Source organism: Serratia inhibens, assembly GCF_003591175.1.
In the GTDB taxonomy this organism is placed as follows: Bacteria; Pseudomonadota; Gammaproteobacteria; order Enterobacterales; family Enterobacteriaceae; genus Serratia; species Serratia inhibens.
In genome coordinates, this window is sequence record NZ_QYYG01000009.1 from 56,703 (window position 1) to 114,373 (window position 57,671).

At 54.9% G+C, this 57,671-nt stretch carries 52 protein-coding genes, 1 tRNA gene and 1 pseudogene (2 of these 54 cut by a window edge); 37 read left to right on the forward strand and 17 right to left on the reverse strand.

What is annotated here, in order from left to right:
* Positions 1-15 carry the final stretch of a PAQR family membrane homeostasis protein TrhA gene (gene trhA, locus D4100_RS21445; protein ID WP_043912556.1) on the forward strand. The gene continues 663 nt to the left of window position 1, outside the view, so only the last 15 of its 678 coding nucleotides appear in the window; its start codon lies beyond the left edge, outside the window; it ends in the stop codon at positions 13-15.
* 85 nt (positions 16-100) lie between these two features.
* Here trhA and ygfZ read toward each other — a convergent pair whose 3' ends face one another.
* Positions 101-1,093: a tRNA-modifying protein YgfZ gene (gene ygfZ / locus D4100_RS21450; protein WP_119805215.1), complete on the reverse strand. Its 993-nt coding sequence runs from the start codon at positions 1,091-1,093 to the stop codon at positions 101-103.
* Between the two features lie 324 nt (positions 1,094-1,417).
* Between ygfZ and sdhE the strand changes: the two genes are divergently transcribed.
* The 5 genes from sdhE (at position 1,418) to creD (ending at position 5,646) form a co-directional block, all read left to right on the forward strand.
* A complete protein-coding gene (gene sdhE, locus D4100_RS21455; RefSeq protein WP_006319419.1) occupies positions 1,418-1,684 on the forward strand; it encodes an FAD assembly factor SdhE in 267 nt (88 codons plus the stop codon).
* Positions 1,665-2,087 (forward strand): protein YgfX, encoded by a 423-nt coding sequence (locus D4100_RS21460; protein WP_119805216.1) that lies wholly within the window; start codon positions 1,665-1,667, stop codon positions 2,085-2,087. The genes sdhE and D4100_RS21460 overlap by 20 nt, the downstream gene beginning before the upstream one ends.
* Entirely contained in the window at positions 2,087-2,782 is a 696-nt protein-coding gene (gene creB / locus D4100_RS21465; RefSeq protein ID WP_006319417.1) for a two-component system response regulator CreB, read from the forward strand. Before D4100_RS21460 ends, creB begins: the two co-directional genes overlap by 1 nt.
* A complete protein-coding gene (gene creC, locus D4100_RS21470; protein WP_119805217.1) occupies positions 2,779-4,197 on the forward strand; it encodes a two-component system sensor histidine kinase CreC in 1,419 nt (472 codons plus the stop codon). The genes creB and creC overlap by 4 nt, the downstream gene beginning before the upstream one ends.
* Positions 4,198-4,281: 84 nt before the next feature.
* Positions 4,282-5,646 (forward strand): cell envelope integrity protein CreD, encoded by a 1,365-nt coding sequence (gene creD, locus D4100_RS21475; RefSeq protein WP_119805218.1) that lies wholly within the window; start codon positions 4,282-4,284, stop codon positions 5,644-5,646.
* 37 nt (positions 5,647-5,683) lie between these two features.
* On the opposite strand, the gene fldB is transcribed toward creD, so the two are convergent.
* The gene (gene fldB, locus D4100_RS21480) at positions 5,684-6,202 is read right to left on the reverse strand and encodes a flavodoxin FldB (RefSeq protein ID WP_006319414.1); all 519 of its coding nucleotides are present in this window, start codon (positions 6,200-6,202) and stop codon (positions 5,684-5,686) included.
* Positions 6,203-6,308: 106 nt separating this feature from the next.
* On the opposite strand from fldB, the gene xerD reads away from it, so the two are divergent.
* The 7 genes and pseudogenes from xerD to D4100_RS25705 all read left to right on the forward strand — a co-directional run.
* Positions 6,309-7,208 (forward strand): site-specific tyrosine recombinase XerD, encoded by a 900-nt coding sequence (gene xerD, locus D4100_RS21485; RefSeq protein ID WP_006319413.1) that lies wholly within the window; start codon positions 6,309-6,311, stop codon positions 7,206-7,208.
* A 27-nt stretch (positions 7,209-7,235) separates the two neighbouring features.
* On the forward strand, positions 7,236-7,952 hold the full coding sequence (dsbC, locus tag D4100_RS21490; protein ID WP_006319412.1) for a bifunctional protein-disulfide isomerase/oxidoreductase DsbC: 717 nt from the start codon (positions 7,236-7,238) through the stop codon (positions 7,950-7,952).
* A gap of 6 nt (positions 7,953-7,958) precedes the next feature.
* Positions 7,959-9,692, forward strand: a complete 1,734-nt coding sequence (recJ, locus tag D4100_RS21495) for a single-stranded-DNA-specific exonuclease RecJ (protein ID WP_006319411.1) — start codon at positions 7,959-7,961, stop codon at positions 9,690-9,692.
* A 166-nt stretch (positions 9,693-9,858) separates the two neighbouring features.
* Positions 9,859-10,957, forward strand: a protein-coding gene (gene prfB, locus D4100_RS21500) for a peptide chain release factor 2 (protein ID WP_119805219.1) whose coding sequence is annotated in 2 segments (ribosomal slippage) — positions 9,859-9,933 and positions 9,935-10,957 — 1,098 coding nt in all. Because the reading frame shifts where the segments join, the coding sequence is not laid out codon by codon here.
* 9 nt (positions 10,958-10,966) lie between these two features.
* Positions 10,967-12,484: a lysine--tRNA ligase gene (gene lysS, locus D4100_RS21505; RefSeq protein WP_006319410.1), complete on the forward strand. Its 1,518-nt coding sequence runs from the start codon at positions 10,967-10,969 to the stop codon at positions 12,482-12,484.
* Positions 12,485-12,654: 170 nt separating this feature from the next.
* Positions 12,655-12,728, forward strand: a tRNA-Gly gene (locus D4100_RS21510).
* A 181-nt stretch (positions 12,729-12,909) separates the two neighbouring features.
* A pseudogene (locus tag D4100_RS25705) lies at positions 12,910-13,052 on the forward strand (transposase); the annotation flags it as partial.
* A 73-nt stretch (positions 13,053-13,125) separates the two neighbouring features.
* Here the strand turns inward: D4100_RS25705 and D4100_RS21515 are convergent.
* The 5 genes from D4100_RS21515 to D4100_RS21540 form a co-directional block, all read right to left on the reverse strand.
* Positions 13,126-14,925: a glycoside hydrolase family 13 protein gene (locus tag D4100_RS21515; RefSeq protein WP_119805220.1), complete on the reverse strand. Its 1,800-nt coding sequence runs from the start codon at positions 14,923-14,925 to the stop codon at positions 13,126-13,128.
* Between the two features lie 786 nt (positions 14,926-15,711).
* A complete protein-coding gene (gene cspE, locus D4100_RS21520; RefSeq protein ID WP_004952373.1) occupies positions 15,712-15,924 on the reverse strand; it encodes a transcription antiterminator/RNA stability regulator CspE in 213 nt (70 codons plus the stop codon).
* Positions 15,925-17,152: 1,228 nt separating this feature from the next.
* Positions 17,153-17,458: a chaperone modulator CbpM gene (gene cbpM / locus D4100_RS21530; protein WP_006318861.1), complete on the reverse strand. Its 306-nt coding sequence runs from the start codon at positions 17,456-17,458 to the stop codon at positions 17,153-17,155.
* Positions 17,451-18,377 (reverse strand): curved DNA-binding protein, encoded by a 927-nt coding sequence (gene cbpA, locus D4100_RS21535; protein WP_006318862.1) that lies wholly within the window; start codon positions 18,375-18,377, stop codon positions 17,451-17,453. The genes cbpM and cbpA overlap by 8 nt, the downstream gene beginning before the upstream one ends.
* Before the next feature lie 172 nt (positions 18,378-18,549).
* Positions 18,550-19,119, reverse strand: a complete 570-nt coding sequence (locus D4100_RS21540; RefSeq protein WP_006318863.1) for an HdeD family acid-resistance protein — start codon at positions 19,117-19,119, stop codon at positions 18,550-18,552.
* Between the two features lie 146 nt (positions 19,120-19,265).
* Between D4100_RS21540 and actS the strand changes: the two genes are divergently transcribed.
* Positions 19,266-20,021 carry an amidase activator ActS gene (gene actS / locus D4100_RS21545; RefSeq protein ID WP_043912415.1) on the forward strand — a complete coding sequence of 252 codons (756 nt, stop codon included), beginning with the start codon at positions 19,266-19,268 and terminating at the stop codon, positions 20,019-20,021.
* 49 nt (positions 20,022-20,070) lie between these two features.
* Here the strand turns inward: actS and D4100_RS21550 are convergent, their stop codons facing one another.
* The 3 genes from D4100_RS21550 to D4100_RS21560 are packed head-to-tail and all read right to left on the reverse strand — an operon-like array spanning position 20,071 to position 23,685.
* Positions 20,071-21,459 carry a c-type cytochrome gene (locus tag D4100_RS21550; protein WP_119805222.1) on the reverse strand — a complete coding sequence of 463 codons (1,389 nt, stop codon included), beginning with the start codon at positions 21,457-21,459 and terminating at the stop codon, positions 20,071-20,073.
* Positions 21,456-23,111: a GMC family oxidoreductase gene (locus tag D4100_RS21555; RefSeq protein WP_006318866.1), complete on the reverse strand. Its 1,656-nt coding sequence runs from the start codon at positions 23,109-23,111 to the stop codon at positions 21,456-21,458. The genes D4100_RS21550 and D4100_RS21555 overlap by 4 nt, the downstream gene beginning before the upstream one ends.
* A 10-nt stretch (positions 23,112-23,121) precedes the next feature.
* Positions 23,122-23,685 carry a sorbitol dehydrogenase family protein gene (locus D4100_RS21560; RefSeq protein WP_043912418.1) on the reverse strand — a complete coding sequence of 188 codons (564 nt, stop codon included), beginning with the start codon at positions 23,683-23,685 and terminating at the stop codon, positions 23,122-23,124.
* A 369-nt stretch (positions 23,686-24,054) separates the two neighbouring features.
* Between D4100_RS21560 and D4100_RS21565 the strand changes: the two genes are divergently transcribed.
* Complete coding sequence (locus D4100_RS21565; protein WP_006318868.1) at positions 24,055-25,815, forward strand: ABCB family ABC transporter ATP-binding protein/permease; 1,761 nt, start codon at positions 24,055-24,057, stop codon at positions 25,813-25,815.
* Between the two features lie 50 nt (positions 25,816-25,865).
* Here the strand turns inward: D4100_RS21565 and D4100_RS21570 are convergent, their stop codons facing one another.
* Positions 25,866-26,255, reverse strand: a complete 390-nt coding sequence (locus tag D4100_RS21570; RefSeq protein ID WP_006318869.1) for a tautomerase family protein — start codon at positions 26,253-26,255, stop codon at positions 25,866-25,868.
* A 149-nt stretch (positions 26,256-26,404) separates the two neighbouring features.
* On the opposite strand from D4100_RS21570, the gene D4100_RS21575 reads away from it, so the two are divergent.
* The gene (locus tag D4100_RS21575; RefSeq protein WP_006318875.1) at positions 26,405-27,349 is read left to right on the forward strand and encodes a LysR family transcriptional regulator; all 945 of its coding nucleotides are present in this window, start codon (positions 26,405-26,407) and stop codon (positions 27,347-27,349) included.
* On the opposite strand, the gene betI is transcribed toward D4100_RS21575, so the two are convergent.
* Positions 27,307-27,930, reverse strand: coding sequence for a transcriptional regulator BetI (betI, locus tag D4100_RS21580; RefSeq protein WP_006318876.1), 624 nt, complete (start codon positions 27,928-27,930; stop codon positions 27,307-27,309). The genes D4100_RS21575 and betI overlap by 43 nt on opposite strands.
* 158 nt (positions 27,931-28,088) lie before the next feature.
* Between betI and D4100_RS21585 the strand changes: the two genes are divergently transcribed.
* Positions 28,089-29,633 (forward strand): BCCT family transporter, encoded by a 1,545-nt coding sequence (locus D4100_RS21585; protein ID WP_119805223.1) that lies wholly within the window; start codon positions 28,089-28,091, stop codon positions 29,631-29,633.
* A 69-nt stretch (positions 29,634-29,702) separates the two neighbouring features.
* Here the strand turns inward: D4100_RS21585 and lldD are convergent, their stop codons facing one another.
* Both lldD and D4100_RS21595 read right to left on the reverse strand, forming a co-directional pair.
* Positions 29,703-30,842, reverse strand: coding sequence for an FMN-dependent L-lactate dehydrogenase LldD (gene lldD / locus D4100_RS21590; RefSeq protein WP_006318879.1), 1,140 nt, complete (start codon positions 30,840-30,842; stop codon positions 29,703-29,705).
* Between the two features lie 323 nt (positions 30,843-31,165).
* Positions 31,166-32,086, reverse strand: a complete 921-nt coding sequence (locus D4100_RS21595) for a LysR family transcriptional regulator (protein WP_006318881.1) — start codon at positions 32,084-32,086, stop codon at positions 31,166-31,168.
* Positions 32,087-32,512: 426 nt separating this feature from the next.
* On the opposite strand from D4100_RS21595, the gene D4100_RS21600 reads away from it, so the two are divergent.
* The 17 genes from D4100_RS21600 to D4100_RS21680 all read left to right on the forward strand — a co-directional run bounded on the left by D4100_RS21600 (position 32,513) and on the right by D4100_RS21680 (position 51,422).
* Positions 32,513-32,716, forward strand: a complete 204-nt coding sequence (locus D4100_RS21600) for a DUF4762 family protein (RefSeq protein WP_006318882.1) — start codon at positions 32,513-32,515, stop codon at positions 32,714-32,716.
* Positions 32,717-33,078: 362 nt separating this feature from the next.
* Positions 33,079-33,567 (forward strand): DsbA family protein, encoded by a 489-nt coding sequence (locus D4100_RS21605; RefSeq protein ID WP_237141079.1) that lies wholly within the window; start codon positions 33,079-33,081, stop codon positions 33,565-33,567.
* On the forward strand, positions 33,567-34,517 hold the full coding sequence (locus D4100_RS21610; protein WP_119805224.1) for a lysophospholipid acyltransferase family protein: 951 nt from the start codon (positions 33,567-33,569) through the stop codon (positions 34,515-34,517). The genes D4100_RS21605 and D4100_RS21610 overlap by 1 nt, the downstream gene beginning before the upstream one ends.
* Positions 34,518-34,536: 19 nt before the next feature.
* The gene (locus D4100_RS21615) at positions 34,537-36,663 is read left to right on the forward strand and encodes a peptidase domain-containing ABC transporter (protein WP_119805225.1); all 2,127 of its coding nucleotides are present in this window, start codon (positions 34,537-34,539) and stop codon (positions 36,661-36,663) included.
* The gene (locus D4100_RS21620; protein WP_006318892.1) at positions 36,647-37,828 is read left to right on the forward strand and encodes an efflux RND transporter periplasmic adaptor subunit; all 1,182 of its coding nucleotides are present in this window, start codon (positions 36,647-36,649) and stop codon (positions 37,826-37,828) included. Before D4100_RS21615 ends, D4100_RS21620 begins: the two co-directional genes overlap by 17 nt.
* Positions 37,818-39,773, forward strand: coding sequence for an ABC transporter permease (locus D4100_RS21625; protein WP_006318894.1), 1,956 nt, complete (start codon positions 37,818-37,820; stop codon positions 39,771-39,773). Before D4100_RS21620 ends, D4100_RS21625 begins: the two co-directional genes overlap by 11 nt.
* The gene (locus D4100_RS21630) at positions 39,770-41,164 is read left to right on the forward strand and encodes an efflux transporter outer membrane subunit (protein WP_119805226.1); all 1,395 of its coding nucleotides are present in this window, start codon (positions 39,770-39,772) and stop codon (positions 41,162-41,164) included. Before D4100_RS21625 ends, D4100_RS21630 begins: the two co-directional genes overlap by 4 nt.
* Positions 41,157-42,437, forward strand: coding sequence for a beta-ketoacyl-[acyl-carrier-protein] synthase family protein (locus D4100_RS21635; RefSeq protein ID WP_119805227.1), 1,281 nt, complete (start codon positions 41,157-41,159; stop codon positions 42,435-42,437). The genes D4100_RS21630 and D4100_RS21635 overlap by 8 nt, the downstream gene beginning before the upstream one ends.
* 2 nt (positions 42,438-42,439) lie before the next feature.
* Positions 42,440-42,682: an acyl carrier protein gene (locus D4100_RS21640; protein WP_006318897.1), complete on the forward strand. Its 243-nt coding sequence runs from the start codon at positions 42,440-42,442 to the stop codon at positions 42,680-42,682.
* 509 nt (positions 42,683-43,191) lie between these two features.
* On the forward strand, positions 43,192-43,740 hold the full coding sequence (locus tag D4100_RS21645; protein WP_006318898.1) for a tyrosine-type DNA invertase: 549 nt from the start codon (positions 43,192-43,194) through the stop codon (positions 43,738-43,740).
* A 483-nt stretch (positions 43,741-44,223) separates the two neighbouring features.
* Positions 44,224-44,745, forward strand: coding sequence for a fimbrial protein (locus tag D4100_RS21650; RefSeq protein ID WP_006318899.1), 522 nt, complete (start codon positions 44,224-44,226; stop codon positions 44,743-44,745).
* A gap of 91 nt (positions 44,746-44,836) precedes the next feature.
* Positions 44,837-45,514: a fimbrial biogenesis chaperone gene (locus D4100_RS21655; RefSeq protein WP_119805228.1), complete on the forward strand. Its 678-nt coding sequence runs from the start codon at positions 44,837-44,839 to the stop codon at positions 45,512-45,514.
* Between the two features lie 106 nt (positions 45,515-45,620).
* Positions 45,621-48,158: a fimbria/pilus outer membrane usher protein gene (locus D4100_RS21660; protein WP_119805229.1), complete on the forward strand. Its 2,538-nt coding sequence runs from the start codon at positions 45,621-45,623 to the stop codon at positions 48,156-48,158.
* Between the two features lie 145 nt (positions 48,159-48,303).
* On the forward strand, positions 48,304-49,221 hold the full coding sequence (locus D4100_RS21665; RefSeq protein WP_006318903.1) for a fimbrial protein: 918 nt from the start codon (positions 48,304-48,306) through the stop codon (positions 49,219-49,221).
* Between the two features lie 51 nt (positions 49,222-49,272).
* Positions 49,273-49,794: a fimbrial protein gene (locus D4100_RS21670; protein ID WP_006318904.1), complete on the forward strand. Its 522-nt coding sequence runs from the start codon at positions 49,273-49,275 to the stop codon at positions 49,792-49,794.
* 136 nt (positions 49,795-49,930) lie between these two features.
* Positions 49,931-50,635 carry a LuxR C-terminal-related transcriptional regulator gene (locus D4100_RS21675; RefSeq protein ID WP_043912421.1) on the forward strand — a complete coding sequence of 235 codons (705 nt, stop codon included), beginning with the start codon at positions 49,931-49,933 and terminating at the stop codon, positions 50,633-50,635.
* A 58-nt stretch (positions 50,636-50,693) separates the two neighbouring features.
* Positions 50,694-51,422, forward strand: coding sequence for a response regulator transcription factor (locus D4100_RS21680; RefSeq protein WP_081304034.1), 729 nt, complete (start codon positions 50,694-50,696; stop codon positions 51,420-51,422).
* Positions 51,423-51,558: 136 nt separating this feature from the next.
* Here D4100_RS21680 and D4100_RS21685 read toward each other — a convergent pair whose 3' ends face one another.
* Positions 51,559-52,110: a tyrosine-type DNA invertase gene (locus D4100_RS21685; RefSeq protein WP_006318907.1), complete on the reverse strand. Its 552-nt coding sequence runs from the start codon at positions 52,108-52,110 to the stop codon at positions 51,559-51,561.
* A gap of 397 nt (positions 52,111-52,507) precedes the next feature.
* On the opposite strand from D4100_RS21685, the gene D4100_RS21690 reads away from it, so the two are divergent.
* The 3 genes from D4100_RS21690 (at position 52,508) to D4100_RS25825 (ending at position 54,850) form a co-directional block, all read left to right on the forward strand.
* A complete protein-coding gene (locus D4100_RS21690; protein WP_119805231.1) occupies positions 52,508-54,160 on the forward strand; it encodes a multidrug ABC transporter permease/ATP-binding protein in 1,653 nt (550 codons plus the stop codon).
* 388 nt (positions 54,161-54,548) lie between these two features.
* Entirely contained in the window at positions 54,549-54,665 is a 117-nt protein-coding gene (locus tag D4100_RS21695) for a YmiA family putative membrane protein (protein ID WP_043912424.1), read from the forward strand.
* Positions 54,666-54,676: 11 nt separating this feature from the next.
* Complete coding sequence (locus tag D4100_RS25825) at positions 54,677-54,850, forward strand: hypothetical protein (protein WP_006318918.1); 174 nt, start codon at positions 54,677-54,679, stop codon at positions 54,848-54,850.
* On the opposite strand, the gene D4100_RS21700 is transcribed toward D4100_RS25825, so the two are convergent.
* Together D4100_RS21700 and D4100_RS21705 are read right to left on the reverse strand one after the other, a co-directional pair.
* A complete protein-coding gene (locus D4100_RS21700; protein ID WP_119805232.1) occupies positions 54,840-56,060 on the reverse strand; it encodes a CynX/NimT family MFS transporter in 1,221 nt (406 codons plus the stop codon). The two genes, D4100_RS25825 and D4100_RS21700, sit on opposite strands and share 11 nt — an antisense overlap.
* Before the next feature lie 223 nt (positions 56,061-56,283).
* Positions 56,284-57,671 carry the 3' portion of an ABC transporter ATP-binding protein/permease gene (locus D4100_RS21705; RefSeq protein ID WP_119805233.1) on the reverse strand. The gene runs 349 nt beyond the window's last position, so 1,388 of the gene's 1,737 nt are visible here — the last part of the coding sequence; the start codon falls outside the window, past its right edge; it ends in the stop codon at positions 56,284-56,286.

Genomic DNA, 57,671 nt, shown 5'->3' on the forward strand with positions numbered 1-57,671 from the left:
TATCTGTACGTTTAATATCCACTGAACCTTTCACGTTGCAGCGTTGTTGGCTGCAACGTGAAATCTATTGCGGATAGACTCAGACGCGCTCTGACAGCGCCTATTTTTCTTCTAGCAACGAATACGGCAAGGGTTTGATCGTCAACTGACTTGCGGCATCGTCACGTACCCGCAGCTTGCTGTCGGTCTCTAAATCGTTATTCAACACCGCCTGCACCCAAAGCCGGCCATCGGCCAGTTTGCCGGCGGCCAGCACCGTGCCGGTCCGGCGCCAGTTCTCGCCCAACTGCAGTTCGAGATCCTCAGCGGCCAGCGGCACCCGCCCGGCTTTGCCTTCCAGCCAGTACAGCGCACGCTTGTTGGCACCGCGGAACTTGGCTCGGGCCACCATCTCCTGGCCGGTATAGCAGCCCTTACTGAAGCTGATGCCTTCCAGCGCCTGCAGGTTGGTGGCCTGCGGAATCAACTGCCCGCTGTTGGCGGCGTCAATCACCGGGTAACCGGCTTCGATATCCAGCGTCAGCCATTGTTGGCTGTCGTTCAGCTCTGCCTGCTCGTTCAGCTTGCCGACTAATTGTTCGGCCACGGCGGCAGTGGTCACCAGCAGAAAACGTTCCGCCGGCAGGGAGAAATGCAGCAGGGTGGTTTCACCCTCTTGTACCACCTGATGCTCGGCGTCCGGCAGGCTGTTGAATACGCCCGCCAACGCTGCGCGCGCCTGAAAACCGGCTATGCCCAGCAGCACCGCTTCGCTATCGGCGGCAATGGTGAGTTTGGAAAACACCGCGTATTTCTTGATTTCCGCCAGTTGGCTGTCCAGCACGCTGCGGCGTTCCAGATAGGCGAAGCCTTCACCGCGGTGGAACAGACGCAGGTTGCTCCACATTTTGCCCTTGGCGTCGCAGTGGCCGCACAGCACGTGACGATCGTCCGCCAGCGCTTCGATGTCGGCGGTCACCTGGCCCTGGAGGTATTTCACCGTATCCGGGCCGTTCAGCGTCACCAGCGCCCAATCTTCCAGAGAGATCAGGGTCAGGGGCAGATGGGAGGAAGCGGAAGGCTGACGGGGTGGAAATGGAATTTTATACGCCATAGTAAGATCCTGCTTAACGTTTAGCTTACCTGAAGGTGTGTTGGCCCCATGGTAAAAGAGGCGGCGGGCTTTGCAAACTGTTATTCGCGCTTGCATCCCCGGCAGCGCTTTTTTTGACATTTAGCGCTTTATTCCACTTTACGCTGAGAACGTCCTTCCCGGCGAGTATGTCAAATTGTTACTCTATGGGCTTGCGGCCAAAGGTAACCCTTGCAGACAGATCTTTGGCCGATGGAATTATATCGCGCAGGCGTTGCCATACAGTGTGTCGGTTGAACCCTGCGATGGCTTTCGCCACGCCGAAAAGAGGTTAGTCATAACAACATGGATATTAATAATAGAGCACGTATTCACTGGGCCTGCCGCCGTGGTATGCGCGAACTGGACATCTCAATCATGCCGTTCTTCGAGCATGAGTACGACCAGTTGAATGACACAGACAAAGCCCTGTTTATCCGCCTGCTTGAGAGCGACGATCCCGATCTGTTCAACTGGCTGATGAATCATGGCGCTCCGCAAGACAGTGAACTGCAGAGAATGGTGACACTGATCCAGACGCGAAATAAAGACCGTGGCCCAGTGGCGATGTAATGTCCGCATTTCCTGGCGCACCCAGTTATTCTCGCTGCTGACCCATGGCGTTTTGATCCTGCTGATCCTGATTGCGCCCTGGCCGGAAGGCTACGGCCCGCTCTGGCTGGTGCTGCTGACGCTGGTGGTGTTTGAATGTATCCGCAGCCAAAAGCGCATTGCGTCACGGCAGGGCGAATTGCGCCTGCTGGGGAATAAGCGTGTGAGCTGGCACGGACAGGAATGGTTGCTGGTAAAGCAACCCTGGATGCCGCGTTACGGCATTCTGCTGACGCTGCAGCCGACGCAGGGCAAAAAGCGCCGCCGGCTGTGGCTGGCCTCCGACAGCATGGGCAAAGCCGAATGGCGGCATCTGCGCCAGCTGTTGCAGTACCCGTCGGCCGATGATGACGAGGAACCCTGATGAAGCCGACGCTTTGGCTGGTGGAAGATGAGCCCAGCATTGCCGATACGCTGATTTATACCCTGGAGAGCGAAGGCTTTCAGGTACGCTGGTTCGAACGCGGCGAGCCGGCATTGCAGGCGTTGGCGCAAGGCGCGCCGGCGCTGGTTATCCTCGATGTCGGCTTGCCGGACATCAACGGTTTTGAACTGTGCCGCCGTTTGTTGTCGCAGTCGGCGGATTTGCCCATTCTGTTTCTCACCGCCCGCAGCGACGAAGTCGATCGCCTGATAGGGCTGGAGATCGGCGCCGACGATTACGTCGCCAAACCTTTTTCTCCCCGCGAAGTCAGCGCCCGCGTGCGTACCATTTTGCGTCGCCTGCAAAAACAGCAGCGCCTGCAGCAGCCCGCACTGTATACCTTTGGTCCTTTTGGCCTGGATGAGCCTGCGGCGACCATTTATTACCATCAGCGGCCGCTGCCGCTGACCCGCTACGAATTTCTGCTGTTGAAAACCTTGCTGCTGGCGCCCGGCCGGGTGTTTTCACGCCAGCAACTGATGGACAGCGTTTGGGCGCAAGCGGAAGAGAGCCTGGATCGCACCGTCGACACCCACATCAAAACGTTGCGCGCCAAGCTGCGTGCTATCGACCCCGCTGAACCGCCCATTCACACCCATCGCGGCATGGGGTACAGCGTGAGCCGCCAATCATGAGAATCGGCCTGCGCCTGTTGCTGGGGTATTTCCTGATTGTGGCGGTGGCGGGCTATTTCGTGCTGAGCATTTTCGTACAGGAAGTGAAACCCGGCGTGCGGCGTGCGACCGAAGGCACGCTGGTCGACACCGCCAATCTGCTGGCGCAAATAGCCCGTCTGGACATGCAGCGCGACGACGTGGCGCACGGGCAGCTCGCGCAGGCATTCACCCAGCTTAATCAACGGCCAATTGGCGCCAACATTGCCGGTATCCGCAAGGATCGCAGCGAATATCACGTGTATCTCACCGATGCGCGCGGTACGGTTATTTTTGACTCCGCCGGCCAGGCGGTCGGCCAGAACTACTCACGCTGGAATGACGTTTATCTGACGCTGCGCGGCCAATATGGCGCACGCAGTACGCGCAGCAATCCGCAGGACGAAAACAGCTCTGTGATGTACGTCGCCGCGCCAGTGCGCGAGCAAGGCAATATTATCGGCGTGCTCAGCGTGGGTAAACCGAACAGCACCATGGCGCCGGTGATCAAGCGCAGCGAGCGGCGGATCCTGTGGGCGGGGGCGTTGCTGTTGGGTATTGCATTGCTGATCGGGCTGGGCTTCGTCTGGTGGATCAACCGCTCGATTGGCCGGCTGGTGCGCTATGCCGACGGCGTCTCGCAGGGCGAAAGCGCGCCGTTGCCAACCATGGGCAGCCACGAGCTGACGCAATTGGCGCAAGCGCTGGAAAGCATGCGGATGAAGCTGGAAGGTAAAGCTTATATCGAACAGTACGTGCATACCCTGACCCACGAACTGAAAAGCCCGCTGGCGGCGATCCGCGGTGCGGCCGAGCTGCTGCAGGAACTGCCGCCTCCGGCGACTTCCCGGCGATTTTTGACCAATATCGAACAACAAAGCGCCCGTATTCAGCAACTGGTGGACAAGTTGCTGGTGCAGGCTCGCCTCGAGAGCCGTCCCGGCCTTGAATTGGCACCGCTGGCTATGGCGGCGCTGGTACGCCAGGCGGTGGCGGGCAAAGAGGCTCAGGCGGCGCAGCGCGGCGTTGTGTTGCAGGTGGATGAGCTGGAGGCGATCACGCTGACCGGCGATGGGCTGTTGATTAGCCAGGCACTGACCAATCTGCTCGACAACGCGCTGGATTTCACCCCGCCGGGCGGGGTAGTCAGCCTGTGTGGCGAACGCCGGGAGAGTCATTACCTCATCACCGTCAGCGACAACGGCAGCGGTATCCCGCACTACGCGCTGGGCAAAGTGTTTGAGCGTTTCTATTCGCTGGCGCGGGCCGATAAACCCAAAAGCAGCGGACTGGGCCTGAACTTTGTGCAGGAAGTGGCGCGTTTGCACCGGGGCGGCATTCAGTTGCACAACCGCCAACCGTGCGGCGTGATAGCCGTTTTCACTTTATCGCTCTGACTTCACCGTCCCTTCACATAACCACATCTTGTTTTCACCTGCCGGTTTTATCGTGGCGCCATTACCTACAAGGAGCGCGCAGCGATGATGAAATCGGTACTGTTTTGGAAAATAACCACTCTGCTGGGATTGATGATTTTAATGATTATCCCGGTGACGCAGTTGATGAACGTGATTGAGGAGCGCAGTGGCTATCGCCAGAGCGTGGTTGGGCAGGTAAGCGAAAGCACCAGCCGGGCGCAGCGCATTTTGGGGCCGTTGATTGTCATCCCTTATATCGAACGAGAAGAGAAGAAGGATGACAAGGGGCAGCCGACAGTGCAGAGGGTGCGGCATTATCGATATCTGCTGCCGGAGAATTTGCAGGTCAGCGGCAAGCCGAACGTAGAGGTACGCAAGCTGGGCATCTATCAGACTCAGGTGTATCAGGGGCCGTTAAAGTTTCAGGTGAAGTTCGGTCAGCCGGAGTTGGCTGATTTGCAGCGCAGCAACGTGACCCTTGAGCAACCCTACTTGTTGGTTGCGCTCAGCGACTCGCGTGGCATCAAGAGCATTTCACCGCTTGCCAGCGCCCAGCCGCCAACCACCTTTGAACCGGGTACGCGAGTGGATGCGCTGCCGCAAGGCATTCATGCGCCGCTACAGCTTGCCGCGTTGCAAAAAGAGGGGCTGGATGCCGACTTTACCCTGACGTTGGCGGGCACCAGCAGCCTGTCGCTGGTGCCGCTTGGCCGCAGCAGCGAATTGACGCTGCAAAGCAACTGGCCGCACCCTAATTTCCTCGGCAACTTCCTGCCGGATGAGCGCAAGGTGACGGAAAAAGGCTTTAGCGCCCGCTGGCGCAGCACCTGGTTCGCCAATAACATCAACAGCGCATTTCACTATGACGATGGGATCATTGACGAAGACAAACTGCCGACCTTCAGCACCAGCCTGATTGAACCCGTGGATCACTATCAACTGACCGAGCGTGCGGTGAAATATGCGGTGCTGTTCATCGGGCTGACGTTTATGGCGTTTTTCCTGTTCGAAACTCTGACCGGTTTGCGGGTACACCCGATTCAGTATCTGCTGGTCGGTGCCGCACTGGTGTTGTTCTACCTGATACTGCTGGCGTTCTCCGAACATTTCGGCTTCGCGACCGCCTACCTGTTGGCCAGCGTGGCCTGCAGTGGCCTGATCGCCTTTTATCTCAGCGCGGTGCTGCGCGGCAAGCGGCGCGGGGCGATGTTCGCCGGCAGCCTGCTGATGCTTTATGGCGTGTTGTACCTGTTGTTGCAGTCTGAAGACAATGCGCTGGTGCTGGGGGCAGGGCTGTTGTTCGCCATTCTGGCGGGGATAATGCTGCTGACGCGTAAGCTGGATTGGTATCAGGTGGCCGACCCGGCGCGGTTGAGCGGCGAAATACCGACCGCTGACGGCGAAAACCGCTTCAGGTTGTGGAAATAAGCAGAGGCGTTGGGCGCGGCAATCGCGCCCATTGGCATTACAGCAGCGGTTCCATCTCCAGCAGGATCTGTTCGCACCACTGTTGCAGGCGGTCTTCGCTCATATCGTATTGGTTCACCTCATCCAGCGCCAGGCCGACGAAGTGTTTGCCATCTGCACTCAGCGGTTTCGGGCTGGTGAATTCAAAGCCTTCAATGGGCCAGAAGCCGATAAACTGCACGCCGAGCGGGGCGATGTGATCGTGCAGCATGCCGAGCGCATCGAGGAACCATTCGCCGTAGCCGAGCTGATCGCCCATGCCGTACATGGCGACAATTTTCCCCTTCAGATCCAGCGTCGCCAGTTGCGGCCAGACGGCTTCCCAATCTTCCTGCAACTCACCGAAATCCCAGGTAGGAATGCCGAGGATCAGGATGGAATACTCTTCCATCAACTGCGGGGACACGTCTTTCAGGTTGTGCAGGTCGACCAGGTCTTCGCCCAGAATCTCACGGATTTTTTCTGCCGCCATCTCGGTGTAGCAGGTGCTGGAGCCGTAAAACAGACCAATCTTCATTTTTAAACCGTTATGTTACCGTTCGTGGAATGGCATCGAGTGTACCAGATTTGCGCCGGCTTAAGGCATAATGGCGCAGGTGGAAAGCTAACAAAGAGAGGACCGCGTGCAACAGCAAGAGAGTGCGCTGATTGAGCAATTCCTGGATGCGCTGTGGCTCGAACGCAATCTGGCAGAAAATACGCTGGCCTCTTATCGGCTGGATCTGCAGGCGCTGAACGCCTGGCTGAACCATCAAAATACCTCGCTGTTACAGGCACAGGCGCTGGATCTGCAGGCGTTTCTCGCCGAACGGGTGGAGGGGGGCTACAAAGCGACCAGTTCCGCGCGTTTGCTGAGCGCCATGCGCCGCCTGTTCCAGTACCTGTACCGCGAAAAGCTGCGGGAAGACGATCCGACCGCGCTGCTCGCCTCGCCGAAGTTGCCGCAGCGGCTGCCGAAAGATCTGAGCGAAGCGCAGGTCGATGCCTTGTTGCAGGCGCCGTGCGTCGATCAGCCGCTGGAGCTGCGAGACAAGGCGATGCTGGAGGTACTGTACGCCACCGGCCTGCGAGTATCCGAACTGGTCGGGTTGACCATCAGCGACGTCAGCCTGCGCCAGGGCGTGGTGCGGGTGATCGGTAAAGGCAACAAGGAACGGCTGGTGCCGCTGGGCGAAGAGGCGGTGTACTGGATCGAAAATTATCTGGAGCACGGCCGCCCGTGGATGGTCAACGGGCAGGCGCTGGATGTGCTGTTTCCAAGCAACCGCTGCCAGCAGATGACCCGACAGACGTTCTGGCATCGCATCAAACACTATGCGATCCTAGCGGGTATTGATAGCGAGAGGCTGTCACCGCACGTGTTGCGCCACGCGTTTGCCACCCATTTGCTGAACCATGGGGCCGATCTCCGTGTCGTACAGATGTTATTGGGGCACAGCGACCTCTCTACCACACAAATTTACACGCATGTAGCGACCGAACGACTTAAACAGCTACATCAACAGCATCATCCGCGTGCCTGACACGCCGGGTTCAAAAGGATTGGAAGAATGAAGAAAGGTTTAATGCTGCTCTCTCTGCTGGTGGCTTCGGTGACCGGTACGGCCCAGGCCGACGATGCGGCAATCAAAAAAGCGCTCGGTAGCCTGGGCATTCAGCAGGCGGAAGTACAGCCCTCACCGGTTAGCGGCCTGAAAACCGTGCTGACCGATAACGGCGCGCTGTATGTGACCGAAGACGGCAAACACATTCTGCAAGGCCCGCTGTACGACGTCAGCGGCAAAGAACCGGTTAACGTCACCAACCAACTGCTGAACACCAAACTCGAAGCGCTGAAAGATCAGATGATCGTCTACAAGGCGCCAAAAGAAAAACACGTGATTACCGTGTTTACCGACATCACCTGCGGCTATTGCCACAAGCTGCACCAGCAGATGAAAGAGTATAACGATCTGGGCATTACCGTCCGTTATTTGGCGTTCCCGCGCCAGGGGTTGAATTCCCAGGCCGAGAAAGACATGCAGTCAATCTGGTGTACCGCCGATAAAGCCAAGGCATTCGATTCCGCTTTGAAAGGCGATGCGGTGTCCCCGGCGACCTGTAAAACCGACATCAGCAAACACTATGCGCTCGGCGTGCAGTTCGGCATTCAGGGCACTCCGGCCATCATTCTGCAAAACGGTATGATGATCCCGGGTTATCAGGGGCCGAAAGAGATGGCCGCCATGCTGGATGCGCATCAGACCACAACCAAAACCGGTGGTTAATCGCCGGTGAGCATCAAAACGCAACTACGCCGCCGAGCGGCGACGGACGACAGCCATCTGCCCGCCAGCCTGCATCCGCTGCTGCGCCGTTTATACGCGCTGCGCGGCGTTAAGGCCGAGAAGGAACTGGAGCGCAGCGTCAAAGGTTTACTGCCCTGGCAGCAGTTGGATGGCATCGATACAGCGGTGGGTATTCTGCAACAGGCGCTGGCCGCGAGTCGCCGCATCATGGTGGTGGGGGACTTTGACGCCGATGGCGCCACCAGTACCGCGTTGACGGTGCTGGCGTTGCGCAGCATGGGCGGCAGTGCGGTTGACTACCTGGTGCCGAACCGCTTCGAGGACGGCTACGGCCTGAGCCCGGAAGTGGTCGAGCAGGCGGCGGCGCGCGGCGCAGAGTTGATTCTGACCGTGGATAACGGCATCTCTTCCCACGCGGGCGTTGACGTGGCGCACGCCAAGGGCATGCAGGTTCTGGTTACCGACCACCACCTGCCGGGGGAAACCTTGCCGGCGGCGGAGGCGATCGTCAACCCGAACCTGCGGGGCTGCGAGTTCCCGTCAAAATCCCTGGCCGGCGTTGGCGTGGCTTTCTATCTGATGCTGGCGTTGCGTGCCCGGCTGCGTGACAGCGGCTGGTTTGAACAACGTGCGTTGGCAATGCCGAATCTGGCTGAACTGTTGGATCTGGTGGCGCTGGGTACGGTTGCCGATGTGGTGCCGCTCGACGCCAACAACCGCATTATGGTGTATCAGGGCCTGAACCGCATTCGCGCCGGCAAATGTCGGCCGGGCATTCGTGCGCTGCTGGAAGTAGCCAATCGCGATGCACGCCAGCTGGCGGCCAACGATCTTGGCTTTGCGCTGGGGCCGCGGCTCAATGCCGCCGGGCGTCTGGACGACATGTCGATTGGCGTGGCGCTGTTGCTGAGCGATGACATTGCGCAGGCGCGCATGTTGGCTAACGATCTCGATGCGCTTAACCTGACACGGCGTGAGATTGAGCAGGGCATGCAGGTCGAGGCCTTGCAGCTGTGCGACGAACTGGAGCGCAGCAGCAGCGCTTTGCCGTATGGGCTGGCGATGTATCACCCTGAATGGCATCAGGGCGTGGTGGGCATTCTGGCCTCGCGCATCAAAGAACGTTTTCACCGCCCGGTGATTGCGTTTGCGCCGGCGGGCGAGGGTATTTTGAAAGGCTCCGGTCGTTCGGTAGCCGGTTTGCACATGCGCGACGCGCTGGAGCGGCTGGACACTCTTAATCCGGGCTTGATGATGAAGTTCGGCGGCCACGCGATGGCGGCCGGGTTGTCGCTGGAAGAGGCCAAATTCGACGAGTTCCGCCAGCGTTTTGGCGATTTGGTGGGGGAATGGCTCGATCCGGCGATGCTGGAAGGGGTGATCTGGTCCGACGGTGAACTGGCGATGCAAGAGCTTTCGCTGGAAACGGCGGAGCTGCTGCGCGAGGGCGGGCCGTGGGGGCAGGCGTTCCCGGAACCGACTTTCGACGGTAAGTTCCGTATCCTGCAACAGCGGCTGGTGGGCGAGAAACACCTGAAGCTGATGGTGGAACCGCTCGCTGGCGGCCCGCTGCTCGACGGTATCGCCTTCAACGTGGACACCACCCTGTGGCCCGACAGCAGTGTGCGTGAAGTTGAACTGGCCTATAAGCTCGACGTCAATGAGTTCCGCGGTAATCGCAACGTGCAGTTATTGATCCAGCACCTCTGGGCGCGTTGATTTTTCCTGAACGGGTGCGGTGATGCCGCGCCCGATTCAGATACGCATCCCTCCCCCCACAAAAACTGACCAACTCGCTATAAACTGACGCCCGGATCCGATAGAATTACCGGTTCTAATGGCATTTCGCCATCGACGACATCAACGTAAAAGAACGCTAAAAACCATGTTTGAAATTAATCCGGTAAAAAACCGAATTCAGGACCTGTCCGAGCGGACTGCCGTTCTTAGGGGGTATCTTTGACTATGATGCCAAGAAAGAACGCCTAGAAGAAGTCAACGCCGAGCTGGAACAGCCTGATGTTTGGAACGAACCCGAGCGCGCACAGGCGCTGGGTAAAGAGCGCGCGGCGCTTGAAGCCATCGTGGAAACCATCGATCAGCTGGAACAGGGCGGCGAAGACGTCACCGGCTTGCTGGAACTGGCGGTTGAAGCCGACGATGAAGAAACCTTTAACGAAGCCGTAGTCGAACTCGAACAACTGTCTGGCAAGCTGGAACAATTAGAGTTCCGCCGTATGTTCTCCGGTGAATATGACAGCGCGGATTGCTACCTGGACATCCAGGCCGGCTCCGGCGGCACCGAAGCACAGGACTGGGCCAGCATGCTGTTGCGCATGTACCTGCGCTGGGCTGAGTCCAAGGGCTTCAAAACGGAAGTGATTGAAGAGTCCGACGGCGACGTCGCGGGGCTGAAATCCGCCACCATCAAGATTATCGGCGACTACGCGTTCGGCTGGTTGCGCACTGAAACCGGCGTACATCGCCTGGTGCGCAAGAGCCCGTTCGACTCCGGCGGCCGCCGTCATACCTCGTTTAGCTCGGTGTTTATCTACCCTGAAGTGGATGACGATATTGATATCGACATCAACCCGGCAGATCTGCGTATTGACGTTTACCGCGCCTCCGGTGCGGGCGGTCAGCACGTAAACAAAACCGAGTCGGCGGTACGTATTACCCACTTGCCGACCAACATTGTGGTGCAGTGCCAGAACGACCGTTCTCAGCATAAGAACAAGGATCAAGCGTTTAAACAGCTGCGAGCCAAGCTGTACGAGTTTGAGATGCAAAAGAAAAATGCTGATAAACAGCAGATGGAAGACAACAAGTCCGACATCGGCTGGGGCAGCCAAATCCGTTCTTACGTGCTGGATGATTCCCGTATCAAGGATTTGCGCACCAACGTTGAAACGCGTAACACGCAGGCCGTATTAGATGGCGACCTGGATAAATTCATTGAGGCAAGTTTGAAAGCCGGGTTATGAGGAACAGAAATGTCTGAGCAACAACCACAGGGCGCCGATCAGGCGTTGGAACTCAATAATGAGTTGCAGTCACGCCGTGAGAAATTGGCCGGGCTGCGCGAGAACGGCATTGCGTTCCCGAATGATTTTCGTCGCGACACCACGTCCGACAAGCTGCACGCTGCGTACGGCGATAAAGATAACGAAGAGCTGGAAGCGCTGGGTGTAGAAGTCACCGTTGCCGGCCGCATGATGACTCGCCGTATCATGGGCAAAGCGTCATTCGTGACGCTGCAGGACGTCGGCGGCCGTATCCAGCTGTACGTTGCGCGCGACGATCTGGCGGAAGGCATTTATAACGAGCAGTTCAAGAAGTGGGACTTGGGCGATATCCTTGGCGCACGCGGCAAGCTGTTCAAAACCAAGACCGGCGAGTTGTCCATTCACTGTACCGAACTGCGCCTGCTGACCAAGGCCCTGCGTCCGTTGCCTGACAAGTTCCACGGCCTGGCCGATCAGGAAACCCGTTATCGCCAGCGTTATCTGGACCTGATCGCCAACGATGAATCGCGCAACACCTTCAAGGTGCGCTCTCAGGTGATGGCGGGGATCCGCAACTTCATGGTGGAACGCGGCTTCATGGAAGTCGAAACCCCAATGATGCAGGTGATCCCGGGCGGCGCTTCTGCGCGTCCGTTCGTTACGCATCACAATGCGCTGGACATCGACATGTACCTGCGTATCGCCCCGGAGCTGTACCTGAAGCGTCTGGTGGTGGGGGGCTTCGAGCGGGTATTCGAAATCAACCGTAACTTCCGTAACGAAGGCGTTTCTCCGCGTCATAACCCAGAGTTCACCATGATGGAACTCTATATGGCCTACGCGGATTACAAAGATCTCATCGAGCTGACCGAATCGCTGTTCCGCACCCTGACTCAGAACGTGCTGGGCAAAACTCAGGTGCAGTACGGTGACGAAGTGTTCGACTTCGGCAAGCCGTTTGAAAAACTGACCATGACCGAGGCGATCAAAAAATACCGCCCTGAAACCGATTTGGCCGATTTGGCCGATATGAGCAAGGCGGTGGCTATCGCTGAATCTATCGGCATCAAGATTGAGAAGAGCTGGGGCCTGGGTCGCGTTGTGACCGAGATCTTCGAAGAAGTGGCGGAAAGCCATCTGATTCAGCCGACCTTCATCACCGAATACCCGGCGGAAGTGTCCCCGCTGGCGCGTCGTAATGATGATAACCCGGAAATCACCGACCGTTTCGAGTTCTTCATTGGCGGCCGTGAAATCGGTAATGGCTTCTCTGAGCTGAATGACGCGGAAGACCAGGCGCAGCGCTTTGCTGACCAGGTTAATGCGAAAGACGCAGGCGATGACGAAGCGATGTTCTACGACGAAGACTACGTCACTGCGCTGGAGCACGGCCTGCCGCCGACTGCAGGCTTGGGTATCGGTATCGATCGCATGGTTATGCTGTTCACCAACAGCCACACCATTCGCGATGTGATTCTGTTCCCGGCAATGCGCCCGCAGAAATAATCTTTTGCTGAATGAACATCAACCGGTGCAGGCGACTGCGCCGGTTTTTTTTCGCTTGTTGGAGGGAAATTTTGGGCCGCTGCGGCTAACTGCTTAAAACATCGGCAGTTACGCGCTATCTCCGCTTGCCCGGCGTGGATAACCGGTTATAATGCCAGTCGCACACCGATGCGGGTGTAGTTCAATGGTAGAACGGCAGCTTCCCAAGCTGCATACGAGGGTTCGATTCCCTTCACCCGCTCCAAGCCTTCCTGTTAGTATCTTCTCTTAATAAATCAGCAAACTAATAATTGGTTGAGTGTTCAGGTACCTACAAAGGTATCGCAAGGAATTACCCACCCAAACCTGACCCTGACCCAAAATCCTGATCCCTTCAGAGACAAGATCCCGGCATGATAGACACTTCCCGAACTGAGGTTGTGCCGATGAAAAAATCGCGACTCACCGAAGAACAGATTGTCTCTGCCCTGAAGCAGGTTGAGCTGGGTACGACGCTACCGGAATCCTGCCGCAGGCTGGCTATCTCCGATTCTACCTTTACGCATGGCGTAAGAAATACGGTGGGATTTATATTGTGATACTCATTGATTATAAAAGTAAGGCAGGGTAACAAATAAATGTCACCCTGTTATTTTATTGTCTCAGTTAACTTTATAAATCCCGGCATGCCATGGTTTTAGAACGATCATGGTGTCATTTTTTCTTGCTGTATGTTGGTTATTGCTTTCTATAATGACATTATCAATAGAAAGGTTTTTAGGCAGCGAATAGCGAATTGTTTTTTCTTTAAAATTAATGATTACGAGATATTTTTCTGTGCCAAGAGTTCGGGTGTAAGCGTAGACAGATTCATTTTCAGGATCCAGATCCATGTAGGTTCCATAGGTCAGGGTTGGAATATCATGACGAGTCTTGATCAATTGACGGTAATAATTAAATACCGAGTTAGGGTCGTTGACCTGGCTTGCTGCATTGATTGCCGTGTAGTTAGGGTTGATCTTGAACCATGGCGTTCCGACCGTGAAGCCTGCATTTTTGCCGGCATCCCATTGGAATGGCGTCCGGTTGTTATCTCGACTGGTCTGGCGCACGTTTTGCAAGAACTCATCGGCTGTCACCTTGCCTGTCTCAACGTAATCGTGCCAAAAACCTTTAACTTCAATATCCTCAAAATCATCCATTTTTTTAAATGGATAGTTGGTCATACCCAGCTCTGAGCCTTGGTAAATGAAAGGGGTGGCCCGTTGGGTCAGTATCAGGGTTGCAAGCGCTTTAGCTGAGGCTTCACGCCATTGCGGGCGATCATCACCAAAGTGAGATAAGGCTCGGGGATAGTCGTGGTTATCCAGGAAGAAGGCATTCCATCCATATTCGCCTGCGGTGTGGTCAACTTTGTCGATAGTTTGGCGGAATTGCGCGAGGTTCCAGTCTTTCCGGCGCCATCTTTCATCAACGTAACGATCGATCCTGAGCAGATCAAACGTAAAGGCAATATTGAGTTCATTGCGGCGGCGATCGACGAAATTAATCGATTGCTCCAGGGGGACGCCAAAAATTTCCCCTGCGGTAGCAACGTCGTAATGAGACAAAACCTCTCTATTCATTTCATTGACGTAACGATGAATGTTTGGGCCCTTAGTGTATTCTTCTGCAAAGTGCGCTACCCGCTGCTGGGGGAGGTCTGGGAAACCCGGAATTTTTGAATAGGTGGCAACGGTATCGAAACGCAGACCAGAAACCCCTTTATCTAGCCAGAAGCGCAGCATGTCATACAGTTCCTGGCGAACTTTTGGGTTATCCCAATTGAGATCTGGCTGTTGCCTGGAGAAATAGTGAAGGTAGTATTGGCCAGTCTTGTCATCTTTTTGCCAAGCTGAGCCGCCAAAGAAGGAGGGATAATTATTGGGAGCCTGGCCGTCTTTGTCATCACGCCAGAAATAATAGTTGCGGTAAGGGCTGTCCTTACTGCTTTTACTCTGAATAAACCAAGGGTGTTGATCACTGGTATGGTTGATAACGACGTCAATCATCAAACGCATGTTGCGTTTTTTCATTTCGGCAATCAGACGATCGAAATCTTCCATTGTGCCGTATTCTTTCATGATGTTGCGGTAATCACTAATATCGTAACCGTTATCTACATTCGGCGAGTCATAATGCGGATTTATCCAGATGGCATCAATCCCCAATGTTTTTAGATAGTCTAACTTCTCAATGATACCGTTAATATCGCCGATACCATCTCCATTGGTGTCTTTGAACGAGCGCGGATATACCTGATAAAAGACGGCCTGCTTCCACCATGTGGGGAGAGTGTCCGATTGTTGAACAATCGCCTCGGGAGCCTTGGTTTGTGTGGCACCGTAGGCCTGATAACATTTAGCTGAAAAAGAGGTGGCAAGAAAAATGGCTATAGCTGTGCTCAATCCATAACGGGACATTACATTATTCTCCAGGTTTTAATTTTAAAAAACTAAAATCCCTAGCGGACCATTAATATCAATGGTATATAGATGCCCTCTAAAATAATCACGACAATTTATTATTCCAGAGGGTGGGATAAGAAGCTGGATTATTATGTCTGTTAATAGTCATAGGGTAAAGATTGGAAGAGCGGTGGTTGAGTTATAACGAAGTAATTTAAGAAAATAACGACTTATATAGCGGTTTTTGCTGAATCCAGTTGGTTTTAATGGTTTTATTTCTAATAAATGCTGTTAATTTTTATCGGGAAATATCTTCTGTTATGTGCATTCATTTTGAAGAATATAGTTTATAAAAGAAATGACTACCTGAGTAATAATTATAGGGTTTGATTTTGTTTATTATATGATGTAAGTCATGGAATAATTTTATTCTCTATTGAAATTTTAATTCCAAGATAAGGTGGTTAGATGCTGCCTTTTAAAAATGCGTATTTATAATGGTTTTTTTTGATTTAACCTTGAATATAAAATACCTGGCTGCTGCAGCCAAGGCTTTTATGATACTACTGGCTTCAGATTCAACATTAATGAACTTAATAATTTCTTACTGCTAAGGTACTGCTTTTAAATGTACACATTTATCACAGAAAACATTGGGTATGTTACGATTTCCCTGATGATGCATGGGTGCTGATTAAGAAATGCAAAAACCCGCCATAAGCGGGTTTTTGATCACTAATACTTAACTGCTCAGGCTGTTGCCTTCATCGCGATTGTAAGTTTTAGCGAGATTATCGGCGATTAAAGCGCGATAACGTTTACAGCAGAAGGGCCTTTAGCGCCGCTCTCAACAGAGAACTCCACTTTTTGGCCTTCGTCTAAGGTTTTAAAATCGCTGCTCTGGATAGCGGAGAAATGTACGAATACATCTTTGCTGCCATCTTGCGGAGTGATAAAACCGAAGCCTTTATCTGCGTTGAACCATTTTACTAAACCAGTCATTTTAGTAGACATAGATACATCCTTTTTCATTTTTGAGCCACTCATCGTGGCGAACATGGCCTGTTTTGCAGAATTTTACTTATGGGGGCACTTAGGAGGAGGCTCATGAAGAAGGGGTATCTAGAGATAACGCTTGAACTGAGGACTGCTTTACTAAAACTGCTTTCATAAGGTCTGTGTTCCAAACCGATGACGTCATAGTAGGCTTGGTTTGATTTATTAAGCAAGGATTAATTTTGTTAATGTCATTGGCAGGCCAATATATCCTGATGTGGTGTGATGATTTTATCGTGATTGGCTGGGGAAGGCGTTTTTCATCGCGATGTGGTTGATGCATAAAAAATAAAAGCCCTGACCGTTGCAGCCAGGGCTTTTATGGTACTATCGACTTCAGATTTAACATTAATTAACTTAATATTTCTTACTGCTAAGGTACTAATTCTAAATGTACACGTTTATCACAGATAATATTGGGTACTAATACTAACTAAAACCTCCCCTATATTTACCAGTTCACATTATCCGCCAACCCGAATGAATATTCCAAGGTCTGGCATTTTAAACAAGTACATCTCCCCTCGCGATATAGACTCTTGATGCGTAGCCTCACTTCCATTGCGATCTTGTTGCACTGTTTTCTGCACTATCTTGAAAACCAATCGCAAACAAAAAAAAATTGAATCATGACCTTACATCATCGCGTTTTGGTCCACACCCTGCGATTGTAGATACTGACTACATGGCCTTAAAGCGCCATCAAGCGAGGGTGTAACTTTTCCTCGGCATTGATGCCCATACAAAAAACACTTCGTGGCCTTTATCGCAAAATAAATTTAAATCAACTTGATTAACACTTTTGGTAATAACAGTCAGCTACCATTTCGCTGCTGCTGATAACCAATTTACGGGTTTTTAAAAGGGTGTCAATACTGTTTTTAATGACATGTTTTTAATAACATGTTTTTATTTACAGTGTTTATAAGCGCCACCCATCAAATTTCACTGAGGGGCTATTTTCATCGGGTTACCTTCGTTGTGGGGGCGTTGCCGGACCGGAATTTTCACTCTGGATGGGGACCGGGCGGGGGGAGGGCAATATTACCTGTTTCACCGGTTCAGAATAACCAAAATTATAGCCGTTGCTGTTGAAGGCCTGGCTGTCGATTTTATGTTGCCGCAGAAACCGCTATTCGGCGCCAGGCGTAGCCCGTTGTCGAAGCAACGGGCCGATCCCAGGATATCAGGGCCTGCTGACGAACCGTGCAAGCTGCTGGTGCAATTGACTGTTTTCTTTACGCAGTTGCTCAATCTCCTCCAGCAGCGTCAAGGTGACCGCGATACCGGGCCAGTCCAGAGCCAATTCGCGATGCAATTGTTGAGCGCGGTGAAAAATGGTCAGCGCCTGATCGTCAAATATCCAGTCCGCAGCCGCCGGGTTACGCGGTTCAATCACCCCAAGCCCGACGATTTCCGTTAATTCGTCCTCTGAAACACCGGTATGCAGGCAAAATTCGGTAATGGTTAAAGTTACTTTTACGTTAGCCATTTTGCTTACTCCACTCTTTGCGTGGGTCAAAAGCGGGTTGAGCCTCCGCCAGTTGTTGCCACAGCGCCGCATTTTTTTCGTCCGGCTTTGGTGGCATCACGACCTTGATCACTGCATATAAATCCCCGGTTTCTTTCTTGCCGACCAGGCCTTTCCCCTTGATCCGCAGCCGCTGACCGGTCTGGCTACCGGCTGGGATAGTCAGCAAAATAGCGTCTTTCAGGGTCGGAACCGGTACCTTGGCACCGAGCGCCGCTTCCCATGGAGCTACCGGCAGGACGATCTCCAGATTATGGCCGACGATGTCGAACAGCGGGTGCGGCGCGATGCGGATGATCAGATAGAGGTCGCCATTCGCGCCGCCGTCAGTGCCCGGCGCACCCTGGCCTTTCAGGCGGATGCGTTCACCATCGCCCACGCCGACGGGGATCTTCACATTAAGGGTTTTGGGTATTTCCTGCTCCACCATGCCGAAAGCGTTATAAACCGGCAGGCTATAACGGATGGTCCGGGTTTGCTCGGCCAGCGTTTCCTCAAGGAAAATCGCCACTTCCATCTCGATGTCTTGCCCGCGCATGGCGCGGCTTTGGCGGCGGTGTTGCGAACGCGCGCGTTCGCCAAACATTGAGGAAAAGATATCGGAAAAATCTTCGGCGTTATTGGCGTTGCCGTGCTGCGCCTGGCGGCCATAATTGGGGTCGTTGCGGTGTTGCACCAATTGATCGTATTCGGCGCGGCGTTCATCGTCTTTTAACACCTCATAGGCTTCCGCGACTTCCTTGAACTGCGCTTCGGCATTCGATTCGGTGCTGACGTCGGGGTGATATTTTCGCGCCAGGCGACGATAGGCCGTTTTGATAGCCTTGAGATCGTCCGATGGCTTAACCCCTAAAATGGCATAATAATCCTTGAATTCCATAGCGTAATCATCTCATTTCAATCTTTCATCTGAGGGAATGGCTGAGCCTGCATTGCATGAAACCTTACTCAGGGTAGGGCACTTGCCACCGGGGCATCGACATGATTGTGCGGCCGGGCAGCTAATGAGCGAAAAAGGCGGGGCGGTAACCCCCCCCCCTTTATGTATGCGCTTAACCGCGTTTTAGCTGTCTGGCGACCCTGAACAGGCTGAAAGCGCTGAACAACATTTCAATACCGATGAGGGTGGTCACCAGTATGACCGATGTCATAGGATCGGCGCTAAACAGCATCCAGGCGATCGCCAGATCCAAAAAGCCAATGACGAACTGCAGCCAACTGCCGCTGACTTCACGCAGTTTATAACCGGCAACCAGCCGCACAATACCACCGAGTGCAAACAATATGGCGAGGTATATCGCCAGCGTCAGAATGCCGGCTAATGGACTGGTGATGAACAGGTAGCCGATAATCAGATAAGCCACGCCCAGTAATATGCCGCCAATCATCGGCCAGGTATTTTGCGCCCGATTGGCTATCATTCCTGTCACCAACGCCGCGCCGCTCAGCAACAGTAATACGCCGACCAGAATGCTCAGTACTGTGCCGGATGCCAGCGGGTTAATCAGGCACAGAATGCCGCCCGCCAAGAGCAGGAAGGCAATGATCAGCAGGACAGTGCGTTGCTTTTTGAGGCGTTCTTCACTCAGGATGGGCAGATTTTTATGGTCAAAATTTAACATGACAGTTCTCCATTTGTCGTACGGTACTCAGTAATCCCTACTTGTTTAGCATAGTCCTTTTGGCGCTTTTTGACTGCCCCGGTGCAAATGTTACTATTGACGCCTGACGCGTATCAGCGCCCCGGAAATATGATTGAGGACAGGATTTGAGCACAGGAAGCAAACTTGCGTGGTGGCGCCGCGCCGCAGTGTGTCTGGCATTGAGCCTGCTGTTGGCCGGTTGTTCGGGCAAAAATAGCTATAACCGCGATTACGATAAACTGCCAAAGGGCAGTTACAGCGGAAAATCCTATACCGTCAAACGTGGCGATACGCTGTATTACATCGCCTGGATCACTGACAGCGAAGTCAGCGAACTGGCCCGAATCAACAAGATACGCCCGCCCTACGGGCTGGAAGTCGGGCAAAAGCTGCGGCTGAGCGGCAGCGCTCCGACCAAAACGGCGTCAAACCGGCGCAAAAATACCTCTTCCGGCGCGGTGTTGGCTAAATCGGCGCCGCCGCCGGGGGCTTCACGCTGCTGGCGCTGGCCGGCCAGCGGCAAGATAGCGCAGAAATATTCCACCGCAGACGGCGGCAACAAAGGTATAGATATCGCCGGCACTCGCGGCCAGCCGATCTTCGCTTCTGCCAAGGGCAAGGTGGTGTACGTCGGTAATCAGCTGCGCGGCTACGGCAACCTGATCATGATTAAGCACGGCGAAGACTTCATCACCGCCTATGCGCATAACGACACCACGCTGGTCCGCAACGGCCAGGATGTAAAGGCAGGGCAAAAGATTGGTACCATGGGCAGTACCGGCACCGACTCCGTGTTCCTGCATTTCCAGATCCGCTATCGCGCCACCGCGCTCGATCCGCAGCGTTATCTGCCGCCGCAAGGCGCTTCGCCATCTTGTTAAGCCTGGAGATAACGGCCCGTTCCGTCAGGGAACGGGCCGTTATCATGGGCTATTTCCGTTTCCTTCCACATAGCCAGATCAACGCCAACAGCACCACCACCGCAACTCCGATGGCCGGAGCCATATAAGGTTGCAGCTTCGCCAGCAGCGGTACCGGGCCGCCGGTGCGCAGCATCGCCACGTCCTCTTCGCTTACCGTCACCTCCGGGTTGCCGTAGTTTTTCAGCACATAATTGCTGATGGCGGCGATTTGCCGATCGGTTAATGGATTGACGTAGGATTGCGGGCCAAAGTTCGGCATCAGCACGTCCTCGTTGCCTGCTTTGCGCTGCACGCCGAACAAAATGGCGGAGATCAGGTTGGCCGGGTTGCCGGAACCGGTGGCGGTATTGTTGAACAGCGAAGGATAGGCCTGGTTTTTGCTGCCGCTGCCGTCCGGTTGGTGGCAACTGGCGCAGTTGCCGCTGAATAAGGCTGCACCATCGCTGACGGTATTATTGGCATTGGACGGGTGCAGACCGCGGAGCGTCGGTTCGACGTTCAGCGGTTGACCAAAGCTGTCCGCTGCCTGTTTATCCTGAGCATCGCGGATCGGCACGGTACTTTTCAGGTAGACGGCAATGGCCATCAGATCCTGTTCAGGCAGGTATTGCAGGCTGTTTTCCACCGCCTCTGCCATGCCGCCAGCGGCCTGATTTTTCCCGGCGACCCGCCCGGTTTTGAGGTATTGCACCAGTTCTTCATTGCTCCAGCCGCCGATGCCGCTGACGGCGTCCGACGTAATGTTCGGTGCATACCAACTTCCCACCATGCCCCCCGCCAGCGGTTTATCGGCGCTTTCCGCCATCAGCAGGTTGCGTGGTGTATGGCAGGTATCGCAATGCCCAGGGCCGTTAACCAGATAGGCACCACGGTTCCACTGTTCGCTTTTCTCGGCATTGGGCTGAAAGCGATCCTTATCCAGAAACAGCAAGTTCCAGCCGGCCATACTGAAGCGCATATTGAACGGGAAGGGCAGTGCGGTCGGCGTATTCTTCTGCTCTACCGGCTTCACTCCCTGCATAAAGTAGGCATAGAGCGCGTGGATGTCCGCATCACTCAATTTGCTGTAGGAGGTATAGGGCATTGCCGGGTAGAGATAGCTGCCATCGGCGCGCACCCCATCGCGCAGTGCACGAGCGAACTGTTGTTCCGTGTAGCCACCTATGCCGTCATGCGCCGAAGGGGTGATATTGGTGGAGTAAATTACGCCCATCGGCGAGTTGATGCCGTAGCCGCCGGCAAAGGGCTTGCCGCCGCCAGGTTGGGTGTGGCAGGCCTGGCAGTCCGAAGCTACGGCAAGCTGCTCACCCTGTTTAAGTAACGCAGCGCTATCGTCGGTCGCCAGGGCGGTGCCGCTCAGCCCCAGCAACAGGGCCAATCCAAGTTGTTTCTTCATGATTTTACCGTCAGCGATTGGGCGATGTCGTCGGCGGCCTTGATGCCCAACGCTGCCATGGTTAGCGTGCTGTTGACTACGCTGGCGGAAGGAATGGCGCCGCCACCGGGCAGCCAGAGGTTGGTATGGTCGTGGGTTCGACAGTTGCCATCCACCACCGAATCATGCGGATCGCTGCCCATAATGGTGCCACCCATGATGTGATTATTGGCGTTCAGGCTGGTGGTGATTTTGAACTCATCGGCATCGAACAGGCGTCCAATATGCTCCAGCTGTTTATGTGCGGCCTCGGCGCCCTTGCGCACGTAATCGCCTACATCGTAATGAATATCCGGACACGGCAGGCCGTGAGCGTCCTTGCGGTTGGCGCTCAGCGTCAGGCGGTTGTTCGGATCTGGTAACGGTTCCAGGCTAATCGACAAATCAACGCCATAGGCCGCGCGCCGGCGGATCTCTTCATCCAGCACTTTACCTACCAGGCCCTGCGCCAGCGCCTTTTGCGTTGCGGGAACTATCTGATTGATATTATTAAGTATCATCTTGTTGGCAGAATAGTCCTTACGGAACTCGCCGTCGCGCGGTCCCACCAGGCAACTGCTCTGCGCCGGGCCGCGGCCGAGCCACAGTGGCTCCTTAGCCAGGAAGGTGCAGTGAAAGCCGGAGTGATCCATCATATTGCGGCCAACCTGATCGGAAGAGTTGGCGATGCCGTTGGGGTTCTGCTTATTGGCGGCAAGCAGCAGCAAGCGCGGCGTTTCGATACCGTTGCAGGCCAGCGCGAAGGCTTTGGCGCTGGCTTTATGAGAGCGTTTTTGATTATCCAACCAGTGCACGGCGGTAACGCGATTCTGGTCGTCGGTATCAATTTTGTAGACCACCGACTCCGCCAGCACCACTGCGCCTTTCATTTCCGCGCGTTCGACATGATGGATGCCGTTATACATGGCACCAATTGGGCAAATCGGCTGACAGTTGTTGTTGCCGCAACAGGTCGGGCGGCCTTTCCACGGGCGGATGCTGCGTCCCTGCGGGATTGGCACCGATCGGTAGCCGTGCGGGTTGACCACTTCGGCGAAGCGGGTGTCGCCGTAGGCCCAGGGCACCATGTCCATCGGATAAGGTTTGCTACGCTCCACCGGCGATTGCTGCGCCGGATCGTTGGGGCCTGCGACACCGATTTCCTCTTCTGCACGGCAGTAGTAGGGTTCGAGATCGTTATACGAAATTGGCCAGTCGCGGCCGACGCCGTACAGGGTTTTCATCTGGAAATCGCTCGGCAAATGGCGCCAGCAAGACGCTGCCCAGTGCCAGGTAGTACCGCCGACGGTGCGCAGATAGCCTTGTTTGAAGCTGCCGGCGCTGGGGCCACTAAGGGCTACGTAGTTGTTTTCCGGGAAGTAGAGCGGTGCGGTGGCGTATTCAGATTGTGGATACAGCCCCTGGAAATCTGAGCCCGCCCGGTTATCGAACGGCATGTTACGCCAGTTTTCCACCGCTTGGGCGCGATCGATGCGCAGGCCGGCCTCCAACACCAGGACGGAATAGCCGAGGCTGACCAGTTGGTCGGCCATGATGCCGCCGACAATGCCGGAGCCGACGATCACGATATCGGCCGATGCGTCGCCATTGGCGGTAAATTCAGGTTTTTTCATCAGGATAATCTCAGCGAACGGGAGTCATGGTCATCGGCGGAGCGGCGGTCCACCACAGCGGGCCGTTGCCGCAATAGGTCGGTACGATCAGCGCATCGCTGGCGGGGCGGTACATCAGCGCATCCTTGTAGGCGATCAGCACAGCCTGCTGGCCATGCCCGACGGTACCGGTATACCAGGCGCTGATAATGGCGGTGAGCAGATCCTGCAGGCCGGCCTGGATTGCCAGCGTTTGCAGCTGTTTGGCACTTTGCCCCGGCTGCAGCAAGGCGCTTAGCTGCTCAATTTGAGCAGAGAAATTGGGGATGCTGTCGCTCAAGGCGGTGAATATTCGCGCCGACATGCCCTGGTCGATGTCCTGATGTTCGGTAATAGTTCGGGACAGAGTGAAGAAACGTGCAAAGACAAGCGGGTTGGCTGCTGCGGTTCGCTGCTCAGCCTGGGTCAGAAATGGATAGCCAAGCAGGGAGGTGGCGACAAGGACGGAAGCCATGCCGAACAACACATCTCTTCTTCTGAAACCGGTTCCATTGTTATCCGAACGCAAATTTTCGCTGGGTAATGCAGTGCTCATGGTGAATTTCTCGCAACTGGTGTTAAAGCCTGAGTAGGCGAAGATAGGACAGATACTGAATACAAGATGATGAAATAAAGATACTTTTGATTATTGATTGATAGCCAATAATTCATTGTTTAATAATTTTTTCGGATATTAACTTGCTGGTAACTTCTCAACAACAAATTTTAACGGCGAGCCTGAAGGATCGCACTTTAAGAATAAATTGGGCGAAGGAAAGCGGCATAGCCGCTGAGCCAGGGATGCTTGCTCCAGAGATCAAAAAAGGCGGCGATAGCGGATTTCATAAGGGGTTCGCCGTCATACGTGCCAAAATAGATCACTCGCCGACACCGCTACTTTGACTAAGAAGATAAATATTACCTTATGGATCGCTCCCGTTTATTAACCTTCCTGCTGCCTTACCTCTGGCCGAAAAACAACCCCAAACTGCGGTGGTATCTGGTTATCGCCTGTATTTTCATGGTGGTCGCCAAGGTGAGTACTTCGCTGGTGCCGCTAGCGTATAAGGCGATGGTCGATGCACTGAGCGCGGATACTGCGAAAATGCTGGCCATTCCGCTGGGGCTGATCGTCGCCTACGGCGTTGCGCGGGTCGGTGCCACGCTGTTTGAAGAACTGCGCAACGTGATGTTCATTCATCTCAGCCAGAATGCCACCCGCCTGCTGGGGTTGCGGGTGTTCAGGCAATTGCACGCGCTGAGCCTGCGCTTTCACCTGGAACGTCAGACTGGCGGGTTGTCGCTGTCGATTGAGCGCGGCACTCAGGCGGTGGCTACCGTGTTGTCGCGGCTGCTGTTTTCGATTGTGCCTATCTTGTTCGAGCTCACCCTGGTCGCGGTGATCATGTGGCATATGCTGAACGGTTGGTTTGCGCTGGCGATCCTGGCCACCGTCGGCAGTTATATTCTGTTTACCGTGATCGCGGTCAGTTGGCGTACCCGTTTCCGGCGTGAGCTCAACAAGGCCAATGCCGATGCCAACAGCAAGTCCATCGACAGCCTGCTGAACTATGAAACCGTAAAGTACTTCGGCAATGAAGAGTTCGAGGCCGAGCGTTTCAATATGTCGCGCCGGCTGTACGAATATGCCGCCATTAAAAACCAGTTCAGTTTTACCGCCATCAACCTCGGGCAAACCGCCATTATCTCCATCGGGTTGATAGTGATGATGGCGATGGCGGCGCAGGGCATTGTGCAGGGGCGGATGACGGTCGGTGACTTTGTGCTGGTGAATGCTTATCTGCTTCAGCTGTATCAACCGCTGAATTTCTTCGGTTTTATTTATGCCGAAGTCAGACAAGCGCTGATCGACATGGAGAACCTGTTCGATTTGCTGCAGGAAAAGCAGGATATTGTAGATAGCCCTGATGCGGCAGTCTTGGCACTGACCCAGGGCGAAGTGCGTTTTGACTCGGTCAGCTTTGGCTATGATGCGCGTCGGCCGATTTTGAAAAACGTCAGCTTCACCATTCCGGCCGGTAACACCGTGGCGGTGGTCGGCGCTTCCGGTGCCGGCAAATCCACGCTGTCCCGCCTGCTGTTCCGTTTCTACGAGGTGAATGGCGGCTCGGTGTCTATTGACGGCCAGGACATTCGCCAACTGACCCAGGCTAGCCTGCGGCAGGCGATCGGCATTGTGCCGCAGGATACGGTGCTGTTTAACGATACCCTGCGCTACAACATCGGCTACGGCAAAACCGGATCCAGCAATGAAGAGATCGAACGGGCGGCGAAGCTGGCGCATATCCACGAGTTTATCGTCGGCCTGCCTGACGGCTACGAAACCCGGGTTGGCGAGCGTGGCCTCAAGCTGTCCGGGGGCGAGAAGCAGCGGGTGGCAATTGCCCGTACCATCCTGAAAAACCCGGCGATCCTGGTGTTCGACGAAGCCACCAGCGCATTGGATACCCAAACCGAACGCGAGATCCAGGCGCATCTGCGTGAAGTGAGCCGTGATCATACGACTCTGGTGATTGCCCATCGTCTGTCGACGGTGGTGGATGCCGACGAAATCATCGTGCTGGAGGCGGGGGAAATCGTCGAGCGTGGGCACCATGAGGAACTGCTGCAAAGCAATGGCCGTTACGCTGCGATGTGGCAAAACCAGTACAGCGAGGAGTCATAATCTTGCCGGCTAACGTCCGTTACCAGCGAACTGGACGTTAGCCGCGAGCCTTACAATTCACCGGTCAGATACTGCGCCACGCCGTTGCCAAAACTCCAGTCACCTTTGCTGTTGGTGGTGATAGACACCATCAGATCACTGCTTTCAATGCCACAGCTTTCTTTCAGCTCGCGGCTGAGATCGGCGTAAAACCGTTGTTTCTGTTCTTCGGCGCGTGGGCTGGTGATCACCCGCACCACCACCAGATCTCGGGTGCGCGTCAGGTTAAGGCCGGTGTCTTCGATCACCATATGATGAGCCTTGTTTTCATGAACAATCTGGTAGCGATCGCGTTGCGGCACTTCAAAAGCACTGAGCACGGCACGGTGAGCGGCATCGAGCAGGGTTTTCAGTTCGGTTTCGCTGCGGCCCTCGATAACTTCGAAGATAAGTAATGGCATTTGCATAATCCTGTCAGTGGGTTAATGGAGTTTTCAGGTGTACAGGGCAGCGTTTTTTTATCGCTTTTGAGACACCATCTTAGACAAGCCACGGCGTGGGAAGAAGCGCTATACTTGAACTCATTGTTTATATAAATGAACAGTTGACGATGAAAAACCCAAAAATTGAAACCCTGTGGACCCATTTGCACTGGCTCACCGTGCTGGCCGAACAGGGCAGTTTTACCCGTGCGGCGGAGCGGCTGGACGTGAGTAAAGCGGCCATGAGCCAGAAAATAAAAGAGATCGAAATGCTGGCCGGGGTACCGCTGGTGCAACGTACAACCCGCAGTGTCCGGCTGACCGATGCCGGGCTGAGGTTGGTGGAGGAATTGCGTCAGCCTTTCGCGCAGATTAAACAGAGTTTCTCCGGTATCTGCGATTCCACCGGGCCGTTGCGCGGTTCGGTGCGGGTGACGGCGCCGGTGGCGTTTGCCCGCCAGCAGTTGGTGCCACGGATCACCGGCTTTCTGCGCGCCAACCCGGAGGTGCGGGTACAGCTCGAGGTGTCGGACCGGTTGGTATCCTTAACCACCGAGGGGTTCGATCTGGCGATCCGCCATAGCGATAACCTGCCGGATACCCATGTCGCCTGGCGGCTGTGCCCGACCGAAACCTTGGCGGTGGCGTCGGCAGACTATGTTAAACGGCACGGCATGCCGGCATCCCCCGCCGATCTGCAACGGCATAGGTGCCTTTACTATCCCCGTGGGAGTGAAGCGCCGGGTTGGAGCTTTGTCGCCAGGCACTCGCCGGAGGGGAAGGCGGACAAGATCCGCGTGCCGGTCAGCGGCCCCTTTGCCACCAACAACAGTGAATCGATACGCGATGCGGCGGCGGAAGGGCTGGGCATTGCCCTGTTGCCGGATTTCAGCGCGCAGCAGGCGCTGGCGGACGGGCGGCTGATTGAGGTGCTGCCGGCCTGGCGCCCGGTTGGCGCTTTTGCCGACAGCCTTCACGTAGTGCGGCCCTATGCGCCGCAGGTGTCGCGTGCGGTAACGGAGTTCAGCAGCTATTTGCGCGGCGCTTTTGCCGAAGGGTTTGCCGCCGGTTGACCGGCACTCAGGATGCGCAGCACATAGTCACAGGCGATACGGCAGTCCTGCCTGAGATCCGCCTCACCGCCGGACAGGCTGCCGCGCAGCCACAACCCATCGATCATTGCGGCCAGACCGCGTGCGGCATCGCGGGCCTGCTGTTGCGGTAATTCACGGCGGAACTGGCTGCAGATATTGGAATAGAGCCGGCGATCGTTGGCTCGCTGCAAGCGGCGCAGCGCCGGCTGGTGCATACTGGCCGCCCAGAAATCGAGCCAGGCACGCATCGAGATCGCATTGGTCTGGCTGGGATGAAAGTTGCCCTGAATAATGGCAAATAGCTGAGATTGGCTGTCGTCGGCCGCCTGGCTGCGGCATTCGGCGACCGCGTCGCGCAGATCGCGCAAGATCTTGCGCATGGTGGCGCTCAGCAACCCTTCTTTATCGCCAAAGTAGTGGCTGACGATACCGGTCGACAGCCCGGCTTCTTTTGCCACCTGCGACAGAGTGATACCGGCAAGGCCGACGACGTTAATCGCCTCGAAGGCCGCGTTAATCAGCTGCTCCTTACGTTGCTCCGGAATGTCTTTGCGGTCCATTTTTTCCCCGACTGATAGGTAAATCACAGTTTTAATTTGATTGATTGAACGGTCAATCAATACTCTATATGCTGCAAAAATGTCAAATAAATGGCGATGCAATGTTAACCAAGGGTTGCATTTAAATCGTCTGTCTTTTGCATCATGGAACCCTGCCAATGACAGTGAAAAGTCTCCCATCGCACGGTGAACAACCGATTAGATTAAATGCACCGGTATTTTTCAGCTCGGCTGCGGTGATCCTGCTGCTGGGCGTTTTAATCGTGCTGTTTCCGGCCGGCAGCAAGCAGTGGCTTAACCAGGCCCAAAGCTGGGTAGCCGACGTGTTCGGCTGGTACTACATGTTATTGATGGTTGCCTGTATGGCGTTTGTTTTTTGGCTGGCGCTGTCGCGCTTCGGCCATATCCGCCTTGGGCCGGACGAAGAGCCGCCACAGTTCAGTTATCCCTCCTGGGTGGCGATGCTGTTCTCGTCGGGCATCGGCATTGCGCTGGTTTATTACGGCGCCTACGAGCCGTTGGATCACTTCCTGTCACCGCCGGAAGGCAGCGGCGGCAGCGTGCAGGCCGCGCGTCAGGCGATGGCGCTTACCTTCCTGCATTGGGGGCTGCACGGCTGGGCGCTGTATGCGCTGATCGCCACCGCGTTGGCGTATTTTGCCTACTGTCGCGGCCAGCCGCTGGCATTGCGCTCGGCGTTGTACCCGATCTTCGGCGAACGCATTCACGGCGGCATCGGGCATCTGGTGGACAGCTTCGGCATTTTGGTCACGGTGATCTCGATGGTGACCAATCTGGGGATCGGCGCCTTGCTGGTTAACTCCGGGTTGTTTTACCTGTTCGATATCCCGCAAAGCAACGTCGTGCTGTTGGTTTTGATCGTGGTGATGATGGTGGTGGCCACGCTGGCGGCGGTGACCGGCGTCGAGAAGGGCATAGCGATACTGTCCAATATCAACGTCGGCTTTTTGTGCCTGCTGCTGCTGTTCGTGTTTCTGGCCGGCCCGACGCTAAACCTGGTCAACGGCCTGTTGCAGAACGTCGGGGACTATCTGACTTCGATAGTCAGCAGAAGCTTCGACATGTACCTGTACGGCAAGGCACGCCAGTGGCAGGGCGCCTGGACGTTGTTCTATTGGGCCTGGTGGGTGGCTTGGGCACCATTCGTCGGTCTGTTTATCGCGCGCATCTCGAAAGGGCGCACCATTCGTGAACTGATCTTCGGCGTGCTGCTGATCCCGCTGGGCTTCACCCTGGCGTGGCTGTCGATCTTCGGCAACACCGCCATCAGTCTGGTATTGGAGGGCGGGCAGGCGATCCTCGGCCAGGTGGCGGTGAGCGATCCGCCGATGGCGGTGTTCAAGCTGTTCGAATACCTGCCCTATACCCAACTCACCGCCGGTTTCACCGTAGTGATCAGCTTTGTGTTGTTCCTGACGCCGGTCGATTCCGGCACGTTGATGATCGCCAACCTGTCCTGTCAGGGCGGTTCGGCGCAGGATGACGCACCGGCCTGGCTGCGTATTTTCTGGGCCGCGGTGACCACAGTGGTATGCATCGGTCTGTTGTATGCCGGCAGTTTCAGCGCGATGCAGACCGCCGTAGTGCTGTGCGGCCTGCCGTTCTCTGCGGTGATCGTGCTGTATATGGTCAGCCTGCACAAGGATTTGCATCGCTACGCCATGAAACCGGTGACGTCTTGATAATACGTAGCTTTCATCCACAAGATGAGCTTTAGTGCCGATCCCTCCTGAGGGAGGCACCGCCGTGATTCAGCGCCCGGCCACCAGCGATCCGGCGCCGATCTCCGCAATGGTTTTCGCGCCGGTGAGCGTCATGGCGACGCGCATTTCCTTGTCGATCAGCTCCAGAAGATTACTGACGCCGGCACCGCCGGCGGCGGCCAGCGCATAGACGAAGGCACGGCCCAGCAGCACGCTGTCGGCACCGAGCGCGATCATGCGCACTACGTCCAGGCCGCTGCGGATCCCTGAGTCGGCCAGCAGAGTAATCTCTCCTTTCACCGCATCGGCGATCGCCGGCAGGGCGCGGGCGGTCGACAGCACGCCGTCCAACTGGCGGCCGCCGTGGTTGGAAACGATAATGCCGTCGGCGCCGAAACGCACCGCATCTTTGGCGTCCTCTGGATCGAGAATGCCTTTGATGATCATCGGCCCTTCCCAGAATTCGCGGATCCATTCCAAATCCTTCCAGGAGATGGAGGGATCGAAGTTCGTCCCCAGCCAGCCGATATAATCCTCCAGGCTGGTGGGCTGGCCACGATAGGCCGATACGTTGCCCAGATCGTGTGGCTTGCCGCGCAGGCCGACGTCCCAGGCCCATTGTGGATGAGTAAATGCCTGCAGCATACGGCGCAAGGCGGCGTTAGGGCCGCTCATGCCGGAATGGGCGTCACGGTAGCGCGCGCCCGGCACCGGCATGTCGACGGTGAACACCAGCGTTTTCACGCCGGCCGCTTTGGCGCGCTCCAGCGCGTTGCGCATAAAACCCCGGTCTTTCAACACATATAGCTGGAACCACATCGGCCGATCGATCGCCGGCGCCACTTCTTCGATCGGGCAAACCGAGACGGTGGAAAGGGTAAAAGGAATGCCCTTCTGCGCCGCTGCGCGTGCGGCCTGTACCTCACCGCGCCGGGCATACATGCCGGTTAACCCGACGGGCCCCAGTATTACCGGCATCGTCAGCTTTTCGCCGAACAGGCTGGTTTCCAGACTAAGATCCGACATATTGCGCAACACGCGCTGGCGCAGGGCGATGTCGGCCAGATCCGCGGTATTGCGCCGTAACGTATGTTCCGCGTAGGCCCCGCCGTCAATATAGTGGAACAGAAAAGGCGGAAGTTTGGCCTGTGCTGCGGCCCGATAATCGGTTGAAGCGGAAATAATCATTTTTTGCTCTCTATAATGGTCGCCGGAGATCGGGCGCAATGGGTGCCGATACCGATTATAAATGTAGCGAAAAGGTGAATAACCAGAGTGAGGCATTCTAGGCATAATAGGCGACGCTATACCACGCTGCTTTTTAATGGTTTTTATCGACATAGTTGTTTAATACTTGCTTGCTATAAGAGATTTTATTTTTAAATCAATTGATTATGATTTTTATCGTCGATAGGGAAGATGAGAAAACCCATTAGGTGAAAACAGGCCATGGATTATTTCCGAATATGGCTTAATCGCTGTCGTGGCCTGTCAAAATAATGTGACCGGGTTCAAAAATAATGACTGATATTTTGGTAGGAGCTGATGATATGTTCGATCAGCAGTCGGGTTTTCAAGGGTAAATTGCGGGTATAAGGGTAGACGGCGTAAACCCCCAATATCTTGCCGCAGTGGCCGGCCAGAATTTCCGTCAGCTTACCCTCCTGCAAATCTTCGTACACCATGCAGCGCGGCACCATGGCAATGCCATGGCCGCCGATGACCGCTTTGCGGATCGCACGGGCGTTATTGGCGGACAGGTTGCCCTTGACCTGCAGTTCATAGATCTCGCCGCTATCCGGCTGTTTCATTAACCAGTTATCGGTGCCGCTTTCCTGGTAGGTATAGGTCAGGCAATTATGATTGAGTAACGCTGCGGCGCTATCTGGCTCCGAATGTCGCTCAAGATAACCTGGAGAGCAGACGATCACCCAGTGAGAGTCGAGGATCGGCCGGGCTATCAGGCTGGAGTTCGGCAGAGTGCCGGTACGGATTGCCAGATCCACACCTTCCTCGACCAAATCGACAAAGCGGTTTTCCAGCCGCATTTCCACCTTCAGGCCTGGATGCCGCGCACAGAACTCCGCCACGCTCTCGCTCAGCAACAGTTCACCCGAAATGGTCGGCACCGACATGCGGATGGTGCCGGTGATCTCTTCGCTTTTTTCGCTGACGGCGTATAGCGCATCCTGCACTTTGGCGCTGATGTCCTTGGCCTGCAGGTAGAGCGCCTGGCCGCTTTCCGTGAGTGTCAGACTTCGGGTGGTGCGGTACAGCAAGCGCGCACCGAGGGACTTTTCCAAACGCCCGATGCGTTTGCTGACTACTGAGCTGGTCACACCGGCGGTTTCGGCGGCTTTGCTGAATGAGCCGCAGTCAACAATCAGGGCAAAGAGCAGCAGGTCATTGGCGTATTCATGTGTGGCTAGCATCAGCGTCCCGTATTGCAAAAGCCGGTTAAGCCCATCAGTGTAAATCCAGTTGGCCAGGAAGCAATCTTTTCATCCGTTGACGCCAAGGTGGACACTGGTCAGATCTGATTGTTTCTGACTTTTAAAACGACATATCTGAGATATTTCCTTTTGCATAAGGCGAGCATTCATTGGGTTATATTTTAATTCTTAATTTTAATGGGCGATTTAATGGAATAATCTTACTTTCTGGACTGAATGGATTAACTAACGCCATGGCTTAATGTAAATAATTGTATTGATCTATTTTTTCTAGATGGCTATTATTTTCAGGAATTATCATTGTTATTAATGTTTACTGTCATAACTTCCGCTTTTAGAGTTGCTCTGTTTTTAATGCAGAGCGCGTGTTGCGATTTTAATTTTAATGTATATAAGGATATTGTAATGAAAAAGATCAATCTGTCTGAAGCTGGAAAAATTATCGGTGGCACTTTTGCCTGCTCTAATAATTTCGAGTGGGTGGGTTCTGGCAGCAGCAAAACCTGTAATCTGGTAACGGTCTGCGCAGATAAATTCGGTAATGTGAAAAGAACCTATCGTTCAGCCCCTGTCGGCAGCTGCAGTGCGTTAGCAGTAACGCCTAACTGATACGGGCTAAACGATCTCTTTTAGGTTAACTGTTATCAAGCGGGGTGGTGCTTGTCGCCACCCCGCCTTGAATCCAATGGAACTTCACCGGTCCCTACGCCCTTGTCGTTCCTCCCGACATTAACTCCCCGGTAATCGTGTTCGCCTGAAAGGTGAGAATGTTGGTCCGTTCGCAGGATGCGCTCATGTATAAACGCCCATTATTATTTATCAGCTATACCCTTTTTATTATCGTTGCGGCTTGTTTTTGTACCTCGGTATATTTTTATCATTACGTCATTCCTGTATCCGAAGAGAAAAGCCTGAGCTTTATCGCGCCTGAAAAGTTAGCAGGTAGTCCGCTTAAGGACGACAATGTCATTGTGGAAGTATTTTCTTATGGTTGCCATTATTGCGAGATGAATGAGGCGAATATTGCCGGGTTGGGAAAAATGCTGCCCGCCGGCGCCAGGCTGATACAGCTGCATATCAATAATGAGGAACAAGCCGGTCTGGCGGCATTTGCCCCTTTGTTTGCCACTCTGACGGTCATGGGGATTGAGGCACAGCACCGTTCCGCCGCCTATCGGGCAATCATCGAAGAAAACAATAATCTGGCGGATAAAAACCACCTCAACCTCTGGCTTAAGGCCAATGGCATCGATCAGGCCGAATATGATAAAGCCCATGATTCAGAACAGGTAAAGGCGCTGTTGGCGTACCTGACCTCGGTCAGTCGCTATTACCGGGTTAACGCTACCCCCAGCTTTATCGTCAACAGGAAGTGGCTGGCGGTGCAGGATCGTGAGTTCCCGGCTTTTAACAAGCAACTGCTGTCCCTGTTGCAGGACGACAAGCCCCTGGAGCCCTGATGCGTCTGCTTTCGGTCCGGGTGTATCTGGCGTGGAAAAACGCTCTCGACGGCATGGCCCGCTTTACCCTGGCCATTACCGGGCTGGGCGACAGACTGTCGTGCTTCATGCTGCGACATACCGACTACCGCCTCTGGTTAGGCGTTCGGCGTCGGCTGCACTGCCGTTGGCTATTGCCGCGCGGTTTGCGCAACCGGAGTGCAGTGGCCGCAGCGAATCGCTACAGCTTACTGGGAAGCTGCAACCCACAGGATTTTACCTGGTTGATGCAACGACGACGGTTACTGGATCTGGCCGCGGTTTATGCGCATAACGCCCAACTGTTGAGCCAGCTCGCTCGGTGCTCCGCACAGCTCAATCGGGTGGTGGAGCCACTGCATCGGGCCGGCGAACCGGTGCTGTTGGCGCCTATGCATACAGTTTCCGACGTGCTTGCCACGCTGGTCGGCGCAGGCGTCTATCCGGGGCGGGCCACGGTAATTGTGTCGGGGGATGCGCAAGAGTATGTGCGGCAGGCGCCGGCGCATCAATGGCAGCAGCATCTCGACTATTGCTCGATTCACGACGATCGGCGGTTGATCGCCGGCAAACTGGCGCAGGCCATGTTGGAGGCGGCGGATCACGGGCGCAATATCATTCTGTTCCCGGATATCACACCGGATTACACCCTGAACAGCAATAAGGATCCGTCGGCCAAACAGGCGTGCCGTTTGTTCAATCGTCCTGCGCAGTTGCACAGTGGCATTGTCCGCCTGTCGCGTGCGTTGCGGGCGCAGGTGGTGTTTTATTCGCTTTATTACGACCACGGGGTCCACATTCATATCGATGAACCGGTCGCTGCGGAAAATGTCAGTCAGGTTTTGCCAGGGATAGTTGAACGCGCAATGGTTCGCCACGCGGACGACTGGTTGTTATGGCATTCACATTCATTGTTTTTTATTAATGAATAAGTCAGGGATGTAGAAAAACATGGGAAATATTATTCCAACGCCGGTCTTTCAGAGTGAAATCAACGAGTGCGGATTGGCTTGCATCGCTATGTTGGCGGAAACCCAAGGGATCAGCGCGCCACTGACGGAGCTGCGGGATCGTTATCCGGCTTCTCAGCACGGTACTTCGCTGGCGGCGTTGTGCGAAATTCTGTCGGAGCTGGCCGTGCCCACCTATCCGGTAGCGTTTGAGCATCAGGATCTGGCGGCATTGCCTTTGCCGGCGATCCTGCATTACGGTGCCGGTCACTATGTGCTGCTGGCTTACCGGCAGGGTGACTATGTTTGCGTAATGAATCCGGCGCTGGGCCAGCAACTTTTGCCGTTCGATGCCTTGAAAGCGGAAATCAGCGGATACGCGCTGGTGTTGGATCGCGACGGCGCGCCGGTTGCCGCTACCAACGTCAAGCGCAGCGGGCGTTGGCACGCATTTTCCAGTCTGAGCATGAAAGATACCGCCGCTATTGCCGGCATTTATCGCCTGGCGGCAATGACGTTCTTTATCTCGCTGACGTTATTCATCATGCCGGTGATGGTGGGCAACGCGATTAATCAGGTATTTTCCAGCGCGGGAGAAACGGATTTCCCCTATTTCTATTATCTGTTGGCGTTCCTGGTTTCTACCGTTCTTGCGCTGGCGGCCCGTATGGTTATCGAGCGCTTCATCAAGAATTTCGTGCTGTTGCACAGTGCGGCCGGCTTCTCCCGTTTACTTGATAATTCATTGAATTTCTTTAATAAACGCGCTCCAGGTGAAATTTTCAGCCGTTTTATAAGTTGGCAAATGGCCGCCGGGCAAAAGATAGAGTTGGATAACAGCCTGCGCACCGACTGGATTATCGGCGCGATCGCGCTGGCGGTGATGTGTTATCTGAGCCCGATGTTGGCACTGGTGCCGGTGGCCGGCATGTTGCTGATGGGTATGGTCAGCGTCTGGGCCATTTATCGCGATCGTCACTATACCCAGCAGTTACAGGGGAAAGGCGCTGCACAAAATGACTTTATTCTGGAGACCATTCAGGGGTTTTCAACCATCAAATCCGCCGGGCTTGCCGGCCAGCGGCAGGAAGGATTCGCCGCGCACGCCCTTTCACTGTTTACCTGTCTGCAGCAGCAAAAGGTCTATGAACAGGTGAAAGGCAGTATTTACCAACTGATCGGCAGCCTGGAGATGGTGTTTTTCATGCTGTTGGCACTGCCGCTGCTGAAAAGCGGTGCGCTTAGCCTGGGGGCGTTTTTTGCCTACAGCTTTATCCGTGAGATTTTCACTTCTTATACCAGCAAGATCTTTTTTTCCGTCCTGCACAAAAACCAACTGCATGTGATCGATGAGCGTGCGCGCGATCTGTTCCCCGCGCCCCCCGCCAGCGCAGGACGCAGTACCTGCCAGGTACGGGATTTTAACGCCCGGCTGCGCTACAGCTCGCTGACCTTCGCCTATGATGCCGGCCAGCCGGTTCTGCGCGATATGTCGTTGGCGTTGATGCGGGGGGAGTGTATCGCCATTACCGGCGGTTCCGGTGCCGGCAAGAGCACTTTGCTGAAAGTCATCTCCTGCCTGCTGACGCCTCAGCAGGGTTGGCTGGAGTTGGATGGTCAGCCGGTAGAGGGCAGTGCGGCGCAGGGACTGTTTTTCCTGCAGAGCCAGGAGGATATTTTATTTAACGCCTCGGTGCTGCAGAACGTTACGTTGTTTGCGCCGTCGATGCCGGGCCAGTTGGCGCGAGTAGAGCAGGTGCTGCGCGGGCTGGGTTTGGCTGCGGCGGTAGCGAAGCTGCCGGGAGGCGTGAATGCGCTGGTGCGCGAGAGCCATGCAGGTCTGTCGCTGGGGCAGCGGCAGCGTCTGCTGCTGGCGCGGGCGATGTACAGCAATAACCCGGTACTGATGCTGGACGAACCGACGGCGAATCTGGATGAAGATACTGCCGGCCTGGTGGTGGCTACCCTGCTGGCGCATTGTCGGGAGCATGGCAAGACGCTGATCACCGTGACCCATAATCGGCGGCTGCTCCCCTTGTTTGATCGGGTTTTACACATGGCGGACGGTCGGTTGGAAACCGTTACTTTTGCTGAGGCGGCGTTGCAGCACCATGCGGCGGTTGAGTAAGGTGCCGCGGAAAAAAACGGCTGTGCGCCTGGTTCTTGCGCTAGCCATTCTGGTGCCGATTGCCGGAGGCTTGACGTTGTTCAGCCGGCCGGCCGTGGTCGAGCCGCCGGTTGCGGTGCGCATCGATCGCGGCGACATAGAGAAAAGCGTACTGGCCACCGGCATTCTGAAACCGGCTCAGCAGGTCAACGTTGGCGCACAGGTTAACGGGCAGTTGAAAAAACTGTATGTCAAACAAGGCGAACGCGTTGTTCAGGGGCAACTGCTAGCTGAAATAGATCCGACCTTGCAGCATAACGAATTGCGTAAATCACAAGCTGAGCTGCAAAGCGCGCAGGCGCAGAAACTGGCGAGCGAGGCGCAACTGACGCAGTATCGGCTGGAACTGACACGCCAGACCGCGCTGCAGCGCGATCGCGCCGGGGTGCCCAGCGATTTGGAAAAGGCCAGAGCGCAGCGGGATGCTCAACTGGCTCAACTCAAGGTGAATGAGGCGCAAATCATCCAGGCGGAAATGGCGCTGGAAACCGCCAGGGCCAACCTGGCCTTCACTCGCATCCTGGCGCCGATTGACGGAGAAGTGCTGGGCATCGTTACCCAGGAAGGGCAAACCATCGTGTCCTCGCAGAGTGCGCCGACCATTTTGGTACTGGCTAACGTAGATACCATGATGGTGCATACGCGGATATCTGAAACCGACATCCTTAAGGTGCATACCGGGCAGCCGTTGTGGTTCTACGTTGCGGCCGATCCCAAAAGGCGCTTTGACAGCGCCATGGGGATGATACAACAGGCGCCGGCCGAAGCGCTGGAGGCGGATCCTATGGGCAGAAACCTGAACCAACAGGCGTCGGCAGTGTATTACAACGGCGTTTTTGCCATCGCCAACGCTGAGCGTCGGCTACGCACCGCCATGACGGCGCAGGTGTTTATTATTACCGACCGTGCAACGGGCGTCGTGCGTGTGCCGATGGCGGCACTTGGCGAACCGCAGGGAACCGATCGGTATTTGGTGCAGGTACGGCAGGGGAAACAGGTTCTGGCGCGCCGGGTGCGCATCGGTATTCACGATCGCCGCTACGCCGAAGTTATGCAGGGCCTGAGCGAAGGGGAGTGGGTGCTGTTGGCGCCGCAGGCAGATGCGGGGGAGAATCATGAGCACTAACGCGGCCGCAGTCATTGTTCTGGAGAATGTTTCCCGTGATTTTATTGCCGGCGAGCAAAGGATAAGGGTATTGAATCAGGTTTCGCTGCGCATCGAGCGCGGTGAAATGGTGGCGATCGTCGGCGCCTCAGGTTCCGGCAAATCGACGCTGATGAACATTATCGGCTGCCTGGACAAGCCCACTCAGGGTTCGGTGCGTATCAAGGATGTAGCGATTCAGCAGGCCGACGGCGATCGGTTGGCGCAGTTACGCAGCCGCCATGTCGGCTTTATTTTCCAGCGTTACCATCTGGTGCCCTATCTGACGGCCGGCGAAAACGTGGCGATCCCGGCACTGTATACCGCCATGCCGGCCGCTGAGCGTCGGCGGCGGGCGCGTCATCTGCTGGCCCGTTTGGGGCTGTCTGCGCGAACCGATCATCGTCCGGCCCAGCTTTCCGGCGGGCAGCAACAGCGGGTGAGCATTGCCCGCGCACTGATGAACGGCGCGGAGATCATTCTGGCGGATGAGCCCACCGGCGCTTTGGACAGTGCCAGCGGCCAGGAATTGATGGGTATCCTGCATGAGTTGCACGCCGCCGGCCATACCATTGTCATGGTGACGCACGATCGTCAGATTGCCGAACAGGCGCAACGGATCATTGAGATTGGCGACGGTGAGATCGTCGACGATCATCGAAAGGGCGTGTGGCCGGCCCTGGCCGGTAAATCGCCACAAATTCTGCCTGCACCGCTTGGCAGGGCGCATTTGGGGCCGGCATTGAGCGGGGCGATCCGCATGGCGTGGCGTTCCTTGCTGGGGCATCGGGTGCGGGCGCTACTGTCGATGCTGGGCATTATCATCGGTATCGCTGCGGTAGTTTCCTCGATCGCCATCGGTGAGGGGGCCAGGCGAAATATTCTTGATGAAATCAGCCAGCTTGGCACCAGTACCCTGGAAATCCGGCCTGGCCTGGGATGGGATAAACCCCGGCCGGATTTCGAGCGCTCACTGAGCCTGCGGGACGTCACGCTGTTGTCGGCATTGCCTTATGTTGACAGCGTATCCCCGGTTGCCAGCGCCCAGGTGTTGGCCGTTCGGGAGGGGAAGCAGGTGCAGCTTCCCGTGATGGGCGTGGGCAGCGGTTATTTCCGTACGCAAGGTATTCGTCTGATTTCCGGCAGTATCTTTACTCAGCAGGATTTGGACGAGCGCGAGCCGGTGGCGGTTATCGATACGCAGCTCAGACAGGCACTGTTTTCCTCCCGACAAGATCCTACAGGCGAGGTCGTTCAGCTAGCGGGTATCCCCCATCGGGTGATCGGCGTGGCTGAGCGCAAGGGCACCAACTATGCCGGCGCCCAGCCGCTTGCCTGGCTGCCTTATACCTCCCTGAAAGGGCGTATTGCGGGCGATACGCCGCTGGAGTCGATCGTGCTGCGGGTGAGTGAAGGGGTTTCATTGACCCATGCTCAGCGCGACGTGACGCAGCGTCTGATGTTGGAACACGGCCGACGGGATTTCTTCACGCTTACCGACGACCAGATGACAAAGGCCATACAGAGTGCTTCTGACTCCATGACCTGGTTGATTACCGCTATTGCCGGCATTTCACTGCTGGTGGGGGGCGTAGGCGTGATGAACATTATGCTGGTATCGGTGACAGAACGAACCCATGAAATAGGCATCAGACTGGCGGTCGGTGCCAGAGAAAAGGACATCCAGCGCCAGTTTCTGGTCGAAGCCGTAGTGATTTGCAGCCTGGGTGGCGCGCTGGGCATTGCCTGTTCTGCATTGGTCGGCCTGGCGCTCGCCTGGCTGGCACCCCAGATGGTGATGGTATTCACCTGGCCGCCATTGCTGCTCGCCTGCGGTTTTTCCGCGTTGATCGGCATTGGGTTTGGCTTCTTCCCTGCGCGTACCGCAGCGCGCTTGCAGCCTGTAGAGGCGCTGGCGCGCGAATGAACAGATTGTTAATTTTGGCACTGGTTATGCTGCTGATCGGCGGCTGTGGCCAGCGATCGCCGGATATGGGAGCACCACAACAGATTGCGTTACCGCAACAATGGCGCGTTGACGACGAGGGTGCCGGCGCGGTGCGTGGAGAGGCGACATGGTGGGATAATTTTAACGATCCCCAACTGTCGGCGCTGATCGGCAGCGTGCTGGCAAGCAATCAGGATCTGGCGCTGGCCGGGCTGCAATTGCGCATGGCTCTGCTGGATGCCGGGCTGGCGAGCGGCAACCTGACACCGGACGTTACGGCGAGTCTGAGTGGCAGCAACAGCAAGGCGTTACGTAACGCCGTGCGGCAGGAGAGTTACCGGGGCACCTTGTCCCTGAGTTATGAACTGGATTTATGGGGCAAACTGGCACGGGCCCGCGAACAGGCTGAATGGTTGGCCAATGCCACTGAGCTGGATCGGCAAAACACGGCGCTGGTGCTGATTGGCACCAGCGCCCGTTTGTATTGGCAGATCGCCAATCTAAACCGGCAAAACGGCAATCAACAGGCTGCGTTAACGATCGCCCAAGGCACCTTGCAGCTGGTGAAGGCGCGCCATGCTGCGGGTGACATCGGGCAGTTTGAGCTGTTGCAGGCCGGGCAAAGGGTACTGGAGCGAGGAAATCAACTGATCGATCTACGTCGGCAGCGGGAGGAGGCGCGCAATTCGCTGGCGCTGCTGTTTGGCCAATCGCCGTTGATGCGACGTTGGGAGCGCCAGTCGTTGGCAATCGAAAGCGTGGCGATTGTTCAACGTCAGCCGGTGGCGGTGATTGCGCAGCGGCCTGACGTGCAGGCGGCAGAGCGTCGATTGCGGGCAGCCTTGGCGGGAGCGGAACTGGCCAGGTTGAGTTTCTATCCGGCACTGAGTCTGTCCGCCGTTCTCGATGCCGGTAGTCAGGTATTCAGGCAATGGTTCAGCGACCCGACGGGGACGGTGGGCGGCACGTTGACGCTGCCGTTTATCGAGTGGCGCAAGATGCGGCTGGCCAGTGAAAAAGCGTTGCTGCAGGCACAGCAGGCGGAGATCCAGTTTCGTGATGCCGCCTATCGCGCCCTGGCGGATGTGGATAACGCCATGGAGCAGCGTCTGGATGCACAGCGGCAAATCGGCAATCAGCAAGAGCTGCTGGCGATGAGCCGGCAAGGGGTGCTTTTAGCGCAGCATCAGTATCGGTCTGGTGCCGTGTCACTACAGACGCTGCTGGATGCTCAGGACGCGCTGCTGTCCGGTGAAAATACGTTGTCGGAGCTGCAGTACCGTTATCTGAACGCCACCATGCAGCTTTGGCTGGCGTTGGGCGGCGTCGCATCCGGCGATGATAAAGAAAAAGGGGAGAAGCATGGATAAGGAAATATACCCGAAACGGGTGGTGGTCACCGGTTATGGTGCAGTGACTGCCCTGGGCATGAATGCGCAGCAAAACTGGCAGGCCATCATGGAATATCGTCTGGCGTATCGCTATCAGGATAAATCGGCGGCGGGAATACGCTCGCGTTTTTTTGCCTTGATGGACCAGGAACCGCCTCTGGATGGGATCTCGCCGTCCACTCGCCGACGGTTGCCGCGATTTGCCCGGTTGGCGTTGGCTGCGGCGACGGAGGCGGTCGAAATGGCGTTTTCCTCGTCCTCGGTTGGGCCGGCTCATTTTTACCCTTCGCTGGACTGCGGCGTTATTATCGGCAGCGGATGGGGTGGGCAGGATGAAATATTACTTAATAATGCGGATTATTTGCGTTCCGGATTGGGGCAACTGTTCGGTGCTTTCCACTCGATGCCCAACATTGCGACGGCGATTTGCAGCCAACGTTGGCTTTTGAGGGGATACCAGAATTCACCTGCAGCGGCCTGCGCTACCGGCAGTATCGCCATTGGAGACGCGTTTGAAGTTATCCGCAGCGGCCGGGCCTCAGTGATGTTGGCCGGCGCAGCGGAATCGCTGAGCGGTAATGGCACCCTCTGGAATATCGATGTGTTGCGCGTGTTGGCCCAGGAACAGCATGACATCACCAAAGCCAGCTGTCCGTTCAGCCGTGATCGCAATGGCTTTGTATTGGCGGAGGGGGCGGCGGTGCTGTGCCTGGAAGAGCGTGATGCCGCTCTGGCGCGCGGTGCGGCGATATTGGGAGAAATCAAAGGCTACGGTAATTGCTCGGATGCCTTCGATCTTACCGTACCGGCGGAAGATAAACAGGCGAGGGTGAAAAGCATATGCCAGGCACTGGATCAGGCGGGCCTGCGCAATCACGAGGTCGATTATATCAACGCGCATGGCACCTCAACGCTGCTCAATGATCTGAACGAAACGGAAGCGATTAAACTGGCTTTGGGGCAGGATGCCTACCATACCCCGCTTTCGAGCACCAAATCTTATACCGGCCATCTGATTGCCGCCTCCGGCAGCTTTGAGTCCATTATCTGCCTGCTGGCACTGCAGCAGCAGATAATGCCAGCTACCTGCCATTTGAATGAGGCCGATCCGGCCTGCGATCTCGACTATATCCGTGAAGGACACCGCCACGGGCGTTTGAGGAATGTCATGAACCTCAGCTTCGGTTTTGGCGGGGCGAATGCGGTACTGGTATTCGGCAAGCACGATCACGATATTGAGGACAAGGAGTGATGATGGAAAAGTATCAAATCCTGTATGAAAGAATTTGCGCGATGCTGTATGAGGCCAGGGAGTTGAGGCTAACCTCTCTGTCAGCGGATGTGCCGCTCCAGCAGTTGGGCCTGGACAGTCTGGATTATGTGGAACTGATGCTCTTGGCGAAGCGAGAATTCGGTATTTCACTAAGCGCAGAAATGTTTCTCGAGCAGCCGGATATGACATTAGGTGAGCTGTGCCGTTATATGTCCATGCAATAGGCTATTGATATCAGGCTCTGGTGCATTATCTCAGGGCCTGATTGAATACCCTATGCGACGACTCGATTCAATTTTTTTTACTGTCTTATTGAGGTGAATATAAAAATAAAGGTTGATTGAAGCCGGGTTTTAATAATTGTGTGGTGATATTATTTTGATGGGTTTGTTATTTTGTGATGATTTTTGTTTTTTATTTAAATAATAATCATTCTATGCTATTGAAAATTATTAAATATATTTTTGATGTTTTTTTCGATGTGGTTAGTCATTTATATACGTTGAAAACGTTGTTTTTCCGCTATTTATCCTTTTGGTTATCGTCTCGGTTTCATTGTGATAATGCTTCGTCGGTCAGTCTGGAACAGGGCTGTTCACAACAATTAAATCCGTTATACTCCGCGCAGGATGCAGGAACCTATCCGTAAACCGGAGTGCGCTCCGGGTGTCCATTGTGGTGATGTAAAAGGAAAATGACAGCCACATTTTTCTGTTCAAGTTATAGAGGTAGCATGTCCAATCGTAAACATCTGACGCCTTCCGAAGTGGAAAGAATGCTTGAGGTTACGCTGAAAGGGAAGAATCCAGAACGAGATTATTGTTTGATTTATATGTGTTTTATTCATGGTTGTCGCGCGAGCGAAATTGGTGGTTGGCGTTTGTCGGATATTGATCTGGAGGGGGGGAATATTTATGTTCACCGCTTGAAAAACGGTTTTTCCACCGTTCACCCATTATATTTGCGTGAAAGACAATGCCTGCGGCGCTGGCTGGAAAAGCGCAAAGAACACCGTGGGGCTGAGGGGGAATGGTTATTTCTTTCAAATAGAGGTGGTCGCCTGTCACGGCAACGTATTTATTGGCTGATTCGTAATTACAGCAAGGCAGCCAGGCTGGAGGTAAATGCTCATCCGCATATGCTGCGCCACGGGTGCGGTTTTGCACTGGCGGACAGGGGAATCGATACCCGCTTGATTCAGGATTATCTGGGGCACAAAAACATTCAGAACACCGTTATATATACGGCCAGTAACGCTCAGAGGTTTAAGGAGATTTGGTAAGTAGCGCTTAGATTTATATGACTAAGGAGTCACTTTGAACTAAACTGAAACATACTGTAAAGATGAGTAAATACAAAGTCAATACTCGCATCGGTGCTTTCTTAATATATTTTTATTTTTCTTTTAAATCAATGTAATGGAAAGAATACGCTCATATTTATCACGCTGCCCTCCTAAGGGTCACCTCATCCATTTTTAAGCCCGCAAAAGAACCCTTGCCGAAAGATTGGTCTTTAAATCTTTAATAAATCTAAATGCTCACCCTCCAAAGAATTAAATACTAAAAATAAATAAAAAATAAGTTTAAAAAACCAAAGGAGTCACTTTAGTTCAAAATGAATCGTTTGGATGAATAGACTCACGACAATTAATAGTTTCTATCGAGGAGTACATCTTGACTGCTGAGCTAAATAAAAGGAGTGACATAGGGTTATGTCGGAAATAAATCAATGCATATTTTGCATACCTTTTAAGGAAAGTAGGATGAAAAAGAATTTACTGGCCGTAGCCGTTTTGACCGCATCTGCATTTACCGCATCTGTATTCGCCGCCGATGGCACCGTGAATTTCAAAGGCTCGATTACCGATAAATCTTGCACCGTCGATACGGCTTCTCAAAACCAGGACGTTATTCTGGGCGCGATCTCTAAAACTGCGTTTGCCACAGGTGCCGGCAGCTCTGCGGGCGGCAAGGAGTTCAGTCTGGTATTGAAGGATTGTCCGAACACCGTGACCAAGGCTACGGTGCGTTTTGACGGGACCCGGGTTCCTGGCCCGGTTGGCCTGCTGGCGCTGACCGATGTCGCCGATAAGGCGAATGGCGTAGGGGTTCAATTGCTGGATGACAGCAATAATGCGATTAACCTGGGCAATGATTCCCGTGAATACGCTCTGGTTTCAACCGGCGCTAACACTCTGAAATTCTTTGCCCGTTACTATGCCTTCGGCACCGTCTCCGTCGGTAAAGCTGATGCCACTACCAACTTTACGATCGTCTATCCATAAGCTAGCGCAGCCGACATTTGGCGGCTAAAGACATGGGCCGGAGGAAGTGTTCTCTGGCTCTTTATTCATGGACGAGCGGAGAAAAAAGAGAATGAGAGCAGGTTATTTCGCGCTGATTGTAGCCTTGTTGGCGATATTTTTGGCGCCCGCGCAAGCGGGAGTGATCGTGGGGGGGACTCGCCTGATTTATGACGGCGCCAAAAAAGAGTCCGCTCTGAATATCAATAATCCGGACGCGGTACCTTATCTGATCCAGTCCTGGGTCGACGCGCAGGATGGCGATAGCACCAAAGCCCCTTTTATCATTACGCCGCCCTTGTTCCGGCTGGATGGCGGGCAAAATAACTTGCTGCGCGTAGTGCGGGCGGGGGGTAATTTACCCTCGGACAAAGAGTCTCTGTATTGGCTGAATGTGAAAGCCATCCCATCGGTAGAGAAAAAAGACAACACGCTGCAAATTGCGATCAAGACCCGTATCAAGCTGATTTATCGTCCGCAGGGGTTATCCGGCAATCTGGAAGAGGCTGCCGGGAAACTGACATGGGGGCGCAGCGACAATCGTTTGCAGGTCAATAATCCTTCCCCTTATTACCTCACTTTTTTCAATTTGAAGCTCAATGGTCATGAGATCCCCGGCAGCACAATGGTAGCCCCTCAGGCCACCGCCAGTTTTCCATTGCCGGCCACCAGCGGTAGCGGCGGTAACCTGAGCTGGCAAATCATCAATGACTACGGCGGTACCGGGACTACGTTCACCAACAGGTTATAGCCGTTTCTTTTATCGAGTTTTTAGCCCCGTACAGACGACGGGACACAGGGATAGAGTTCGCCAGAGTTCAGGACGGGCGAAATGATCGGGACAGGGAGTTAAAAAGATGAATAACCCGAGTTGTATTGGTCCGCGAAAACCGAAGCCGGTCTTGGCGTACCTGATATCTTGCCAAATGCTGCTGTTGCTGAATTCTTCCAGCGTGGCTTATGCGAGCCGTTATTTTAACCCGGCACTATTGGAAATAGACAACCCGGCGCTGCGTGGTGCGGATCTTTCTGTCTTTGAAGAAAACAGCAGCCAGGCACCGGGTAACTATCGGGTCGATCTTTATCTTAACGGTCAGCAGATAGATACCCGGGATATCGAGTTTCGTCTCCTGCGTGATGCGGCAGGCAAGCAAAGGCTACAGCCTTGTCTGAGCGCCGCGAAGCTGACGGAACTGGGCGTAAAGGCAAGCTCATTTCCCGCTATCGACAGCTCGGAAAGTTGCGTCAATCTGGCGCAGACGATCCCTCAGTCCTCCACCACTTTTCAGTTCAACCAATTGCGACTTAATCTGAGCATTCCCCAAGCCGCGCTGAATATGAACGCGCGCGACTATGTGCCACCTGAACTGTGGGATGCCGGCATACCGGCGCTGCTGGTCAATTACAACTTCACCGGCGCCAATAGTCGGGAGCGTGAAAGCCTGGGGCAAAACAATAACAACTATTACCTCAACCTACGCTCAGGTATCAACTGGGGCGCATGGCGCCTGCGTAACTATTCGGTGTGGAACCAATACAGCGGCGGAATTTCCTCATGGCGTTCGATTAATACCTACCTGCAGCGTGACATCGTTGCGTTGCAGAGCCGTTTGACGTTGGGTGACAGCACCACGGCCAGCGACGTGTTCGACAGCGTGCAGTTCCGCGGTGGGCAATTGGCCTCGGAGGATGAAATTCTGCCGGACAGCATGAAAGGTTATTCACCGGTGGTGCGTGGGATAGCGCGCAGCAACGCTCAAATCGTGATCCGCCAGAACGGGTATGTCATTTACCAAAGTTATGTGCCGCCAGGGGCGTTTGAAATTACCGATCTTTATCCTACCGGCGGTAGCGGCGATCTGAATGTGAGCGTTCGCGAAGCCGACGGCCAGGAACAAAATTTTGTAGTGCCTTACGCAGTGGTGCCGGTATTGCAACGTGAGGGGCGTTTTAAGTACAGCCTGACCAGCGGAAAGTACCGTTCCTACAGCGGCGGTGTCGATGAACATCCCTTTAGCCAGGCCACGGGTATTTATGGTCTTCCTTGGGGCGCGACGATCTATGGCGGGATGCAAGCCGCCAGCAAGTATCAGGGGCTGTCGCTGGGGTGGGGGCAAAATCTGGGGGCGCTTGGGGCCATGTCCACCGACATCACGCAGGCCTGGACCAAGCAGGAAGCTCAACCCAAAGATCAGGGGCAATCATGGCGGCTGCGCTACGGTAAAAACTTTATCGAGTCCGGCACTAACTTCAGCCTGGCCAGCTACCGTTATTCCACGCGCGGTTTTTATACCCTGCAAGAAGCGCTTGAGAGCTATGGCGGCAGGGCACTCTATAACGATCACAAGAAAAGCCGTGCCGAACTGATGCTGAGTCAAAGCCTGTGGGAGAGGGGCGGATCGTTATCGCTCAGTGTGTTCAACGAAGACTACTGGAACGACAATCGCCGCTCCCAGTCGGCAAGCGTCAGCTACAACAACAATTGGGAAAGCGTGAGTTACGGCTTGAATTATACCTTCAGCCAGAACGGGTATGACAGCAACGGTAATCGGACCTATGTCCGTGACCATATTGTGGCCTTCAACGTCAGCGTGCCATTGAGCAAGTGGCTACCGGGAAGTTATGCAACCTATAACATGAACAGCAGCCGCAATGGTGCCACCAGCAACAATCTCGGCTTGAGCGGCAGCGCGCTGGCGGGCAATAACCTGAACTACAGCCTGAGCCAGGGTTACACCGGCCGAGGTGTGGGGGCCAACGGCAATATTCAGGCCGATTACAAGGGCTCTCTGGCGGAACTGAATTTGGGCTATGGCTATGACCGCCACCGCCGGCAGGTGAACTATGGCATTCAGGGCGGCGTGCTGGTGCATCAAAACGGCATCACGCTGTCCCAGCCGCTGGGCGATACGGTCGCGCTGGTACAGGCACCAGGCGCAGCGGGCGTCAACGTGCTGAACCAGACCGGGGTGAGCACCGACTGGCGCGGTTATGCGGTAGTGCCTTATCTGACACCTTATCGCCGCAATATCGTTGGATTGGACGGAGACTCGTTTGCCGATGACGTCGATATGACGCTCAGCAGCCAGACGGTGATCCCGACCCGTGGCGCGGTGGTGCGCGCCAGCTTCAACCCTGACGTCGGCCAGCGGGTACTGATGACGCTGCTGACGCGCAGTGGTAACCCGGTGCCTTTCGGCGCTACGGTCGGGGCTTCCAACAACGCGGGTATCGTCGGCGACGGCGGACAGGTTTATCTGGCAGGTATGCCCGAAAGCGGCCAGTTGCAGGTTAAGTGGGGACATGACGCAACCCAGCAGTGTCAGGTCAGCTATCAATTGGCTAATCAACCCGAGAGCGGTGGGATTCGCCTGGTCAACGGGCAGTGTTTATAAGGTGCGCTTGATGAAAACGGTAAAATTAAATCAACGAGTTGTGATTTATTGTGGCCTGCTTTGCGCCGCTATGTTCAGCACACCGCAGGTACAAGCTGCCTTTGGCCAATGCAGGCCGATAGGAGGAACTCATCAATTTTCATTTATGTTTGCGCCTACGCTGAGCAGGCCGGAACAGAACATCACCGGCATGGTGATTAAGAATGCGTCCGGCAATAACTGGAATCTGAGCGATGCCTACGATGTGCAGTGCGAATGCACTAACCGCACGGCTTCTTATGTTACCGCCCGGTCGAGTCTGCCGGTGCAAAACCATGTAGAGGGTCCTTTAACCTATTACGTGCTGAATGAATATCTGGCAGTGGCCAGTGAGGTTTATATTGGCGGCAATCTGCAAGAGTATATCCCGACGCCTTTCAACAATATTTCCAATCGAAAAACGGAGCTGGAGCCCGGTGAAAGCTGTGCGAGAGCGCCTTATAGCAGCGGTGCCAGGGGACGAGTTCATCTCTATTTTCGCCGGCCTTTTGTCGGCCAGACCATCATCCCCAGTACCCGACTGGTCGAGAACTATGTCTCGGTGGTCAATGGGGTGAGCAGCGTTATCCCGGTATCAACGGTCACGATGAGCGGTGTGGTGACGGTGCCGCAAAATTGCGAAATCAGCCCGCAGACGGTGATGATTGATTTTGGCGACATTCTGTCTACTGATTTTCAGACCAAAGGAAATATGCCGCCTAATTTTACCCCGCATCAGAAGGAACTGACTCTGGCCTGTCGCAATATTTCCGCAGGGGTCAAGATCAGTCTGTCATTCAGAGGGGAAGCCGACAGCAATATGCCCGATGCGCTGAAGACCACTAACGGCAGTATAGGGGTAATGATTAAGGATCGGTCCGGTAATTCGGTTTTGCCGCAAAACGGGCGTCTGGCCGTTGATTTCAACTACCCCAGCCAGAGTGGCAGCACCAGGTTCAGTGCGTATCCGGTCAATACCACCGGGCAGATGCCTGCCGTAGGTAAATTCAATGCGACGGCGACCATTCAGGCAGAGATTCAATAAGTGGATTTTTAACCGTGGGGGAATTGTGTCCTCAAAGAAAAGGAGAGCGTGATGTTTAATGGCTTGAGTGGAATAAGCCGGGCGCTGGTCATTGCCGGCATTTTTCAGGTGGCGTTTCCGGTTGCGGCGGCAAAGTTACAGATAACCGGCACCATCAAAGCGGCGCCTTGCGTTGTCGATGGTGCAAACAGCAACATTCAGGTAAATCTCGGCGACAATATTTCTGCCGCTATCCTGGGGAGAGCCGGTTCCGGCAGCGAATGGATCGAGTTTCCGCTAACGCTGAAAAACTGCCCGACCACCACCACCTCGGCGACAGCGACTTTCAGCGGTTCGGAAGCGGAAGAGGGGGCCGATTTATATAAAAGCGTCGGCACATCGCGCAGGGTACAAATCGAGTTGCAAAGCCAAAGCGGTGCCAATCTGGGTAACAATAAAAGCATGGCGCAGTTGGTCAACCCACTGACGCACGAGGCCATATTCAATCTTCGGGCCCGAGCGTACAGCGTTAATGGTGGCGCCACGCCCGGCAGTATTGATGGCGTACTGCAGATTGCCTTTGTCTATGAGTAGGCATCCGATCGGCGAGTTTATCGTGCCAGTGTTCTTGACTGTCGGCTGCCGATGCGGAAGACCGGTGTTGCCCGGTGATGTTTTCCAGGCACGAATGGCTGACGAGGGATCGTTATAGCAAAGTTAAGGTGATGATATGAATATCAATTATCAACACGGTCATACGTCGGGTGCAGAGGGTTTACGCGATAAAAAAAATGGCACCGTAGTCATTATGGAGCCATGCCCAATCACTGCGTTAGGGATTGGCAATCGATTGACCGAGTTCTGTGATTATCAAAAGGACAGCATTCTGCAAGTGAGGAGTCTTGCCGAGTTAAAGCCCGTGTTAGCCCTACATCAGCCACGATTGTTAATTATGGAGCTGTGCGGCAAGTCGGAGTCCGTATTGGATGGCTTGCGGCTGATCGCCGATATGCATGATCAGGTACCTCATACCACGTTACTGGTATGCACGGCGCTGGATGAGCCCAGAGTACTGCGGCAAGTGATCGCCTCTGGCGTCCGCGGCATGATGTTGAAACAGGAGCCTGCCGTCGCGCTGGATCATTGCGTAAAGCAGGTTTTAGCCGGAGAAAAGGGTTTCAGCCATCGCATCCGCCAGCGAGGGTTGCATGAAGCGGCTGCGGAGAAGCCCCTGACGGCGCGGGAACTGGATGTATTGACCCAGCTATTTTCCGGCAAAAGCGTAACCAATGTGGCCTTGACGCTGTGCCGCGATATCCGCACCGTCAGTACGCACAAGCGTAATGCCATGTTAAAACTGGGTTTTCATAATGATGGCGAGCTTTATCTTCAGGGGAAATGGATGGCTATGAATGGCCCGTCCTTTGTTCGTTAAGGGTGTCCACTGGGCTGCGTTTTAATGTAGCAGGATTGAAGGAAGACAGGAGCGGGATATGCATATTTCATGTCATCAACCAGTCAGCATCGCGCTAATGGATGGTTGCCCATTGACGCTTGATGGATTGGCAAGCTTTATGGGGACACTCCCGACTCAGGGAAAGATTGTGGTACGGGAAACCAGTATGAGAGAGGCTGTCGATGGCGTTATCTACCAACAGGCCGATGTCTTGATCGCTGAATTGCAGGGTGCAGACGAGACGGCTGCGCAGGGGCGAGAGATGCTGCTTGACCTGTGCGCTCAGTTACCGGCCTTACGGGTGGTGGCTTATACCCGTAGCCAAAGCGTTGAAGAGCTTGCTTTGCTGTTGCGCCAGCCGGCTATCAGCATTGTAGCGAGGGATGATGCGTTGCCGTTGGTTGCGGGTTTTTTCAACCGGGTGTTGAGCGGCGAGCGAGTATTAAGCCCGCAGATTGGTACCTGTCTGGCGCGTACCTCCGTGCGAGAAACGACGGTAACGCGCGAGCTGACCCGTTGTGAAAGCGATGTTCTGGCCTTTTTGTTTAACGGCATGAGTTTGCGGGAGATTGCCGAGTTGCAGCGGCGCAGCATCAAAACCATCAGTGCACACAAGTGCAGTGCCATGCGTAAGCTGAAAGTGTCGAACGACAGCGAACTGTTTTCACTGCACGGCAAAATTACCGCCGGCCTGCCGGAGAGTGGCGGAGAAGTACGCAGCGTTAAGACGTGCGTTGGTGCGCCGACGCGTTTCTGGCAGCAGTGAAAGAATCGCAGCGGCAATGATAAGCTGCGGGAAAAAGCTGCGCTCCGCATTTTTCAAATGAAATGCCCCTGAAGAGATGTATTTCATGGTGTTTCTCCTTCGGGGCATTCAGTCTCTATTTTTCATTGTTTTTATATCAAATATTGATAATTCTGAATCGTTCTACGTTAGTGGCAGTATAAATTACGGTGTTCTGAATGTTTTTATGCCCCAGATAATCCTGGATCAGGCGCGTATCTATCCCTCGGTCAGCCAAGGCATAGCCGCAGGAGTGGCGAAGCATGTGAGGATGCACTTGAACGCTAATGCCGGCCATTTCACCGTACATTCGCATCAGCCGATACAGCTGTTGCCGCGATATTTGCCCGCCGTGGCGTGACAAAAACAACCACTGGCTATCGGCTTCAAGGTAGCCTGACCTTAGGCCAAGCCACTTCAACAAGGCATTGCGCTCTCGGGGTTGTATGGGGTGCTGAACGGAAAATCCATTTTTCAACCGGAATATATGCACCCGATTAGTTGTAAGATCAATATCCTGTAAACGTAATGAACGGAGTTCGCTGACCCGTAAACCATGAATAAAACACATCAGTAGCAGACAACGGTCCCGAATACTGTTTTTACCCTCAGGAACGGCGGAGATAAGTTGCTCAATTTCAACCTGGCTGAGAAATTTCCGTTTCTTCATTTTAATTACCTGGGCTATTAACGTTGACGGGGTTTTAATTGGTCGGTTTTTATTAAAGCACTTAACGCAGAGTGACGGCAAAGAAAATAAAATCACTTCAAGGTGTTAATGGTAAATTCATATATTTATTTTATTTCTATTTTTGCAGTGAATGTTTTTTTATATTTCTTATTGATAAATAGAGAGGGCTTTTTGAGTGGTAGCGCGCATTTATATTTCCATTAATTCAATTTAGTACTCTGCGGCAGGATATCCGTATGGAATATTTCTGATACCCATGCTGCCTGGATGGGGATGTTTTCTCCCTGTGTCGCAAGTGATATGAGAATTATTATTGATATCATTCTCTCGCCGCTTACAATGCCTGCCATCTCGGTTTGCAGGGTAAGGGTTTTTCATGGAGTTGCTACGGGTGGTTTACCGCCAGTATCGTTGGCCGTTTCTGGCGGTAATGGCGTTGACTATGGCTAGCGCGGCGCTGGGCATCGGCATCATCGCCTTTATCAATCTGCGGTTGATGGCAGCGGCGGGCAATCCACTGACTGTGCTGCCGGAGTTCCTTGGGCTACTGGCTTTGTTGCTGGCGGTGACGCTGGGATCGCAGTTGGCGCTGACCACGCTTGGCCATCATTTCGTATTCCGGCTGCGCGGCCAACTGGTGAAGCGGATCCTGGATACCCCTATTGAACGGATTGAGCAATTGGGCAGCGCTTCTCTATTGGCGAGCCTGGCCAGCGACATACGCAATATCACTCTGGCTTTCGTCCGTCTGCCGGAACTGGTGCAAGGGGTGATTCTGACGCTGGGATCTGCGGCCTATCTGGGCTGGCTTTCACTGCAGATGCTGGCAGTGACCGCTGTCTGGGTGGCGGTGACGGTTTTTGGCAGCGGGTATCTGGTATCGCGAGTGTATCGTCATCTGAGCAGCGTGCGTGAGGCGGAAGAGTGCCTTTACCAACATTATCAGTCTGCCATTGACGGCCGTAAAGAACTGGCGCTAAACCGTGACCGCGCGAAGGCGCTCTATCAACAGGCTTACCGGCCGGATGCTGAAGGCTACCGTTACCATATTATTCGTGCCGATACCTTCCATCTCAGCGCGGTAAACTGGTCGAATATCATGATGCTGGGCGCTATTGGCCTGGTGTTCTACATGGCCAACAGCCTGGGCTGGGCGGATACCGCCGTTGCCGCTACCTATTCACTGACGCTGTTATTTTTGCGCACGCCATTGCTGCAAGCGGTAGGGGCTTTCCCGATGCTGATGGGGGCAGAAGTGGCTTTCAACAAGATCAAATCCCTGCGGCTTGCCGATTATCAGCCGGCATTTCCAACCGTCGCCGCCAAAGCCTGGCAAACGCTGGAACTGCGCGACATCGTATTCCATCACGGTGCGACGGAGCAGAAAGCCGGATTTGCCGTTGGGCCTGTCTCCCTGACGTTGCGCCGGGGAGAATTGGTGTTTCTGATTGGCGGCAATGGCAGCGGAAAATCAACGCTTGCGATGTTGCTGACCGGTCTGTATCAGCCGGTCAGCGGGCAGATCCTGCTGGATGGCGTGGTACAGGAAGCATCGGACATGCACGACTACCGCCGTTTGTTTTCCGCCATTTTTACCGATTTTCATCCGTTCCACCATTTGCAGGGGCCGGATGGCCGCCAGCCTGATGCCGAATTGGTGGAACTTTGGCTTAACCGGTTGAACATGAAAAACAAACTGGAATTTGACGGCCAGCGAGTGACCAATCCGCAGCTGTCGCAAGGGCAGCGTAAACGCCTGGCTTTGCTGCTGGCGGTGGCAGAACAGCGGGATATCTTGCTACTGGACGAATGGGCAGCGGATCAGGATCCGCAATTTCGTCGTATCTTCTATCGCGAGTTGTTACCGCAACTGCGTGAGTTGGGCAAAACGGTATTTGCCATCAGCCATGACGACCACTATTTCGAACAGGCCGATCGGCTGTTGCAAATGCGCGATGGGCATCTGATTGAACTGTCGGGCAGCGAGCGTGATCACGCCAGTAAGGACTCAGTTATGCAGATTAGCTGATCTATCTCACTCCTTTCAGGCCGGTTTACGCGGCCTGAATTAAGGGTTCAGTCGCTCGAGCCGCAGCGAAAGTTCTCTTCTTCATTTCTCTTTACCGCCAAACCCCCCGCCAATTTAGGTTAAATCCAGCCATTTGTTTTAATAATAATTCATTTACTGATGGTTTGATTTTGATCGTTTTTATCGTGTCACACTATCTGGATACTGATAGGTGGGTTGTTGTTAGCCTGTGCCTTGTGAAGTGTGGCGTTGTCGTTTAATGCAAGGTCGCTATTCGGCGTGTCAGCGTGCTTTCTTGAAATCGCCATGCGAATAAAGCGTTCCATTGATTGTTAAAACTTATCAATGATTATTGTTCAATCAACTTAATCTATTGGTGAGGTGAGGCGTGATAAGGAAGGATGTGAGGGATATCAAACGTAAGGCCTGGTTGTGCGTGTTTATCGGCTGCGGGGTGTTTTGGCTGAGTGTAGCCGCCGTGATTTATGGGTTGCTGATGATTTAGGAAGTATGTCGATGGGCAAAAAACGTGTTGAAAATGGAAAGAGCGCCAAAGAGCGCAGTCTTGCCAAGATACCGCCTCGCTGGCAGTTGAGCGCCGCACAGCGCGATTTTATTGACGATCTTTGGCAAGCGGACGGCCCGGATTCTGTGCCGGCGCTACCCATTCGCCACGACGTTAGCGGATGATGCGATTACGCCCGGCGAGAACGCCAAACAGCATTTGCAGCAGGGTCAGGCCCAGCAGGATACTCAGCGGCAATTGCCAGCCTTGGGTCAGGTCGTGCAGCATGCCGAACAGCGTTGGGCCTAGCGCCGCCAGTAAATAGCCTACCGATTGCGCCATGCCTGACAGCTGCGTAGCCTGGTGTTGATGCCCGCTGCGCAAGCCAAAGAATGACAGCGCCAGCACCAAAGAACTTCCCGCCCCCAATCCGGCAAAGATTAACCATATCAGCGAGTTTTCCGGCAGCAGCAGCAGGCCGGTAACGCCAATAAAAATCAGCGACGAACTGCAAAATGCGATGGCGCGTTGATCGCGCGCGCGCGGCAGAATAAATACCATGACGAAGTTGGCGGCGATCGCCACCATCTGGTAAATAAACAGTTCGAAACCCGCCTGTTGCGGCGAGGTGCCGTGGCTGGCGGCAAAGGCGCTGAACCAACCGATAATGGTGTAGAAGGTGATGGACTGTAAGCCCATAAACAGCGCCACCTGCCACCCGAGCGCGCTGCCCCATGGCGAGCGGGACAGCGTCAAAGAGACCTGTTGCGTATCACCGGCCGTCGAAGCCGGTGGGCGGCGCAACTGCGGCAGCCAGACAATCAGCGCCAACAGGGTGGGCAGGCTCCAGCACAGCAGAGAGAAACGCCAGCCGAGGTTATTCAGTGACGCCAGCGGCACCGCCAGGCCGGATGCGGTAGCGGCAGCCAGCGACATCACCGCCGCATAGCCGGCAATCATGGCGGCGGCGCGGCTCGGGAAGTCGCGCTTTACCAGCGTTGGCAACACCACGTTGGCAAACGCGATGGCGGCGCCGATCAATACACTGCCTGACCACAGCATGCCGTTTTGCGGCAGGGAGCGCAGTACGATGCCCGCCACCAGCAGCAGCAGAGCCATGCCCAACGTGCGTTCAATGCCGATTCTTTTGGCCAGGCCCGGCGTTAGCGGCGATAAGACGGCAAACAGGATCAACGGCAGCGAGTTGAGCAAGCCGGCTGCAGTGGCGGACAGCATCAGCTGTTGCTGGATCTGTTCCAGTAACGGGCCCACGCTGGTCAGCGCGGCGCGCAGGTTAGCGGCGATCAGCATGATGCCGGTAATCAGCAATAAGGGGTGGCGTAAACGGCTGCGCTTCGTGGCGGCAGATTTTGGGGATAACGCGGAGTGTGGCATGAATTCCTCGCACCAGCATGCAGCCAATCAATGCTGCAAGACATGATACGTTGATTGACGTTAACGCTTACGTACCGGCAGGGTACCGATATCTGCGCGCAAGTGTAGGGAAGAACGGACGGCCTGACAAGGGGCGCTTAACCGGCGCGTACGGGATCTGCCGTTCAGCGATCCCGAATGCCCGATGAGCGGGAAGACCGCTCATCGGGCCGCAATCGCTTCGTTAACCGGCGACAGGTAGCGGGCTAAGCGCCATGCGCGCCGGTTCATTCTCTTCCGGGCGACTAAAGCGCCAGCAACTCTGGTGATATTTAGCCACGCTGTTGCGGTGCGCCACGCTCACCAGCGTCACCTGCGGCAGCTCATCAACCAGCAGGCAATACATCAGTTGCTCGGTTTCATCGTCCAGCGCGCTGGTGGCTTCGTCGAGGAACAGAATGTCCGGGCGGGTCAAAATGGCGCGGGCAAAGGCCAGCCGCTGCTGTTCGCCCGGTGAAAGGCGATGGCTCCAGTTGGCACCGGTGTCCAGCCAGCGCTGCAAATGCTTCAGGCGGCAATTTTCCAGCACTTTCAGCAGTTGTTCATCGCTGTAGTCGGCGGCGAGGTGAGGGTAACTGAGCGCCTCCCGCAACGTGCCTATCGGAATATAGCTGCGTTGCGGCAGGAATAATGCGCGGCTGGCGGTGTCCAGCCCAATGGTGCCTGAGCCGTACGGCCAGATGCCGGCGATAGCGCGCAACAGCGTCGACTTGCCGCAACCCGACGGGCCGACGACCAGCACGCGATCGCCGCGTTTCAGCGTCATGGAGCTTGCATCCAGCAAGTTCTGGCCGTCCGGCAGTTGCAGGCTGAGGTTATCAAGAATCAACGGCTGGGCGCTTTCCGGCCGCAACTGGATGCCGCGTTGCTGATGGTGTACCTGATCCACCGCAGCGTTAAAACCGGCCAGACGGTTCACGCAGGCTTTCCAGGTGGCAAGATCGCTGAAAGCGTCGATAAACCATGACAGCGCCCCCTGTACCTCGCCAAAAGCGGAGGCAATCTGCATCATGCCGCCCATCTGGATGGCACCGGAAAAGTAGCGCGGCGCCGCCACCAGCAGCGGGAAAACGATGGCGAACTGGCTGTAAAAGTTGGAGGCAATGTTGAGCCGTCGGGTGATACGCATGATCGACCACCAGTTGGCGCGAAGGGTATCAAAACGGCCGCTCAGCTGCTGTGCTTCACGGGGTTCGCCGTGGTACAGCGCGATGGCATCGTTGTTTTCGCGGATGCGGATCAGGCCAAAACGGAAGTTCGCTTCATAGCGCTCCTGGTTAAAGCCGAGCCGGACCAACGGCTTGCCGACCCACCAAATCAGCAAGGAGCCCAGTCCGGCGTACAACAGCGCGAACCACAGCATATAACCGGGCACGGTAATGGTGTGTCCGCTAATCATAAAGGTCATTGGTCCGCTGACGTGCCACAGAATGGTGACAAAGGAGAACAGCGTCACCAGGCTGGAGAGCAGCCCGAGCGACAGTGACAGCGAGTATTGGGTCAGGACGTTGAGATCCTCGGCGATACGCTGGTCCGGGTTATCGACGATCTGCTGTTGCTCAGTATGGTAAT

Excerpts from the sequence above, each read along its gene's own strand:
- ygfZ (WP_119805215.1), bottom strand. The coding sequence starts at position 1,093 with ATGGCGTATAAAATTCCATTTCCACCCCGTCAGCCTTCCGCTTCCTCC.
- sdhE (WP_006319419.1), top strand. The coding sequence starts at position 1,418 with ATGGATATTAATAATAGAGCACGTATTCACTGGGCCTGCCGCCGTGGT.
- creB (WP_006319417.1), top strand. The coding sequence starts at position 2,087 with ATGAAGCCGACGCTTTGGCTGGTGGAAGATGAGCCCAGCATTGCCGAT.
- creC (WP_119805217.1), top strand. The coding sequence starts at position 2,779 with ATGAGAATCGGCCTGCGCCTGTTGCTGGGGTATTTCCTGATTGTGGCG.
- creD (WP_119805218.1), top strand. The coding sequence starts at position 4,282 with ATGATGAAATCGGTACTGTTTTGGAAAATAACCACTCTGCTGGGATTG.
- fldB (WP_006319414.1), bottom strand. The coding sequence starts at position 6,202 with ATGAAGATTGGTCTGTTTTACGGCTCCAGCACCTGCTACACCGAGATG.
- dsbC (WP_006319412.1), top strand. The coding sequence starts at position 7,236 with ATGAAGAAAGGTTTAATGCTGCTCTCTCTGCTGGTGGCTTCGGTGACC.
- lysS (WP_006319410.1), top strand. The coding sequence starts at position 10,967 with ATGTCTGAGCAACAACCACAGGGCGCCGATCAGGCGTTGGAACTCAAT.
- D4100_RS21515 (WP_119805220.1), bottom strand. The coding sequence starts at position 14,925 with ATGTCCCGTTATGGATTGAGCACAGCTATAGCCATTTTTCTTGCCACC.
- cspE (WP_004952373.1), bottom strand. The coding sequence starts at position 15,924 with ATGTCTACTAAAATGACTGGTTTAGTAAAATGGTTCAACGCAGATAAA.
- cbpM (WP_006318861.1), bottom strand. The coding sequence starts at position 17,458 with ATGGCTAACGTAAAAGTAACTTTAACCATTACCGAATTTTGCCTGCAT.
- cbpA (WP_006318862.1), bottom strand. The coding sequence starts at position 18,377 with ATGGAATTCAAGGATTATTATGCCATTTTAGGGGTTAAGCCATCGGAC.
- D4100_RS21540 (WP_006318863.1), bottom strand. The coding sequence starts at position 19,119 with ATGTTAAATTTTGACCATAAAAATCTGCCCATCCTGAGTGAAGAACGC.
- D4100_RS21550 (WP_119805222.1), bottom strand. The coding sequence starts at position 21,459 with ATGAAGAAACAACTTGGATTGGCCCTGTTGCTGGGGCTGAGCGGCACC.
- D4100_RS21555 (WP_006318866.1), bottom strand. The coding sequence starts at position 23,111 with ATGAAAAAACCTGAATTTACCGCCAATGGCGACGCATCGGCCGATATC.
- D4100_RS21560 (WP_043912418.1), bottom strand. The coding sequence starts at position 23,685 with ATGAGCACTGCATTACCCAGCGAAAATTTGCGTTCGGATAACAATGGA.
- D4100_RS21565 (WP_006318868.1), top strand. The coding sequence starts at position 24,055 with ATGGATCGCTCCCGTTTATTAACCTTCCTGCTGCCTTACCTCTGGCCG.
- D4100_RS21570 (WP_006318869.1), bottom strand. The coding sequence starts at position 26,255 with ATGCCATTACTTATCTTCGAAGTTATCGAGGGCCGCAGCGAAACCGAA.
- D4100_RS21575 (WP_006318875.1), top strand. The coding sequence starts at position 26,405 with ATGAAAAACCCAAAAATTGAAACCCTGTGGACCCATTTGCACTGGCTC.
- betI (WP_006318876.1), bottom strand. The coding sequence starts at position 27,930 with ATGGACCGCAAAGACATTCCGGAGCAACGTAAGGAGCAGCTGATTAAC.
- D4100_RS21585 (WP_119805223.1), top strand. The coding sequence starts at position 28,089 with ATGACAGTGAAAAGTCTCCCATCGCACGGTGAACAACCGATTAGATTA.
- lldD (WP_006318879.1), bottom strand. The coding sequence starts at position 30,842 with ATGATTATTTCCGCTTCAACCGATTATCGGGCCGCAGCACAGGCCAAA.
- D4100_RS21595 (WP_006318881.1), bottom strand. The coding sequence starts at position 32,086 with ATGCTAGCCACACATGAATACGCCAATGACCTGCTGCTCTTTGCCCTG.
- D4100_RS21600 (WP_006318882.1), top strand. The coding sequence starts at position 32,513 with ATGAAAAAGATCAATCTGTCTGAAGCTGGAAAAATTATCGGTGGCACT.
- D4100_RS21610 (WP_119805224.1), top strand. The coding sequence starts at position 33,567 with ATGCGTCTGCTTTCGGTCCGGGTGTATCTGGCGTGGAAAAACGCTCTC.
- D4100_RS21615 (WP_119805225.1), top strand. The coding sequence starts at position 34,537 with ATGGGAAATATTATTCCAACGCCGGTCTTTCAGAGTGAAATCAACGAG.
- D4100_RS21620 (WP_006318892.1), top strand. The coding sequence starts at position 36,647 with ATGCGGCGGTTGAGTAAGGTGCCGCGGAAAAAAACGGCTGTGCGCCTG.
- D4100_RS21625 (WP_006318894.1), top strand. The coding sequence starts at position 37,818 with ATGAGCACTAACGCGGCCGCAGTCATTGTTCTGGAGAATGTTTCCCGT.
- D4100_RS21630 (WP_119805226.1), top strand. The coding sequence starts at position 39,770 with ATGAACAGATTGTTAATTTTGGCACTGGTTATGCTGCTGATCGGCGGC.
- D4100_RS21635 (WP_119805227.1), top strand. The coding sequence starts at position 41,157 with ATGGATAAGGAAATATACCCGAAACGGGTGGTGGTCACCGGTTATGGT.
- D4100_RS21640 (WP_006318897.1), top strand. The coding sequence starts at position 42,440 with ATGGAAAAGTATCAAATCCTGTATGAAAGAATTTGCGCGATGCTGTAT.
- D4100_RS21645 (WP_006318898.1), top strand. The coding sequence starts at position 43,192 with ATGTCCAATCGTAAACATCTGACGCCTTCCGAAGTGGAAAGAATGCTT.
- D4100_RS21650 (WP_006318899.1), top strand. The coding sequence starts at position 44,224 with ATGAAAAAGAATTTACTGGCCGTAGCCGTTTTGACCGCATCTGCATTT.
- D4100_RS21655 (WP_119805228.1), top strand. The coding sequence starts at position 44,837 with ATGAGAGCAGGTTATTTCGCGCTGATTGTAGCCTTGTTGGCGATATTT.
- D4100_RS21660 (WP_119805229.1), top strand. The coding sequence starts at position 45,621 with ATGAATAACCCGAGTTGTATTGGTCCGCGAAAACCGAAGCCGGTCTTG.
- D4100_RS21665 (WP_006318903.1), top strand. The coding sequence starts at position 48,304 with ATGTTTGCGCCTACGCTGAGCAGGCCGGAACAGAACATCACCGGCATG.
- D4100_RS21670 (WP_006318904.1), top strand. The coding sequence starts at position 49,273 with ATGTTTAATGGCTTGAGTGGAATAAGCCGGGCGCTGGTCATTGCCGGC.
- D4100_RS21675 (WP_043912421.1), top strand. The coding sequence starts at position 49,931 with ATGAATATCAATTATCAACACGGTCATACGTCGGGTGCAGAGGGTTTA.
- D4100_RS21680 (WP_081304034.1), top strand. The coding sequence starts at position 50,694 with ATGCATATTTCATGTCATCAACCAGTCAGCATCGCGCTAATGGATGGT.
- D4100_RS21685 (WP_006318907.1), bottom strand. The coding sequence starts at position 52,110 with ATGAAGAAACGGAAATTTCTCAGCCAGGTTGAAATTGAGCAACTTATC.
- D4100_RS21690 (WP_119805231.1), top strand. The coding sequence starts at position 52,508 with ATGGAGTTGCTACGGGTGGTTTACCGCCAGTATCGTTGGCCGTTTCTG.
- D4100_RS25825 (WP_006318918.1), top strand. The coding sequence starts at position 54,677 with ATGGGCAAAAAACGTGTTGAAAATGGAAAGAGCGCCAAAGAGCGCAGT.
- D4100_RS21700 (WP_119805232.1), bottom strand. The coding sequence starts at position 56,060 with ATGCCACACTCCGCGTTATCCCCAAAATCTGCCGCCACGAAGCGCAGC.